The organism is Thermotoga sp. Mc24, assembly GCF_000784835.1.
In the GTDB taxonomy this organism is placed as follows: domain Bacteria; phylum Thermotogota; class Thermotogae; order Thermotogales; family Thermotogaceae; genus Thermotoga.
The window spans coordinates 1-56,111 of sequence record NZ_JSFH01000011.1; the positions used below are offsets into that span (position 1 = coordinate 1).

General features: G+C 45.4%; 64 protein-coding genes. 34 read left to right on the forward strand and 30 right to left on the reverse strand.

The window, feature by feature from the left end; all coding sequences use genetic code 11:
• Both MC24_RS06835 and MC24_RS06840 read right to left on the reverse strand, forming a co-directional pair.
• The coding region (locus MC24_RS06835; RefSeq protein WP_038053797.1) for a PDC sensor domain-containing protein at positions 1-846 on the reverse strand (846 nt) is incomplete at its 3' end.
• Between the two features lie 34 nt (positions 847-880).
• Positions 881-1,810 (reverse strand): inorganic phosphate transporter, encoded by a 930-nt coding sequence (locus MC24_RS06840; RefSeq protein WP_038053798.1) that lies wholly within the window; start codon positions 1,808-1,810, stop codon positions 881-883.
• Positions 1,811-2,150: 340 nt separating this feature from the next.
• Here MC24_RS06840 and MC24_RS06845 point away from each other — a divergent pair, with 340 nt between their 5' ends.
• Genes MC24_RS06845 through MC24_RS06930 form a run of 18 tightly spaced genes read left to right on the forward strand, consistent with a single transcriptional unit; the run spans position 2,151 to position 16,727 of the window.
• Positions 2,151-3,005 (forward strand): SDH family Clp fold serine proteinase, encoded by an 855-nt coding sequence (locus MC24_RS06845; RefSeq protein ID WP_038053799.1) that lies wholly within the window; start codon positions 2,151-2,153, stop codon positions 3,003-3,005.
• A complete protein-coding gene (locus tag MC24_RS06850; protein ID WP_038053800.1) occupies positions 2,992-3,708 on the forward strand; it encodes a ribonuclease HII in 717 nt (238 codons plus the stop codon). The genes MC24_RS06845 and MC24_RS06850 overlap by 14 nt, the downstream gene beginning before the upstream one ends.
• Positions 3,659-4,300 (forward strand): TIGR00153 family protein, encoded by a 642-nt coding sequence (locus MC24_RS06855; protein WP_038053803.1) that lies wholly within the window; start codon positions 3,659-3,661, stop codon positions 4,298-4,300. The genes MC24_RS06850 and MC24_RS06855 overlap by 50 nt, the downstream gene beginning before the upstream one ends.
• Position 4,301: 1 nt before the next feature.
• Positions 4,302-5,069, forward strand: a complete 768-nt coding sequence (gene mazG, locus MC24_RS06860; RefSeq protein ID WP_038053813.1) for a nucleoside triphosphate pyrophosphohydrolase — start codon at positions 4,302-4,304, stop codon at positions 5,067-5,069.
• Positions 5,066-6,055: a peptidyl-prolyl cis-trans isomerase gene (locus MC24_RS06865; RefSeq protein WP_038053815.1), complete on the forward strand. Its 990-nt coding sequence runs from the start codon at positions 5,066-5,068 to the stop codon at positions 6,053-6,055. The genes mazG and MC24_RS06865 overlap by 4 nt, the downstream gene beginning before the upstream one ends.
• Positions 6,052-7,083: an S-methyl-5-thioribose-1-phosphate isomerase gene (gene mtnA / locus MC24_RS06870; RefSeq protein WP_038053817.1), complete on the forward strand. Its 1,032-nt coding sequence runs from the start codon at positions 6,052-6,054 to the stop codon at positions 7,081-7,083. Before MC24_RS06865 ends, mtnA begins: the two co-directional genes overlap by 4 nt.
• Positions 7,080-7,856 carry a flagellar biosynthetic protein FliR gene (fliR, locus tag MC24_RS06875; RefSeq protein WP_156105093.1) on the forward strand — a complete coding sequence of 259 codons (777 nt, stop codon included), beginning with the start codon at positions 7,080-7,082 and terminating at the stop codon, positions 7,854-7,856. The genes mtnA and fliR overlap by 4 nt, the downstream gene beginning before the upstream one ends.
• Positions 7,787-8,911, forward strand: a complete 1,125-nt coding sequence (gene flhB, locus MC24_RS06880; RefSeq protein ID WP_038053821.1) for a flagellar biosynthesis protein FlhB — start codon at positions 7,787-7,789, stop codon at positions 8,909-8,911. Before fliR ends, flhB begins: the two co-directional genes overlap by 70 nt.
• Positions 8,908-10,944, forward strand: a complete 2,037-nt coding sequence (gene flhA, locus MC24_RS06885) for a flagellar biosynthesis protein FlhA (RefSeq protein WP_038053823.1) — start codon at positions 8,908-8,910, stop codon at positions 10,942-10,944. Before flhB ends, flhA begins: the two co-directional genes overlap by 4 nt.
• On the forward strand, positions 10,941-12,077 hold the full coding sequence (gene flhF / locus MC24_RS06890; RefSeq protein WP_038053826.1) for a flagellar biosynthesis protein FlhF: 1,137 nt from the start codon (positions 10,941-10,943) through the stop codon (positions 12,075-12,077). Before flhA ends, flhF begins: the two co-directional genes overlap by 4 nt.
• Positions 12,043-12,870 (forward strand): MinD/ParA family protein, encoded by an 828-nt coding sequence (locus tag MC24_RS06895; protein WP_038053829.1) that lies wholly within the window; start codon positions 12,043-12,045, stop codon positions 12,868-12,870. The genes flhF and MC24_RS06895 overlap by 35 nt, the downstream gene beginning before the upstream one ends.
• Positions 12,871-12,876: 6 nt before the next feature.
• A complete protein-coding gene (locus MC24_RS06900; RefSeq protein ID WP_038053832.1) occupies positions 12,877-13,566 on the forward strand; it encodes a flagellar brake protein in 690 nt (229 codons plus the stop codon).
• Positions 13,563-14,177, forward strand: a complete 615-nt coding sequence (gene cheC / locus MC24_RS06905) for a CheY-P phosphatase CheC (RefSeq protein WP_038053834.1) — start codon at positions 13,563-13,565, stop codon at positions 14,175-14,177. The genes MC24_RS06900 and cheC overlap by 4 nt, the downstream gene beginning before the upstream one ends.
• Positions 14,174-14,647 carry a chemoreceptor glutamine deamidase/glutamate methylesterase CheD gene (cheD, locus tag MC24_RS06910; RefSeq protein WP_038053837.1) on the forward strand — a complete coding sequence of 158 codons (474 nt, stop codon included), beginning with the start codon at positions 14,174-14,176 and terminating at the stop codon, positions 14,645-14,647. The genes cheC and cheD overlap by 4 nt, the downstream gene beginning before the upstream one ends.
• 17 nt (positions 14,648-14,664) lie before the next feature.
• Complete coding sequence (locus MC24_RS06915) at positions 14,665-15,309, forward strand: FliA/WhiG family RNA polymerase sigma factor (protein ID WP_038053841.1); 645 nt, start codon at positions 14,665-14,667, stop codon at positions 15,307-15,309.
• The gene (locus MC24_RS06920; protein ID WP_038053844.1) at positions 15,293-15,598 is read left to right on the forward strand and encodes a hypothetical protein; all 306 of its coding nucleotides are present in this window, start codon (positions 15,293-15,295) and stop codon (positions 15,596-15,598) included. Before MC24_RS06915 ends, MC24_RS06920 begins: the two co-directional genes overlap by 17 nt.
• On the forward strand, positions 15,595-16,077 hold the full coding sequence (locus MC24_RS06925) for a hypothetical protein (RefSeq protein WP_038053847.1): 483 nt from the start codon (positions 15,595-15,597) through the stop codon (positions 16,075-16,077). Before MC24_RS06920 ends, MC24_RS06925 begins: the two co-directional genes overlap by 4 nt.
• Positions 16,062-16,727, forward strand: a complete 666-nt coding sequence (locus tag MC24_RS06930; protein WP_038053849.1) for a hypothetical protein — start codon at positions 16,062-16,064, stop codon at positions 16,725-16,727. The genes MC24_RS06925 and MC24_RS06930 overlap by 16 nt, the downstream gene beginning before the upstream one ends.
• Here the strand turns inward: MC24_RS06930 and MC24_RS06935 are convergent.
• From MC24_RS06935 to MC24_RS06985, 11 genes are all read right to left on the reverse strand, one after another.
• Positions 16,711-16,941 carry a hypothetical protein gene (locus MC24_RS06935; RefSeq protein WP_038054219.1) on the reverse strand — a complete coding sequence of 77 codons (231 nt, stop codon included), beginning with the start codon at positions 16,939-16,941 and terminating at the stop codon, positions 16,711-16,713. The two genes, MC24_RS06930 and MC24_RS06935, sit on opposite strands and share 17 nt — an antisense overlap.
• A complete protein-coding gene (locus MC24_RS06940; RefSeq protein WP_004080683.1) occupies positions 16,941-17,216 on the reverse strand; it encodes a stage V sporulation protein S in 276 nt (91 codons plus the stop codon). The genes MC24_RS06935 and MC24_RS06940 overlap by 1 nt, the downstream gene beginning before the upstream one ends.
• A 63-nt stretch (positions 17,217-17,279) precedes the next feature.
• A complete protein-coding gene (gene galT, locus MC24_RS06945) occupies positions 17,280-18,290 on the reverse strand; it encodes a galactose-1-phosphate uridylyltransferase (RefSeq protein ID WP_038053852.1) in 1,011 nt (336 codons plus the stop codon).
• A gap of 4 nt (positions 18,291-18,294) precedes the next feature.
• Positions 18,295-19,755, reverse strand: coding sequence for a glycogen synthase (locus MC24_RS06950; protein WP_038053854.1), 1,461 nt, complete (start codon positions 19,753-19,755; stop codon positions 18,295-18,297).
• Positions 19,752-20,381 (reverse strand): MBL fold metallo-hydrolase, encoded by a 630-nt coding sequence (locus tag MC24_RS06955; protein WP_038053856.1) that lies wholly within the window; start codon positions 20,379-20,381, stop codon positions 19,752-19,754. The genes MC24_RS06950 and MC24_RS06955 overlap by 4 nt, the downstream gene beginning before the upstream one ends.
• A gap of 6 nt (positions 20,382-20,387) precedes the next feature.
• Positions 20,388-21,101, reverse strand: a complete 714-nt coding sequence (locus MC24_RS06960; RefSeq protein WP_038053858.1) for an undecaprenyl-diphosphate phosphatase — start codon at positions 21,099-21,101, stop codon at positions 20,388-20,390.
• Between the two features lies 1 nt (position 21,102).
• Positions 21,103-21,708: a CBS domain-containing protein gene (locus tag MC24_RS06965; protein ID WP_038053860.1), complete on the reverse strand. Its 606-nt coding sequence runs from the start codon at positions 21,706-21,708 to the stop codon at positions 21,103-21,105.
• Entirely contained in the window at positions 21,705-22,739 is a 1,035-nt protein-coding gene (gene ispG, locus MC24_RS06970) for a flavodoxin-dependent (E)-4-hydroxy-3-methylbut-2-enyl-diphosphate synthase (RefSeq protein ID WP_038053862.1), read from the reverse strand. Before ispG ends, MC24_RS06965 begins: the two co-directional genes overlap by 4 nt.
• Complete coding sequence (locus MC24_RS06975; protein WP_038053868.1) at positions 22,736-24,238, reverse strand: M50 family metallopeptidase; 1,503 nt, start codon at positions 24,236-24,238, stop codon at positions 22,736-22,738. The genes ispG and MC24_RS06975 overlap by 4 nt, the downstream gene beginning before the upstream one ends.
• Positions 24,214-25,344, reverse strand: a complete 1,131-nt coding sequence (gene dxr / locus MC24_RS06980) for a 1-deoxy-D-xylulose-5-phosphate reductoisomerase (RefSeq protein ID WP_038053878.1) — start codon at positions 25,342-25,344, stop codon at positions 24,214-24,216. The genes MC24_RS06975 and dxr overlap by 25 nt, the downstream gene beginning before the upstream one ends.
• A complete protein-coding gene (locus MC24_RS06985; RefSeq protein WP_038053880.1) occupies positions 25,323-25,928 on the reverse strand; it encodes a thiamine diphosphokinase in 606 nt (201 codons plus the stop codon). The genes dxr and MC24_RS06985 overlap by 22 nt, the downstream gene beginning before the upstream one ends.
• A gap of 64 nt (positions 25,929-25,992) precedes the next feature.
• Here MC24_RS06985 and MC24_RS06990 point away from each other — a divergent pair, with 64 nt between their 5' ends.
• Genes MC24_RS06990 through MC24_RS07000 form a run of 3 tightly spaced genes read left to right on the forward strand, consistent with a single transcriptional unit; the run spans position 25,993 to position 28,892 of the window.
• A complete protein-coding gene (locus MC24_RS06990; protein ID WP_038053883.1) occupies positions 25,993-26,403 on the forward strand; it encodes a methylated-DNA--[protein]-cysteine S-methyltransferase in 411 nt (136 codons plus the stop codon).
• The gene (locus MC24_RS06995) at positions 26,400-28,331 is read left to right on the forward strand and encodes a transglycosylase domain-containing protein (protein WP_038053885.1); all 1,932 of its coding nucleotides are present in this window, start codon (positions 26,400-26,402) and stop codon (positions 28,329-28,331) included. The genes MC24_RS06990 and MC24_RS06995 overlap by 4 nt, the downstream gene beginning before the upstream one ends.
• 3 nt (positions 28,332-28,334) lie before the next feature.
• The gene (locus MC24_RS07000) at positions 28,335-28,892 is read left to right on the forward strand and encodes a pyruvate kinase alpha/beta domain-containing protein (RefSeq protein ID WP_038053887.1); all 558 of its coding nucleotides are present in this window, start codon (positions 28,335-28,337) and stop codon (positions 28,890-28,892) included.
• Here MC24_RS07000 and MC24_RS07005 read toward each other — a convergent pair.
• Entirely contained in the window at positions 28,858-30,201 is a 1,344-nt protein-coding gene (locus MC24_RS07005; protein ID WP_038053889.1) for a B12-binding domain-containing radical SAM protein, read from the reverse strand. The two genes, MC24_RS07000 and MC24_RS07005, sit on opposite strands and share 35 nt — an antisense overlap.
• Positions 30,198-30,938 carry a type III pantothenate kinase gene (locus tag MC24_RS07010; RefSeq protein WP_038053892.1) on the reverse strand — a complete coding sequence of 247 codons (741 nt, stop codon included), beginning with the start codon at positions 30,936-30,938 and terminating at the stop codon, positions 30,198-30,200. The genes MC24_RS07005 and MC24_RS07010 overlap by 4 nt, the downstream gene beginning before the upstream one ends.
• Before the next feature lie 133 nt (positions 30,939-31,071).
• Between MC24_RS07010 and MC24_RS07015 the strand changes: the two genes are divergently transcribed.
• The 9 genes from MC24_RS07015 to tsaB all read left to right on the forward strand — a co-directional run bounded on the left by MC24_RS07015 (position 31,072) and on the right by tsaB (position 39,258).
• Positions 31,072-32,364 carry an O-acetyl-L-homoserine sulfhydrylase gene (locus MC24_RS07015; RefSeq protein ID WP_038053894.1) on the forward strand — a complete coding sequence of 431 codons (1,293 nt, stop codon included), beginning with the start codon at positions 31,072-31,074 and terminating at the stop codon, positions 32,362-32,364.
• Positions 32,365-32,368: 4 nt separating this feature from the next.
• Entirely contained in the window at positions 32,369-33,283 is a 915-nt protein-coding gene (gene metA / locus MC24_RS07020) for a homoserine O-acetyltransferase MetA (protein WP_038053897.1), read from the forward strand.
• Positions 33,284-33,358: 75 nt separating this feature from the next.
• Positions 33,359-34,483 (forward strand): sodium ion-translocating decarboxylase subunit beta, encoded by a 1,125-nt coding sequence (locus MC24_RS07025; RefSeq protein ID WP_038053900.1) that lies wholly within the window; start codon positions 33,359-33,361, stop codon positions 34,481-34,483.
• Between the two features lie 11 nt (positions 34,484-34,494).
• Positions 34,495-34,692: an ATP-binding protein gene (locus MC24_RS07030; RefSeq protein ID WP_038053903.1), complete on the forward strand. Its 198-nt coding sequence runs from the start codon at positions 34,495-34,497 to the stop codon at positions 34,690-34,692.
• Entirely contained in the window at positions 34,685-35,839 is a 1,155-nt protein-coding gene (locus MC24_RS07035) for a 2-oxoacid:acceptor oxidoreductase subunit alpha (RefSeq protein WP_038053906.1), read from the forward strand. The genes MC24_RS07030 and MC24_RS07035 overlap by 8 nt, the downstream gene beginning before the upstream one ends.
• A gap of 55 nt (positions 35,840-35,894) precedes the next feature.
• On the forward strand, positions 35,895-37,184 hold the full coding sequence (gene eno, locus MC24_RS07040) for a phosphopyruvate hydratase (protein ID WP_038053908.1): 1,290 nt from the start codon (positions 35,895-35,897) through the stop codon (positions 37,182-37,184).
• Positions 37,185-37,234: 50 nt separating this feature from the next.
• Complete coding sequence (locus tag MC24_RS07045) at positions 37,235-38,155, forward strand: cation diffusion facilitator family transporter (protein WP_038053911.1); 921 nt, start codon at positions 37,235-37,237, stop codon at positions 38,153-38,155.
• Positions 38,156-38,160: 5 nt separating this feature from the next.
• The gene (locus tag MC24_RS07050; protein ID WP_235280348.1) at positions 38,161-38,628 is read left to right on the forward strand and encodes a DUF3855 domain-containing protein; all 468 of its coding nucleotides are present in this window, start codon (positions 38,161-38,163) and stop codon (positions 38,626-38,628) included.
• Positions 38,629-38,637: 9 nt separating this feature from the next.
• The gene (tsaB, locus tag MC24_RS07055) at positions 38,638-39,258 is read left to right on the forward strand and encodes a tRNA (adenosine(37)-N6)-threonylcarbamoyltransferase complex dimerization subunit type 1 TsaB (RefSeq protein WP_038053916.1); all 621 of its coding nucleotides are present in this window, start codon (positions 38,638-38,640) and stop codon (positions 39,256-39,258) included.
• A 6-nt stretch (positions 39,259-39,264) separates the two neighbouring features.
• On the opposite strand, the gene MC24_RS07060 is transcribed toward tsaB, so the two are convergent.
• Positions 39,265-41,643 carry an ATP-dependent Clp protease ATP-binding subunit gene (locus MC24_RS07060; RefSeq protein ID WP_038053919.1) on the reverse strand — a complete coding sequence of 793 codons (2,379 nt, stop codon included), beginning with the start codon at positions 41,641-41,643 and terminating at the stop codon, positions 39,265-39,267.
• Between the two features lie 254 nt (positions 41,644-41,897).
• On the opposite strand from MC24_RS07060, the gene rsmH reads away from it, so the two are divergent.
• The 3 genes from rsmH to MC24_RS07075 all read left to right on the forward strand — a co-directional run bounded on the left by rsmH (position 41,898) and on the right by MC24_RS07075 (position 44,811).
• Complete coding sequence (rsmH, locus tag MC24_RS07065; protein WP_038053922.1) at positions 41,898-42,797, forward strand: 16S rRNA (cytosine(1402)-N(4))-methyltransferase RsmH; 900 nt, start codon at positions 41,898-41,900, stop codon at positions 42,795-42,797.
• 112 nt (positions 42,798-42,909) lie between these two features.
• Complete coding sequence (locus MC24_RS09740; RefSeq protein WP_156105095.1) at positions 42,910-43,053, forward strand: hypothetical protein; 144 nt, start codon at positions 42,910-42,912, stop codon at positions 43,051-43,053.
• Between the two features lie 165 nt (positions 43,054-43,218).
• On the forward strand, positions 43,219-44,811 hold the full coding sequence (locus MC24_RS07075; protein ID WP_235280349.1) for a penicillin-binding transpeptidase domain-containing protein: 1,593 nt from the start codon (positions 43,219-43,221) through the stop codon (positions 44,809-44,811).
• On the opposite strand, the gene trxB is transcribed toward MC24_RS07075, so the two are convergent.
• The 7 genes from trxB to rplI are packed head-to-tail and all read right to left on the reverse strand — an operon-like array spanning position 44,802 to position 49,590.
• Positions 44,802-45,755, reverse strand: coding sequence for a thioredoxin-disulfide reductase (gene trxB / locus MC24_RS07080; RefSeq protein WP_038053935.1), 954 nt, complete (start codon positions 45,753-45,755; stop codon positions 44,802-44,804). The genes MC24_RS07075 and trxB overlap by 10 nt on opposite strands.
• A gap of 6 nt (positions 45,756-45,761) precedes the next feature.
• Entirely contained in the window at positions 45,762-46,427 is a 666-nt protein-coding gene (gene pdo / locus MC24_RS07085) for a protein disulfide oxidoreductase (protein WP_038053937.1), read from the reverse strand.
• A gap of 29 nt (positions 46,428-46,456) precedes the next feature.
• Positions 46,457-46,939, reverse strand: a complete 483-nt coding sequence (locus MC24_RS07090; protein ID WP_038053939.1) for a hypothetical protein — start codon at positions 46,937-46,939, stop codon at positions 46,457-46,459.
• Positions 46,936-47,853, reverse strand: coding sequence for an SPFH domain-containing protein (locus tag MC24_RS07095; RefSeq protein ID WP_038053941.1), 918 nt, complete (start codon positions 47,851-47,853; stop codon positions 46,936-46,938). Before MC24_RS07095 ends, MC24_RS07090 begins: the two co-directional genes overlap by 4 nt.
• Before the next feature lie 13 nt (positions 47,854-47,866).
• Positions 47,867-48,289 (reverse strand): NfeD family protein, encoded by a 423-nt coding sequence (locus MC24_RS07100; RefSeq protein ID WP_038053946.1) that lies wholly within the window; start codon positions 48,287-48,289, stop codon positions 47,867-47,869.
• Between the two features lie 12 nt (positions 48,290-48,301).
• Positions 48,302-49,144 carry a ribonuclease Z gene (rnz, locus tag MC24_RS07105; RefSeq protein ID WP_038053949.1) on the reverse strand — a complete coding sequence of 281 codons (843 nt, stop codon included), beginning with the start codon at positions 49,142-49,144 and terminating at the stop codon, positions 48,302-48,304.
• The gene (rplI, locus tag MC24_RS07110) at positions 49,141-49,590 is read right to left on the reverse strand and encodes a 50S ribosomal protein L9 (protein WP_038053952.1); all 450 of its coding nucleotides are present in this window, start codon (positions 49,588-49,590) and stop codon (positions 49,141-49,143) included. The genes rnz and rplI overlap by 4 nt, the downstream gene beginning before the upstream one ends.
• Before the next feature lie 82 nt (positions 49,591-49,672).
• Here rplI and MC24_RS07115 point away from each other — a divergent pair, with 82 nt between their 5' ends.
• Positions 49,673-50,740, forward strand: coding sequence for a glucose-1-phosphate thymidylyltransferase (locus MC24_RS07115; RefSeq protein ID WP_038053954.1), 1,068 nt, complete (start codon positions 49,673-49,675; stop codon positions 50,738-50,740).
• A gap of 23 nt (positions 50,741-50,763) precedes the next feature.
• On the opposite strand, the gene secF is transcribed toward MC24_RS07115, so the two are convergent.
• From secF to rbfA, 7 genes are read right to left on the reverse strand one after another with little or no spacing between them, the layout of a single operon-like run.
• Positions 50,764-51,645 (reverse strand): protein translocase subunit SecF, encoded by an 882-nt coding sequence (secF, locus tag MC24_RS07120; protein WP_038053956.1) that lies wholly within the window; start codon positions 51,643-51,645, stop codon positions 50,764-50,766.
• Positions 51,642-53,039 carry a protein translocase subunit SecD gene (gene secD, locus MC24_RS07125; RefSeq protein ID WP_038053959.1) on the reverse strand — a complete coding sequence of 466 codons (1,398 nt, stop codon included), beginning with the start codon at positions 53,037-53,039 and terminating at the stop codon, positions 51,642-51,644. The genes secF and secD overlap by 4 nt, the downstream gene beginning before the upstream one ends.
• 3 nt (positions 53,040-53,042) lie before the next feature.
• The gene (gene yajC, locus MC24_RS07130; RefSeq protein ID WP_038053962.1) at positions 53,043-53,390 is read right to left on the reverse strand and encodes a preprotein translocase subunit YajC; all 348 of its coding nucleotides are present in this window, start codon (positions 53,388-53,390) and stop codon (positions 53,043-53,045) included.
• A complete protein-coding gene (locus MC24_RS07135; protein WP_038053965.1) occupies positions 53,383-53,883 on the reverse strand; it encodes an ECF transporter S component in 501 nt (166 codons plus the stop codon). Before MC24_RS07135 ends, yajC begins: the two co-directional genes overlap by 8 nt.
• A gap of 7 nt (positions 53,884-53,890) precedes the next feature.
• The gene (gene ribF, locus MC24_RS07140) at positions 53,891-54,772 is read right to left on the reverse strand and encodes a riboflavin biosynthesis protein RibF (protein WP_038053968.1); all 882 of its coding nucleotides are present in this window, start codon (positions 54,770-54,772) and stop codon (positions 53,891-53,893) included.
• A 5-nt stretch (positions 54,773-54,777) separates the two neighbouring features.
• Positions 54,778-55,707 carry a tRNA pseudouridine(55) synthase TruB gene (gene truB / locus MC24_RS07145; RefSeq protein WP_038053971.1) on the reverse strand — a complete coding sequence of 310 codons (930 nt, stop codon included), beginning with the start codon at positions 55,705-55,707 and terminating at the stop codon, positions 54,778-54,780.
• On the reverse strand, positions 55,704-56,099 hold the full coding sequence (gene rbfA, locus MC24_RS07150) for a 30S ribosome-binding factor RbfA (protein ID WP_038053978.1): 396 nt from the start codon (positions 56,097-56,099) through the stop codon (positions 55,704-55,706). Before rbfA ends, truB begins: the two co-directional genes overlap by 4 nt.
• Positions 56,100-56,111 lie beyond the last annotated feature (12 nt).

Below are 56,111 nucleotides of genomic sequence, written 5' to 3' on the forward strand. Positions count from 1 at the left end.
AAGGGTCGCTTTCCTTCCTTCTGCAAGAAGTTCATCCAGGTCCCCCGTCGAGAAGATGTAGAAGTCGTATCCGGGCACTTTCTCCCACACGGTGTATTTCTTCTCTCCGTTGTATTCGTACTCTACGTATTTCTCTCCACCTTTCTTTGCCTCTTCAAACGCTTTCTCAAACCCTCCAAACTCTTTCACGTCTCTCATGAAATTCCCCATGTCTTTGTGAATCAATACCTTCCCGTCATCCGTGACGAGTACTCCGTAGCCATTTTCACCCAATTTGCCACCTTCTGCCACCGTACGCCAAAAATCCTTGTTCTGAGAGAGATCTATCACATAACCCACCGCACCGAGTGTGCCTGCACCGAACGCACCAAGGGGAGCTAAAACAACGAAGGATGGTTTACCTTCAAAGACATCAGAGGTAACTAAATATGGATTTTGCGAATTCTTAACAAGGTTCATGTATTTTTGATAAATGGTTGATGAAGAATCAATCTGCTTCAATCCATCAGCTTTAGCAATGTAGCCAGAACCCGTCATTTCTTCTATCGCAATTCCAGCAATAAGTGTATTGGAAGCTTCTTTGAGGAGCTTGACCATATTGGAAGCCATGGAATAGGTATCGAGAAGCTGTGCTTCCATGGACTGAGTCAGAACAACTGCCCTTTCTACATACTTGTTCAATTTTTCGGCGAAATAATTTGAAAGAACATGAATCTGAACTGTTGCATTCTTTTTGACAGTTTCAACAACCGCGCCAGAAACGCTCTGATAAATGAGATAAAAACTAACAAGAAGCCCTGCCAGAACAACCAGTATAACAAGGAAAACTTTCGCACGAAGTGTCATGGCTTCACCCTCCCGGTTTCGGTGTTATCAACTTTTATTTTATCAAAGATGTCAACAAAAAAGAAAGGGTACCGGAAACAGCGGGAGTTAAAAACCACCCACTCAAAATCCTTATTAAAACTTTCTTATTTCCCAGATTCATACCCTTCGAGTAACCGGCTCCCAGAACGGCTCCCACAATAGCTTGAGAGGAAGAGACAGGAATCCCAATCAAGCTGAAAGCCCACACAACCATTGCTTGTGATAAAACCGCTATAAGAGAAGTAAAATGATCTAATTCTATTAGATTTTTCCCCACTGTCAACATCACGTTCTTACTGTAGGTGAGAATTCCAAGAGCTATGCTGATTCCACCAAGAAGAGCAGCTTGCTCGATCGTCAGGATCTTTCCGGCGAACACTCCCGTTACGTTCGCGACGTTGTTCGCTCCCAAGGAAAACGCACCGTAAGTACCTATGATCCACGCGGAAGTTTTTATCACACTGTCTTGAATTTGAATGCTGGAAATTCTCCTGAAGAGAAACGAAAGAGCTGGATAGAAGATGAGACTCAAAAGGAAGGCTCCAACTGGTGTTAAAAACCACACAGCAAGTATTTTTGTGATCGCAGAAAGATTGATCCCACCAACGCCCAGTACCGTGACATTGGCTCCTATTATTCCTCCAACCACAGCTTGAGATGTGGACACAGGTATCCCGAGTTTCGTCATGATCGTGACTGTAAGGGCACCTGAAAGAACTGCTATACTGGAGACAAACAGATCAGAAGCACTAAGGGAACTGATATTCTGAAGCCCCTTCGCTCCTCCGAGAACAGAACCCAGAATTACAAAAATGCTCGCCACCATGGTGGCTTTTCTGTAAGGAATGAGTCCCGATCCCACGAAAGGGCCAAAGACGTTTGCCGCATCGTTGGCACCCAGCGCCCATCCCAGAAAGAGAGAAGGTAAAAGGAGTATGAACATTACAACCCCTCCTGTAGTGTGTTTTCTATTGTATCACTTTGAACCCTTTTCATGATACATCTGTCTCAAGTAACGAAGAACTAGAAAACCCAACAGAACTTCACATAATTTTAAAAATAAGGTACCCATTTAGGAAAGAAATTAGAATCTTCTCTTAACCTGTTACATTTAAAATGTATCACGGAGAATGAAAGTTGACCCCCCTATCCCCCTTGAGATACACCCCCCACGGCCTTGGCGGGCTCGAAAGAGCCCGCATTTTTTTGTACAAGAACCCCACCAAATGTGGCCTGATGTGATAGAATTTACACAGCAAATCTCATATTCAGGAGGGATAGTCGTGGTAGATATTGGCACCTTAATCTTTCAAATTTTCTGGATGATCTTTATTTTTTCACTCATTACGCCTTTTCTCAGGAATTCTGCTCTCAAATCAGCCAGAGAAACCCTGATAAGAGAAATTGAAAAAAAGAGAAACAGCCGTGTGATCACACTGATTCACAGAACGGAATCTATCAGTTTTCTCGGTTTTCCAGTACGCAGGTACATAGATATCGAAGACTCTGAAGAGATACTGAGAGCGATTAAGTTAACACCTCCTGATATGCCGATAGATCTCATACTACACACACCTAGCGGACTCGTATTGGCAGCGGAACAGATTGCCAGAGCTTTGAAAATGCACAGGGGAAAGGTAACGGTTTTTGTTCCACATTATGCCATGTCCGGTGGAACGTTGATAGCCCTCGCCGCCGACGAGATTATCATGGATGAGAACGCTGTTCTGGGGCCGCTAGATCCCCAGATAGGAAATATGCCCGCTCCCTCCATTCTCGCCGCTGTAAGAAAAAAGGATGTGAACCAAGTTGATGACCAGACACTGATACTTGCAGACATAGCGGAAAAAGCGATCAGACAGGTTAAAGAATTTGTGGTGGAAATTCTTTCAGACAAAGTGCCAAAGGAGAAAGCTGAAGAAATCGCCGATAAACTCTGCAGTGGACACTGGACACACGATTATCCGCTGAACTACGAAAAACTCAGAGAGATGGGTATACAGGTGAAAACGGACATGCCTCAGGAAATATACGATCTCATGGATCTTTACAAACAGGCCGAACCCAAGAGACCTTCTGTGAACTACATTCCTGCTCCCTACTACAACAGAAAGGAGACGGGTAATGGGAATAGATGAGCTCTACAAAAAGGAATTTGGAATCGTAGCAGGCGTGGATGAAGCAGGAAGAGGATGTCTCGCAGGTCCCGTTGTGGCGGCCGCTGTCGTTCTGGAAAAGGAAATAGAAGGAATAAACGACTCAAAACAGCTTTCTCCCTCGAAAAGGGAGAAGCTCTTCGATGAAATAATGAAGAAGGCAGCTGTTGGTATAGGAATCGCATCTCCAGAGGAAATAGACCTCTACAACATATTCAACGCCACAAAAATTGCTATGAATCGAGCACTGGAGAACCTACCCGTGAAACCCTCGTTCGTGCTCGTTGACGGAAAGGGAATCGAGCTGAATGTTCCCGGTACATGCTTGGTGAAAGGAGATCAGAAAAGTAAACTGATAGGAGCAGCCTCCATTGTTGCAAAAGTATTCAGGGATAGATTGATGAACGAGTTCCACAGGATGTATCCCCAGTTTTCCTTCCACAAACACAAAGGTTACGCCACAAAAGAACATCTGAACGAAATCGGAGAGAACGGAGTTTTACCCATCCACAGGATGAGTTTTGATCCCGTTTTAGAACTTCTGACCGATGATTTGTTGAGGGAGTTCTTCGAAAAAGGACTCATCTCCGAAAATCGATTCGAACATATAAAGAACCTTCTGGGGGCGAGAAAAAGTGTGGTTTTCCGGAAAGAAAGAACAGGTCATAATCTCTCTCTTTTTTAAACACATCGACAAAGTTGAAGAAACTCTGGAATGCGTCTTCGATCTCATAAAAAAGTATTTTGAAGATACTGACGACATCGAGTCTCTTTATCTCCGGACACAAAGGCTTGAAAGCGAAGCCGATCGATTACGTCGAAAAACAGAGATGGAAATGTACAGTGGAGCGTTCCTGCCGAATTTCAGAGGAGATCTTCTGGGACTGATTGAAGCCGTAGATAAGGTGGCGAACAAAGCCGAGTATGTGGCGGACTTGATTGTTCTTCAAAAACCAGAAGTTCCCCACGAACTGAAAGATCTTATTTTGTCGCAGATGGAATATTCTCTGAAGGCTTACGAATCACTGAAAAGTGCACTCAGGTTTTTGTTCGAGGATCTCGAGAGAGTTGAAGAGTTCGTTCTCGCCGTGGAGAAATACGAACACGACGAAGATACCGTGGAGCGAACGGCCCTCAGAAAGCTCTTTGAGATGGACATCGAAAGGTGTGTAAAACTTGAAGTGAAAGAACTGATAAGAAGTATAGGGGACATAGCCGATAGAACGGAGGATGCGTCTGATAGAGCAGAAATCATCCTTCTGAAAAGGAGGTTCTGAAGTGAAAGAGGCAGGGATTCTCTTCGAAGAACTCGTATCCATAATGGAAAAACTGCGATCTCCTGAAGGATGTGAATGGGACAGAAAGCAAACTCACGAGAGCTTGAAGCCGTATCTTATCGAGGAATGCTACGAACTGATCGAAGCGATAGACGAAAAAAACGACGAGATGATGAAAGAGGAACTCGGTGATGTGCTGCTTCAGGTGGTGTTCCACGCACAGATAGCCCGCGAAAGAGGCGCTTTCACCATTGAGGATGTGATACGAACCCTCAACGAAAAATTGATCAGACGACATCCACACGTTTTCGGAGACAGCCCAGGGTATTCTTACAAACAATGGGAAGATATAAAAGCTCAGGAAAAAGGAAAGAAGAAATCTTCGAGGATCGGTGAAATAAACCCGCTCGTTCCCGCTCTCTCGATGGCAAGAAGAATCCAGGAAAACGCGTCGCAGGTGGGATTTGACTGGAAAGATCCAGAAGGAGTCTACGAGAAGATAGAGGAAGAATTGAAAGAACTGAAAGAGGCAAGTAATCCCAGTGAGTTGGAAGAGGAATTCGGTGACCTGTTGTTTTCGATGGTCAATCTCTCAAGATTTCTGAACGTTGATCCTGAATCGGCTCTGAGAAAGGCCACGAGAAAGTTTGTCGAAAGATTCAAAAGGATGGAGGAGTTAATAGAGAAGGATGGTTTGATTCTTGAAGAACTTCCCATTGAAAAGTTGGACGAATACTGGGAAAGGACGAAAGGAGGAGATGAAGCATGAGAAAGTTGATCTTCGCGATTCTGGCGGTACTGGGAATCAGTCTCTTTGGACAGGCAACAATCACATCCAGCACTGTCGTTGCCATAGTCAATGGAGAGTCTATCACCTCTGATTTACTCGAACTCGAAGCAGATATAGATGGAATTTTGAGAAACATTTCTCAGATCGATTTGAGATTTTTCAACGTTCTTACAGGCACCGAAGAAGGCCTGAAATTGCTGTTGAAATACAAACAAGAAGTTCTCAACTCTTTAATAGACGATCTTCTCATTCAGCAGCTTGCGAAAAAAGAGGGAGTCGGAGTAAGTGACGAAGAAGTAAAGGGAGAAGTTGAAACAAGGCTCAAAGAAACAGTTGAATCCATGGGTATAACCCTGGAAGACCTCGACAAGTTTCTTCAGAGCGCCGGATACGGTGATCTCGAAACTTTCAAAAAGAGATTGCAATGGCATATGAAAACACAGCTTTCACTCCAGAGGCTCCAGGAGAAAATCACTCAGAGCGCAACCGTCACACTCGAAGAAGCACAGAACTACTACAATCAGAACAAAGAGACTTACAGAATACCCGCCGCCGTTCATCTCTACAAAATCACCACCGAGGATAAGAGTAAAATGGATGAAGCACTTTCAAAGATCAGAAAAGGGGAAGACTTTCTCGAGGTTGCGACGCAGGTGGCAACCGGTGGTGATCTCGGCTGGATTGAAGAAGGAAAATTGGAAAAAGACATAGAAAGTGTGATTTTCGACGCTCCAGAAGGGGCCATTCTTGGACCCTTCGAGTCCGGAGGTAAATTCGTGCTCTACAAAGTTGTCGAGAAACGATCTTCTTCCTACAAAAAATTCGAAGAGGTCAAACAGGAAATCATGAGTGAATTGCTCGCAGACAAGAAGAATCAGTTGTGGAACGATTGGTTCAACAAAGTGTTCGAAGAGTTCAAAAAGAATAGCCAAATAGAGATAAAACTTGGAGGGAGTCAGGGATGAAATTGAGGACGAAAACGATGGAGTGGTCGGGAGACTCTCTGAGACTCCTTGATCAGAGAAAACTACCATTCGTTGAAGAATACGTGGAGTGCAAAACACACGAAGAAGTTGCGTACGCCATAAAGGAAATGATCGTCAGAGGGGCTCCTGCCATAGGAGTCACCGCGGCGTTTGGATACGTCCTGGGACTCAAAGAATACAAAACGGGAAGCTTGATGGACTGGATGAGACAGGTAAAAGAGACTTTGGCCAGAACAAGGCCCACGGCTGTAAACCTGTTCTGGGCACTGAACAGGATGGAAAAGGTATTCTCCGAGAACTTTGACAGAGAAAATCTCTTCGAGATCTTGGAAAACGAAGCGCTGAAGATGGCATATGAAGATATAGAGGTCAACAAAGCGATTGGAAGGAACGGTGCCCAGCTCATAAAAGATGGATCAACCATCCTCACCCACTGCAACGCAGGAGCCCTCGCAACTGTAGATTACGGTACTGCCCTTGGGGTGATAAGGGCGGCTGTGGAAGCAGGAAAACGAATCAAAGTGTTTGCGGATGAAACAAGACCTTACCTTCAGGGAGCACGACTTACCGCCTGGGAACTCATGAAAGACGGTATAGAAGTCTATGTCATCACCGACAACATGGCCGGGTGGTTGATGAAGAAGGGGTTGATCGATGCCGTCGTGGTTGGAGCGGACAGAATCGCTCTGAACGGTGACACAGCAAACAAAATAGGAACTTATTCTTTAGCCGTTCTTGCGAAGAGAAACAACATACCGTTCTACGTTGCAGCTCCTGTCTCGACGATAGATCCAACTATAAAAAGTGGAGAAGAAATACCCATAGAGGAAAGAAGGCCAGAAGAGGTCACTCACTGTGGCGGGAACAGAATAACCCCGGAGGGAATAAAAGTTCTGAACCCCGCTTTCGACGTCACAGAAAATTCTCTCATAACGGCGATAATAACGGAAAAAGGTGTGATCAAACCTCCTTTCGAAGAGAACATAAAGAAGATCCTTGGGGTGTGATTTTGGAGACCATATTCAGTTTTCTCGAAGAGAGATTTCTTGCGTGGATGTGTATTTTCACAAGGTTCACAGGGTTCTTTTTGATCGCTCCCTTCTTTTCCGAGAGAGTGTTTCCTGTGGAAGTGAGGGTATTTCTGGGATTGTTTACGAGCTGGTTGATGCTCTTTACAGTCGATGCATCCATACCCCTGAATACTCCTGTTTTGAGTTTCACTTTGAATCTGTTTTTCAACTTTCTCGTTGGGTTTGGAATCGGTTTTATCGTCTATCTGTTTCTTCAGGCGTTCAACGGGGCGGGATACATCTTTGGCTTTCAAATTGGATTCGGAATGGAAGAGGTACTGGCCTTCGGTGAAGAAGAAACAAACCCCACGGGAGAACTGGTTTACTTCATCGCTCTCACTGTTTTTGTGCTGATAAAGGGACCTGTTCTCATGTTTGAGGGATTGAGGGACTCAATCGATGTCTTCCCCGTGAACCTCACAGGTATTGCGGACGGGTTCTTCTCTTACATCGTGGAAAGATCGAGCGACTTCTTCGTGTTGATCCTGAAAATAGGAGCACCAGTCATCGCCTTCATGCTCATCATAAGTATTGTTCTTGGTATCGTCTCGAGGCTCATTCCACAGATGAACGTCTTCATGGTCGGATTGCCCCTGAAAGCGATCGTTGGGGTTATATTGATTCTGGGGATGTTGCCGATATGGGCGGACATGGCTCAAAAGATTTCGGCGCTCAGCTGGAACGCTATTCAAGAATTTCTTGGGAAATAGAACTCCTGCTCTTTGCCGAAGCAGAGAGAACAGAACGCGCCACTCCCAGAAAGAGAAGGAGAGTAAGAGAAGAAGGTAGAGCTCCCGTATCCAGGGAGCTTAATATGGCTGTCACCTTCCTCGTGTTCGCCTTAGCGCTGAAGATTCTTGGATATCAAGGTGTACAGAGGATCACAGAAGACGTTCAGGTCTTCCTATCGTTCGAAGAGACGGAAAATTTACTCGTGAATACTGTGAACGCTTTTAAAGACGTGTTTTTGATCATAGGAGCCTTTGTGGTGTTCTCCATGGTCGCAGGCGTTATGATAGGCGCCCTTCAGACAAGATTTTTATTCGCTCCGAAAGCGTTGAAACCTGACCTCAACAGAATCAACCCGATAGAAGGTTTTAAGAGATTGTTCTCACTCAGATCACTCGTGGAACTTTTGAAGTCTGTCCTCAAGGTCGCCATTGTGGGGATTGTGGTCTATCAGGTCTTGAAAAACAGATGGAGCGAAATGATTCTCCTGACAGAAATGAGCGTGAACGATGCCTTTGTGAAATTCTGGGGCATCGCCTCTGAGATCACGTTGAAAAGCGGAATGGTCCTTCTCGCTCTCGCTGTTTTCGATTACTTCTACCAGAGATGGGAATTCGAAAAGAGTATTCGTATGACGAAGCAGGAAGTGAAGGACGAACTGAAAGAAGTGGAAGGAAATCCCGAGATAAAGCGAAGACAAAGACAAATGATGTATGATATCCTACGAAGAAGAATGCTGGAAGAGGTTCCAAAGGCAGATGTTGTGATCACCAACCCCACTCACTTCGCTGTTGCTCTGAAATACGATCCGGACACAATGAACGCACCAGTTGTGATAGCGAAAGGTGTGGATCATCTGGCACTGAAAATAATAGAAATCGCAAAAGAGAACGATGTACCCGTTTTGAGAAATCCGTCTCTTGCGAGGTCTCTATACTACAAAACGGAGATAGGTGAAGAAATTCCGGTAGAATTTTACAGGATAGTTGCGGAGGTACTCGTTTACGTTTACACGAAAAAGGGCGTGAGAATTTGAAGAATGTAGATATAATCGTTTCTCTGATGATAGTTGCTATCGTCCTTTTAATGGTGCTGCCCGTACCGGACAGGATGCTGGATTTTTTCCAGATCCTGAACATAACCCTTTCCATGATCATACTGTTTTCTACCATGTACATAAGAAACGCCCTTGAACTCTCTTCATTTCCAACTCTGCTTCTTGTGGTGACCCTGTTCAGGCTCGGTCTCAACGTAGCTTCAACAAGGCTCATTCTCCTCGAGGGTCCAAAATTCCAGGGACGGGTTATAAGAACCTTCGGAGATTTCGTTGTAAAAGGAGATTATGTCGTTGGTCTCATCGTCTTTTTCATCCTCGTCATCATCCAGTTCATCGTCATCACCAGGGGTGCGGAGAGAATAGCAGAGGTGGCCGCAAGATTCACCCTCGACGCTATGCCCGGAAAACAGATGAGTGTGGATGCTGACCTGAACAGCGGATTGATAACCGAGGAAGAAGCGAGGAAAAGGAGAGAAGACATCAGGAGAGAAGCGGATTTCTATGGAGCCATGGACGGTGCAAGCAAATTCGTGAGAGGAGATGCCATAGCGAGTATTATCATCGTTTTTATAAACATAATCGGCGGACTTCTGATAGGTATGCTCAGACACGGGATGAGTCTTGTAGAGGCCGCTCAGGAATACGTGATCCTCACCGTGGGAGATGGCCTTGCGGCACAGATCCCGGCCCTTCTCGTTTCAACCGCCACCGGTATAATTGTCTCCAGGGCCGCATCCAAGGAAAATCTCGGAAAAGATCTCGTCACAGAACTTTCGAGAGAAACGAAAGTACTCCTCCTCACCGGTGGAGTGTTGATTTTCTTGGGCATTTTCACTCCCATACCGTTCTTCAGCGCCATACTTGGTGGAGCGTTGATACTTCTTGCGGTGTACACCTCCCGAGCCGTTCCTCAGGAGGAACTGGCGGGTCCTACTCCTACGGAAAGACCCAGTGGGCCAGTTCTCTCTACACCTGAAGAGGTTTCCGAGATCATACAGAGCGATACCGTTGAGGTGGAGATCGGCTACGGATTGATACCGCTCGCCGATCCATCACAGGGAGGAGACCTCCTCGATAGAATCACCTCCATCAGAAAACAGCTCGCATTCGAGCTGGGACTTGTCGTCTCTCCCATCAGAGTAAGGGACAGTGTGCTTTTGAAACCAAACGAATATTCCATAAAGATCCGCGGAAGCGAAGTTGCAAGGTACGAACTCGTACCAAACAGGCTCCTCGCCATAAATCCAGGAACTGCTAAGGAAAAGATTCCTGGTATTCCAACCAGAGAACCAGCGTTCAATTTGGAAGCATACTGGATAGAAGAGTGGAGAAAGGAAGAAGCCCAGCAAAAAGGTTACACGGTCGTGGATCCACCAACCGTGTTCGCCACACACCTTTCTGAAGTCCTGAGAAGACACGCCGATGAACTCCTCGGCTTCAAAGAGCTCGAACTTCTTATAGAAGGACTGAAGGAGAAGTTCCCGAAGCTGGTGGAAGACCTCATACCGGATGTTTTGAAGCCCGCTGAAATCAAAAAGATACTTCAAAGACTTCTAAAAGAGGGAGTATCCATTCGAAACCTTCCAACGATCTTTGAAACTCTACTTGAGAGTGCTGAGAAAAGTAAGGATATAGACTACCTCGTGGAAAGCGTAAGGAAAGCGCTGAGACGTCAAATAGCTTCGATGATCCGTTCCGAAGATGGGAAGATACACGCGATCGTTCTGGAGAGAGACCTCGAGCAGAAGCTCCTGGAATCGCTGAAAGAATTAGGAGAAGAAAGGGAGCTTCTTCTCAACCCTGAAGTTTCCAGAGAGTTGATGAACAAAATTTCAAACGAACTGGGAAATCTCATGAAAAAAGGTTATCAACCTGTTATCGTGTGTTCGGCAAGGATCAGACCTTACTTTTCCAGATACATAATGCGAACGATCCCGGGTGTTTATGTGATTTCCTACGATGAAATACCAGATGACTACATCCTTCAAATTGAAGGTGTGGTGAAATTATGAAAATAAAAAAATACGTTGCTGAGAGCATCAGAGAAGCGATGATAATGATAAGGAGGGAACTGGGAGAAAACGCCGTTATTTTGAGTTCTCGAAGAATAAAAAAAGGGGGGTTCTTTGGAATAGGTGGAAGAACGTACTTTGAAGTGACAGCTGCGGTTGAGGAAGAAAGAGAAAAAGAGGAAAACACGAGCTACAGACTACAGGAAATACTCGTAAAGAATCGACAGATTTCGAACGATAATATCAAAGGGGAGTTCGATGAGATAAAACGGACGATAAACGAGATAAAGCAGATGCTTGTAACTGAAAAGAGGCAAACTCTACCAGAAGGGCTTTCAAAAATTCTTTACGGTATGGAGAAACAGGAAATTCTCCCGGAAATCAGATACAAACTGATAGATTTTCTGAGAATGAAGTTTGGAGATCTGGATCCGAATTCGAATGAGACTTTCAAGATTTTGTCGGAGCAATTCGCAAACCTTGTGAAGACAAATGCACCAGATTTCAAAAACGCAAAAGTACTCTTTGTGGGAACAACAGGTGTAGGGAAAACTACTTCACTCGCCAAACTTGCGGCTCGTTTCAAGATAGACGAAAAGAAAAGAGTCGCTATACTGACACTCGACACGTACCGGATAGCGGCAGCGGAACAGTTGAAAATATACGCAGATATCATGGACATTCCCATGAAGATCGCTTATACTCCAAAAGAAGCCGAGTACGAAATGATGGCTCTGAAGGATTACGACATCGTTCTTGTGGACACAGCCGGGAGAAGTCATCAAAACGATCTTCAAATGAGCGAACTCAGAGCACTTTCAGAAGCTGTAAAGCCAGATATCACTTTTCTGGTAATTTCTATGAACTACAAGCTCGATGACGTGAAAAGAATCGCTGAAAGGTTCTCCGCCGTGAAACCAACTCACATCATTCTCACCAAAATGGATGAAACATCGATGTACGGAACGTTCATAAACATATCAGAAATCACGGGACTTCCCATCGCATTCGTGACAAATGGGCAGAGAGTCCCCGATGATATATTCGAAGCGAATTCCGTGGAACTTGCCAGGATTGTCGCCGGTGAGGTGTTGAATCATGCCAGATCAGGCGGAACATCTGAGAAAGACTGAACCGAATATAATAAGTGTTCTCAGCGGTAAGGGTGGTGTAGGAAAATCCGTGATAGCTGTCAACCTTTCCCTTGCTCTTAAAGAGAAAGGGTTGAAGGTTCTTCTGTTCGATGCCGACGTGGGGTTTGGAAGTGTCGAGATTCTCCTCGGTTTCATGGCACCCAAGACCCTGAAAGACTTCTTCAAGTCAAACGTGAGGATAGAAGACATCGTTTTTGAAACAAAGTACGGCGTGGACGTGCTCAGTTCAGGAATAGACATAGAGGATCTCATTCTCTTCAATTTGAGCGATCGTCGGCGCTTCTTCGACGAGTTTGCCAGACTTCTCAAGAAATACGATTATCTCGTTATAGATTTTCCACCGGGGTACAACGAAAACCTGGATGAGTTCTATATCCAATCAGACTTCCTCATTCTCGTTACCACTCCGGAACCAACCTCGATCATAAACACCTACACTCTGATAAAGCTTCTCTCGGTGAAAGGGATCACACCTGAGGAGATATTTCTGGTGATGAACATGGCAAGAAACATGAAAGAAGGAAGACTAGCAGCCGACAGGCTGAAAAGGGTAGTCGAAAAATTCGTTGGTTTTACGATAAAGAACTACTTTGTGATAAAAGAGGATCAGGTTGTACAGAAGAGTGTGTCCTCACAGGAGCCATTCGTGCAATCCCACAGTCATTCACAACCATCCCTTGCCATCTACGGTCTGAGAGAAAAGATCTTGAAGGAACCTGTTCAAAAGAAAGGTTTTTTGAGCAAGATAAGACAGATGCTGGGAATAGGGTGAGAAAGAATGGAGTACTACACGGAGCTTGTCAACGCAAAAGAAGTGATAAAACCAGGCCAAAATGTGATCGTGGAGGTCTCTGCACCGGAGGATCTGGAAGGTCAGTACAAAAGCAGTGTACATGATGTGGATTTTGAAAAGGGAATTCTCATCCTTTCAATGCCGAGCTTCCAAGGAAGATTGGTCCCACTTCCTCGTGGAACCAGGTGTACTGTGATGATACTGGACAGTTCTGCGATATATGTTTTCAGAACAGGCGTGCTCGAGAGTGGTAGGGATGAAGATGGTTTTCCGGTGACAAAAGTACCTTTCCCTGGAAGATTGAGGAAGATTCAAAGGAGAAGATTCAAGAGAATAAAGATATTTCTCGAAGGAACGTACAGGGTCGCTTCGAGGGATGAACCACCGAAAAGATTTGTGACGAAAGATTTCAGTGCCGGTGGCATGCTCATGGTGGCGAGAGATATTCTGACACCGGAACAGATCATATACGTTACGCTCGATCTGGACGAAGACCTAAAACTCCAGGATCACCCGGCGAGAGTTGTGAGGGAAGCAGGTGTTCTCGAAACGGGAGAGAGAATGTACGGTGTGGAGTTTTTGAACGTTCCTCCTGCTCTGGAAAAGAAACTGGTGAGTTTTGTTTTCAAGAAAGAGATAGAAATGAGAAACAAGGAAAGGAGTGAAAGCGAATGAAGATCTCGGAAAGACAGAAAGACCTTTTGAAAGAGATAGGAAACATAGGGGCCGGAAACGCCGCCACCGCGATTTCTTACATGATAAATAAGAAGGTCGAAATCTCCGTTCCAAACGTGGAAATCGTACCGATCAGTAAAGTCATATTCGTAGCAAAGGAGCCTGAAGAGATAGTCGTCGGTGTGAAAATGCCTGTAACAGGAGAAATAGAAGGAAGTATTCTTCTCATAATGGGAACAACAGTTGTGAGGAAAATACTCGAAATTCTGACGGCTCAGTCTCCTGACAATCTGTTGAACCTCGATGAATTTTCCGCTTCGGCGCTTCAGGAGATAGGGAACATAATGTGCGGTACTTACGTTTCTGCCCTTGCGGATTTTCTTGGTTTCAAGATCGACACACTTCCTCCACAGCTTGTCATCGACATGATATCTGCCATATTCGCAGAAGCTTCCATAGAAGAGCTGGAAGATAACTCGGAAGATCAGATAGTGTTCGTAGAAACGCTCTTGAAAATAGAAGAGGAAGAGCCTCTGACGTCCTACATGATGATGATACCAAAGCCGGGATATCTGGCAAAGATCTTCGAAAGGATGGGGATTCAAGAATGAAAAAAGTCATCGGAATAGGGGAATACGCGGTTATGAAAAATCCCGGAGTGATCGTGACTCTTGGGTTGGGATCCTGCGTTGCTGTGTGTATGAGAGATCCTGTGGCGAAAGTCGGAGCCATGGCACACGTCATGCTCCCAGACAGTGGAGGAAAAACGGACAAACCCGGCAAATACGCAGACACGGCTGTAAAAACACTGGTGGAAGAGCTAAAGAAAATGGGAGCGAAAGTGGAAAGACTGGAAGCAAAAATAGCGGGTGGGGCCAGTATGTTCGAATCCAAGGGAATGAACATAGGAGCGAGGAACGTGGAAGCAGTGAAAAAGCACTTGGAAGAATTTGGTATCAAACTGGCGGCGGAAGACACGGGGGGTAACAGAGCAAGGAGCGTTGAATACAATATTGAAACTGGAAAGCTTCTCGTGAGAAAAGTGGGTGGTGGTGAACAATTAGAAATAAAAGAAATTTAGTATGGGACAAGGAAAGTATGATAAGAAGCTTGCTTCCCTTTATAAAGAGAATAGCGGAAGATCTGGTACAGACCTTACCCCCGAACGTGGAGGTAGACGATCTGATTCAGGAAGGAATCGTCGCGGCCCTGTCTTCTCTGGAAAGGTACGATCCATCGAAAGCGAGTTTCACGACGTTTATAATGAAGAGAGTGAAAGGTGCAATGTACGATTATCTGAGAAAAATAGACTGGATGCCAAGGAACCTGAGAAAAAACGTGAAGATGATCGAAAAAGCGATATACGAAAGCGAGGAGTTCCCGTCCGATGAAGAGATAGCCAAAAGAACCGGTCTTGAATTGAAAGAAGTCGTTCGCACAAGAAACGAAATGATGAGGAAGCAGCTTCTCATGATAGATGCGATGGAAGACGAAATCGTTCTGAAAACAGAAGGACCAGACGAAAACGCGTACCGCGAGCTCCTGGTGGAAGAGATGAGGAAGGCAATTGAAAAACTCTCGGACAAAGAAAAACTGGTTCTGTCTCTCAGATTCGAAAAGGATCTATCTTTAAAAGAAATAGCGAAAGTACTCGATGTTTCTGAATCCCGTGTTTCTCAAATTATAAGTAAGTCGCTTCTGAAAATAAAGAAAGAAGTGATGGGCGATGATCAGGCCGGTTGATTTCCAGGGATTTGTCGTGAAGGGTGTGGAGTCCGTTCAAAACATCTCTCAAACGCTGAACCAGCAGACACTGGTTCAGCAGGCCCTTTCTCAACATCTATTACATCAGATTCAGAGAGAACAAAGTTCAGTTAAAGAGAGTAACACCGCTGAAAGAGCAGAAGTGAGAACTTCCACAGAAAGAAGACAACGAGGTTTTTTGAAGACTGGAACTCACCCTTTGCTGAAAAAGAAAAAAACGTCAATAAAAGAAGAGAACAAGGGATTGTTCATGGACGTGAGAACATGACAATAGCATATCTCGATTCAAGAAAGATGGAAGGAAAGTTCATAGGTGGGCTTCTTCTAGTCGACGAAAGAGGAATCCCTGTGGAGTTCAAGTACACAGATCCGGTGGTTCCAAACGAACTCCAGAAGATCCTCTACGGCAGCTCAATCGACGCCTATTTGAAGGGAGAACTGATTGCAAAAACACTGCTGAAGAAAATGGAGAAAAGACCGGATTTCGTTTTTGTACGAGATCCGGAGCTTCTGGAAGTGGACGACAGGCTTCTTCTGATCGTGGAAAGAACTGAAAAAGTGGAAACCCCAACGCGTGGATCTGAGGAGGAGATTCTTCTGCCGTTCAAAGGATCCTCGGTGAAAATTGTGGGAAAAATATCCGATGAGGACATGAAAAAACTCGCTGATCTTCTGGAGACCTTCGATGTTATGGAACCATTTCAAAGACTGGAAAAGGCGCTGGAGTATCTATGTTCGGAAAAATAGCTGCCCTGATAAAGAAATGGATAGAGGGTTTTCTTCTCGAATTGAAAGGTCCTTCTGTTGAAAAAATAGATCCTTCTTTTCAACTTCCAGCTGTAAGGGAACAGCCTTTCCAGAGTAAGGTGAACGTTTTCTCTCTAAAAGAAGAAACAACGGTTCACGATGGTACAACAGGCGAACAACAGCTCTCTATAAAAGAATGTTCCCTTGAGAATGAAATACGATGCAAGACAGGAACTCCAGAAATTCTAATCTCCAAGACCCACCTTTTTAACCCCGATCTTTCGGATTTATCACTCTACAGTGAAAGCGTTCATTTCACAGTCAAGGTGAAAACGATTCTCTCTGCGAAAGTGGATGTTTTCGCAAACATCAGCATTCCAATTTTGTGGAGAATGAGAATAAAGAGGGAGGTGTTCGTCGACAGAAAAAAAATAGAAGGAGCACTGAAGGTGCTCCTGGATAATTTGAAAGATAGAAAGATCGACAGGATCAAGTTTGTCGGCTACTATAAGAATGTTCCCGCTGGTAAAATCAGCTTGTTCTCTTCTGATCTTCTCGTTGAGATCGACAAAGGTCCTTCTAAGAATCTCGTCGTTTTTGAATTAGAAATCAACGGAAAAAGAAAACACGTTTTCATTTCTGTTCAATGAGTTTTGATAGTTCTTCGACGTTTTCAATCACTATTTTGAAAAACTTAAAGGCTTCCGTGTCCACTTCGGAATTCCGGTCCATGAAGTAGTACATCACCTTCTTCTTGAATTGCTCCCTCTCCTCGACAGACATCCTGAGAATTTGAGTAACTATTACCCTGATTCTCGAATCTTCCTCCATTGCTTTAAGTATTTCTCGTATTTCCGGTTTCATCACTCATTTTTGTTATTTTCCAGAAAAACTTTGAAAGAAATTCCAGTCCTCACATCATCCCCTATTTTGATTTCAATGAAACCCGGTACAACGAAGAGGTCTTTTCCAGATTCTTCCAGAAATCTCCTTGCAACTGCCAAAGCCTTTACCGCTTGGTTCACTGCACCGGCACCGATAGCCTGGATCTCCACCTTTTCGCTCTTGGTAAGAGAACCCGCTATCGCACCGGCTACCTTGTTGGGGTTCGAGTTCGAACTGACCTTCAGGATTTCCATTCTACCATTCCTCCTTACTCACGGGTTTCTAACTTGCATTTTATCATAAAAGAATTGGAGATTTCAAACTTGTTCCAAAGTAACTTCTCTCAGGTATTTAGCGGCATCTTCCGGAGGCACCGTGTTTATATAGAACCCTGTCCCCCACTCGAAGCCCGCTACTTTTGTCAATCTCGGGAATATCTCTATGTGCCAGTGGTAATAATCCTTGCCTTCGAGACTCGTGGGAGCAGTGTGGATCAAAAGATTGTAAGGTGGATTGTCTAAGGCAGCGTATATCCTGTAGAGAACGTTCTTTAGAATCTTTGCAAGAGATCCCACTTCATCCTCGGATATCAGATGAAAGCTGTTCATGTGCCTTTTTGGAAGAATCCACGTTTCGAATGGAAATCTGGCAGCGAAGGGTTCCAGAGCGATGAAGTGATCGTTTTCTTCAACTATTCTTTCCCTCTCTTTCTTCTCCTCATCTATGATATCGCAGAAAGGACATCTTTCTTTGTATTCGTAGTATTCTTTCGAACCGTCGAGTTCTTCCTGAACCCTCTTTGGCATGATGGGAACAGCAATTATCTGACTGTGAGGATGACTGAGAGAGGCTCCGGCATCCTTTCCGTGATTTTTGAAAATCAGTATGTATTTTACTCTCTCATCCTTCATGATCTGTTCGTATCTGATCTTGTAAGCCCAAATGACTTCTTCTACGTTCCTGTAATCCATAACGGCGAGGTGGGAGTTGTGATCTGGGGTTTCAATGACCACATCGTGGTAACCAAACCCTATCGCCGCATCGTACATACCTCTTCCGTATTTCCTCAAAGGTACATTGGGATCAACCGCTGGGAATTTGTTTGGAACAACGCGCACCCACCAACCCGGTGTGTTGGGTTCTGTGTCTGCAGGCCTGAAGGCGAATATCTCCGGTGGAGTGGTGTGTTCGTTTCCATAATCGAAGGGACAGAAACCATCACGCACTTCTTCTACTTTCGTTCTTGCAAAGTCATGGGGTCTTTTCGCTCTCTCCGTGGCTATGATAACCCACCTTTTTATAATGGGATCTTTTCTGAATTCAGGCATATTTTCACCTTCCAACCTTTGCAAGGGCTTTCTTGTAAAGTTCAACGTATTCTTTAGCGGACCTGTCCCAGGACAGATCCGTGTTCATGGCATTTGTCATAATCCTTTTCCAGTGTTCCCTTTCCCTGTAGTAAAAGTGAAGAGCCTTTGAAACTGCCTTCAACAGATGAGCGGAATCGTACTTCTTGAATCCAAAACCCGTACCTTCCATCGATTGTGGATCGTATTCTCTCACTGTATCTGCCAGACCCCCCGTGTATCTCACAACGGGGATTGTTCCATATCTCATACTGAACATCTGCCCCAAACCACACGGTTCGTATCTGCTCGGCATGAGGAATATATCTGCACCGGCGTATATCTTCTGCGCCAGTTCGACATCGAACTTTATGTTCGCTGATACTTTGTCTGGATACCTTTCTTGTAACTTTCTGAAGGCGTTTTCGTACTGTTCATCTCCCGTTCCAAGAACGACGATCTGAAGATCAAAGAGCGTCAGATAATCCATCACATCAACCAGAAGGTCCAGACCTTTCTGGGGAACGAGTCTGCTGATCAACCCGGCCACAGCTGTTTCTTTGTTAACGGGAAGCCCCAGTTCTTCCTGAAGCTTCACCTTGTTTTCCCACTTGAGTTCAAGACGATTCACGTCGTAGTTGATGTAAATGTATTTGTCCGTGGCTGGATTATAAAGCTCGTAATCTATTCCGTTCAATATACCGTAGAGATCTTTCGATCGCATTCTCAGTACACCATCGAGTTTCTCACCGTACTCCTCCGTCTGAATTTCCTCGGCGTAAGTGGGACTAACCGTGTTTATCACATCGCTGAACACTATTCCACCCTTGAGGAAATTCAGCTGTCCGTAGAACTCTAAGCCGTCGATGGTGAAAACATAGCCTGGAAGACCCGCAAAAGAGAGATACTTCGGATCGAACACACCTTGATATCCAAGGTTGTGAATTGTCAGGGATGTGGCCGTTCTGGAAAAGTAAGGATCGTCTCTGTAAACGGTTTTCAAGTAGACGGGAATCAGAGCGGTTTGCCAGTCGTTCACGTGGACGATATCGGGTTTCAAATCAAGATGTTTTATCAGATCCAGAGTGGCCGCACAGAAGAAAATCGCCTGTTCTCCAAGATCTGGCCCCGCGTAGACACTTTCCGCAGAGAAGTAATAATCGTTAGCAACAAAATACGTTTTCACATCGCTTCCGGGAAGAACGGATTCGTATATATCGAACCTCTGGTCGGTTTTGACATAAGAAACAGGAAGGCCTTCGGCTACTTTCTTGATCTCGTATCCGAACTTCTCCGCATTTTTTTCGACGATTCTGTGTTTTGGCATAACTATCGTGACATCTACTCCGTGTTTCTTTAAGTACTTTGGAAGAGTTCCTGCAACGTCCGCCAACCCTCCTACCTTCGCGAATGGAAAAACCTCGTAAGAAACGAACACCACTTTCATCCTTTCACCTCCAGTTTCAGCGGTGCGTCGTGTGGAAAAACTAAGAGATCGATCTTTCCAACTCTGTCAAAGAAGTTCTTAACTTGAACGCTTCCGTACCCTTTGATTATATCATAGTAGCTAAGCCTGTTAGGTGTAATATCCCCTGTGATCAGCACTCTTCCTGCATTCTCTGTATCAAGAAGAAAAGAAAGGTGTTCTCTGGCGTGCCATGGAGTGTGAAACACCTTTATTTTTCCGTCGAACAGCGTTTCCTCGCCCTTCAGAAGCACCACGTTTTTCCACGAAGAGATCACCTTCGAATAGATTCTCCCCACGATCGTACCAAAAGAAGTATAGTTCTTCGTTTTGTAAGATTCGTGAACATAGAAAGTAGCGTTCTCGAAGAGGACGGAGTTGAAGATATGATCTAGATGTACGTGTGTGAACAGAACGTCTGTTATATCATCCGGAGGAATTCCAAGCTCAGAGAACTCCTTTTCCAGTTCGTCCATAGAAGAGAGGTTACCGGGGTCGATGATGATTCTTCTGTCACCGTGTTCCAGATAAACAACCGTGGAAAAGTGAGCGTTCAACCTTCCTGGAACAAAAACGCTTCCACCCGTTACGAGGATTTTCAACTCCACTCGGCATCACCCCGCAAGATAGCTCAGAATCGCTATGAACAAGCAGTAGTAGGAAAACTGCCACATCCTTCCGGATCTCACAGATCTTGAAAGCACGTAAAGAGCAAAAAGACCAGAAAGAAACGCAAAAATCGGTGCAAGAACAGTTATGTTTCCTCTTTCTAAGCCAAGGATTCCTGCACCCAGAACAACTGGTATGGACATCAGAAAGGAATATTGAAGAGCATCTTCATTTTTGTACTTCATAAACAAAAGAGAAGCCACAGTGATTCCACTTCTTGAAATACCCGGGAAGAGAGCAAAGAGTTGGGCAACCCCAACAAGAAAAGCATCGAGAAAACTCATGTTTTCCATTCTCTTTTCACCAGACGAATAATACCTGGTGAACAGCAGGATCAAAGCGGTTACAGAGAAAAACAGAGGGAGAAAGTGTGGCGAAGAAAACAGCCGATCGATTTGTTTTTCAAAGAGAACTCCAAAAACAGCGGCTGGAATGGTTGAAATGATCAGATTCAGGATGATTCTCCAGTTTCTCAGACTCCTTCTTATGCCATCGAGCGTAAAAAGAACAACGGACACCAGCGTTCCAAGATGCAAAATGGCCGTCTGGTAAGCGTTCAGATCCGTTTTTAACAGATGCGACAGAAGAGTCAGGTGTCCAGAACTGGAAACAGGAAGAAATTCTGTTAGTCCCTGTACTATTCCGAGCAGCAGATCCACGTCAGAACCCCTCTTCCTTTTCGATGGATTCTATTTTTATTCCAAGACTTTCAAAAAGCTTGACGAGTGTTCTTTCATCTACCGCGTCCACTTTGATGAGAACTTCTCTCTTGTTGTCTTCCGATCTTGTTGTGATAATAGACAAAATGTTTATGTTACTGAGCGATAAAGCGTCCACAACTTTCCTCAACTCTCCGGGTTCGTCCTCAAGAAGGACAGAAAAACGGATACCAGGAACGTCCATTGCCAGAGCTTCTATGAGTGCTTCAAGAAAATCATGAAGACTCACAGCACCCTTGAGACGCATCTCTTCGTCAATCACTGGGAGATAAGGTTCCTGGTGCTCCAGAAACAGAAGAAGAGCGTGAGTGATGTTGTCTTCTTCGTGGACGAAAAAGTCCGGAAGAGAAACTTTATTGAATATAGGAGTATCGAGGTCCACGTTCAGCAAATCCTCTTTGTTCACCACTCCTCTGAAATGACCCTCCCGATCTTTGACAACGCATTCGTTCGTTTGGTACTGTCTCATCCTGTGAAGGCATTCTCTCACCGTAGCCGATTCTTCAACCACCGGGAAATCCTGGGTGACCCATTTTTTGACTTTCATCGTTCCACCTCCTTGAGTAGTTCATTCAGATAGTGTTTGAAACGTTCCAGAACGAACTCTTTTGAAACACGTTCTCTTATCTCTCCCTTCACGAATATAACAGCTCCATCCCTGAGGCCGGCCACTCCCAGATCGGCGTCTTTCCCTTCTCCTATACCGTTCACAACGCACCCCATAACAGCTATTTTCAACTTCTTTTGAACGTGAAAGAAATTCTCTTCGATCATCTTTGCCATACTTTCGACATCAATTTCTGCTCTGCCGCAGGTAGGACAGGCTATCACTTCCACACCTTCTCTGAGACCAATAGCTATGAGGATCTTCCTTCCAACGATGACCTCTCTCACCGGATCTCCAGATATGGATACCCTTATGGTGTCACCAATGTTTTTAAGAAGAAGATGACCTATAGCGATGGAAGATTTAACGATGGCCGTCTCTGAAACGCCCGCTTCAGTCACTCCAAGATGGATGGGATATTCGACCTTTTCGGCAATGTACTCGTTTGCCTTTATCGTTTCAAGTACATCTGAGCTCTTCACCGAGACGACGATATCGTAGAACCCCTCCTTTTCAAGTAGTCTGACTTCTTCAAGGGCGGATTCTGCCAGATCTTTCCACCTTTCTGAGGTTCTTCTCTTTATGGATCCCACGTTCGCTCCAACACGAATGGGGATACCTTTTTCCTTTGCAGCCGCAATGACATCTTTCAGCCGATCCTTACTCATATTACCCGGATTGATCCTTATCTTGTCCGCTCCGTTCTCAATCGAAAGAATAGCAAGCCTGTAATCGAACTGGATGTCCGCGACAAGGGGAATCTCTATCTGCTCCTTTATTCGTCTGATTGCTTTCGCGTCTTCTTCATCCTGAACAGCAACCCGGACGATTTCACAACCTGCCCTTTCGAGACGTTTTATTTGGGAGACGGTTCTTTCCACATCGGCCGTCTTCGTTGTGGTCATGGACTGAACACTCACGGAAGCTCCTCCACCGATCACCACGTTTCCCACTTTCACACTCTTTCTCATATTCCCATCATCCTTCCTATGTCGAGGAACGTGATGTAAAGAAAGAGCATCATGAGAAAGATGAACCCGAGGAAATGGATGATGTTTTCGACCTGAGGGTTGAGTCTCTTTCGAGTGATCATCTCCACAAGCGAGAAGATGATGCGACCACCATCGAGCGCCGGAAGTGGTAAAAGATTCAGAACACCCAAGCTGATCGTTATCACAGCCACAACTGTGAGGACTGACTCTAGACCTGTTTTGGATGCCGCACTGATCACACCAGCCAGTCCCACTACTCCCACTATCTGACCCGTCTGAACATTCCTGAAGAAATTCTTCAGAGAAGAGGCAGTCGTCAGTAACACATAGTTGCACGCCTTCACAGAAAGACTCACCGCTTCCAGAGGATTCTTCGGTTTATAGCGGGGAACCCCCATCTCCAGGAGATCGGAAGTTTCGAGGACGTCCTTTAAAAATGAAGCCTCCACGCTTTTCTCTATCGTGTCGTCACCCCTTTTTATCACCACCCTGACGCTGTCTGAAAGTCCTCTCCACCATTCGAGATCTTCTCCTTGCAAACTTACCATCATGGTGTCTCTTCCCAGTGTCAACCTCTGATAAAGCACCACCAGGTCTTGCCATCCTTCTATCTCCTGATCTTCTACCCGTACTATACGATCTCCCTTTTTGATGAAAAGTCCTTCTTTGAAATAAACGTCCTTTTTGAACACAGGAGTGAGCCCAGAGAAGGATATTCCGATCATATAGCGGGCCGGAATTTCGTTGAACTGCTTCAGGATACCTTTTACCGTTCCTCCTTCGAACTCAAGAACCACGTATTCGCTCACAAATTCTTTGAGAACAGATATGTCCCTGTTTCCGTTAACTGAGATGAGTCTTCCCGAAGGAGTTCCCTCTGCACTTTCTAGAACGAAATCGTACGTTTCGGGATACATTCTGGGAGTCAATCTGAGAGATTTCTTCTCACCGTCCCTGAAGATAACCAGATCAACAGACAGTCCTTTCTGGATCTCGTTTGAAATGATCGACGTGTCGAAAGCGATCTTGCCGTTTATGGAATAGATGATATCTCCTCGTCTCAGTCCAGCTTCTTCTGCGGGACTTCCCGGTACAACTTCATCTATCCCGGGAAGCGCAATTCCCCAGTTGAGAGTGATAGGGAGAAAGAGAAGGTAACCTGCGAGTATTGAGAAGAGGGGCCCCGCAAGGGTGATCAGAAACCTCTGCCAGGCTGGTTTTGTGTAGAAACTTTTTTCTTTCTCTTCCTCGTCTGCTATCTCTTCTCCTTCTTCACCGAGCATCCTTACGTATCCACCTATGGGAAAGACGTTGACTCTGAAGGTAGTTTCCCTTCCTTTCACAGAAAAAATCTTTGGTCCAAATCCAATCGCAAATTCCAAAATTTTCACTTTGAAGAGCCTTGCAAAAAGATAGTGCCCAAATTCGTGGACCATTATGACACCAGTCAGTATCAGTATGAAGTAGACGATAACCATTCTGTCACCCTCTCCGCTCTTTTTCTCGCTTCAAAATGAATTCGCTCCACATCATCCAGTGTCCGCGGCTGTGGATATCCTTGAAACTCTTCGAGAGTCTTTTCTATCACTCTGTGGATACCGCCGAACCTTATTTTCCTCATCAGGAAAGCTTCGACCGCCACCTCGTCCGCCGCGTTGAAAACTGTTCTCAGGGTGTAAGAATCCTTTATGTCTTTCAAGAGAAAGAACGCAGGGTATCTTTCAGGGTCGGGATCTTCAAAAGAAAGACTGATAGTCCTCAGGAAAAACGGTTCAAGAGTAACGCGCCTCGGATAGAGAAGGGCATAACTTATGGGTATCCTCATATCCGGTGGTGATACCACCATTTTGACGTTTCCATCCGGTAGAACCACCGCTCCGTGAACCAACCCCTCTCTGTGTATCTTCACTTCTATCTTCTCGAAGGATAGTCCAAAGAGTTCCATAGCTTCCAGGACTTCGAACGCCTTGTTTACCATTGTAGCAGAATCTACCGTTATACGAGCTCCCATGTTCCACACGGGATGCCTGAGCACGTCTTCAGGTCTTGCTCTATCGATCTTGGAAATCTCCCAGTCTCTCAAAGCGCCTCCAGAAGCTGTCAAAACGATCTTCTCCACCTCTGGTTCTATCACCTGAAAGATGGCGCTGTGTTCACTGTCGACCGGAATGAGTTCTGTTCCTTTCTCTCTGAGTTTTTTCTTCACCAGAAATCCTCCACACACGAGAGATTCTTTGTTTGCAAGACACACCCTTCTTGAGTGTTCTATGGACGAAAGCACCGCCCTCAATCCACTAAATCCGGAAACCGCTACCATTGTGATGTCGGGTTTCAGCACTTCCAGCATCTCTTCTATGGAATGAGGACCTTTCCAGATGTTGATCGAACTGTCTTCAAATTCCACATCACCTGTGATCGCCACGTTCTTCACGTTGAATTCCTTCACGATCTTGAGAGCCAGCTCCAGGTTTCTGTGGAACGAGATACCTATCAACCGAATCCCTTTTATTTTCTTCAACACGTCGAGTGTCTGTGTTCCGATGGATCCGGTGGCACCCAGTATCACAAGGGTTCTTTCTTCCATCTGAAGTAAATCAAACCTCCTTTCTTCACTTCTATCGTGACTCTATCACTCACAGCTTCGTTGCTCACGCCGTAAGGTTTTGTGAGGGGCATAACGGCGTTCTCAAGGGTGTATTTGAAGCCTTTGAGAGTCACCCCTTCTGCGTCTCCACCGAGCGGCAGTATAGACCACTTTTCTCCAGGGACAGCGAAGAGAGTTTTCGCTCCTTCCACGTAACCAACCGTGAGAGAAGACGATTCGAGGGTCGTGTTTTTGAAACGTTTCAACAGATAGAAAAGAGCGAGTACCATGTCGAGACGATCACCTTTCCATCCGAAGACAATCTTTTCTTCTTCGAACTCCCGAAGTGCAAGTTCCAGATCTATTTCATCCTTCTCCTTTGGAAATATCTTCAGCGTTACCCCGTGTTTTTTCAACCACTCCATAGTTTCTTCCTTCACCGAATCGGCGTCACCTATGAAAAGATCGGGTACAATGTTTCTTGTTCTCAGGTAATTCGCTCCTCCGTCCACCGCCACGATCTTCTCACAGCGGGAGACATCCACGAACTCTTCGTAAGAACCGTTTGCAAAAATACACACCATGGATCTATACTCCTCCTTCTCGTTCGAGGCCCTGATATAATTCTATCAGGAGGCGATGCTTTCTATGAGAGTATTAGGAAACATTTCTGTTCAGACGAAGAATGGAAGGGTAGTGAAAATAATTCTGGGATCGGATAAATCAGAAGGACCAAATGAGGTTCTCCGTGAAATAGAAGAATACCTTTCGGGTCAGAGGAAAAACTTTTCATTTCAGGTAGAGATCAGGGGCACATCCTTTCAGAAAAGAGTCTGGGAAGAAGTTCGAAAAATCCCGTACGGTGAGGCAAAAACTTACAGCGAAATAGCGAAAAAACTCGGGACGTCCCCCAGGGCAGTGGGTCAGGCTCTTTCGAAAAACCCTCTTCCTCTCTACATACCATGCCACAGGGTGGTTTCTAAGAAAGGACTCGGTGGTTTCAGTGCCGGTTTGGAATGGAAGAAATACCTGATCGATCTGGAGAGAGCCAGAAAATGAAGAAATTCCTTTTATCTTTCTTCATAACTTCGCTTTTGACTTTCTTTTCACTATGGGGTCTTTATTTCTTCTTCACAAAAGACCTTCCTCCTCCCGAGGAAAAACTGGTACCGACCATCAGATTGTTCTACAGCGACGGAACTCCACTGCTTGTTTCTAGAAATATCTGGATAGAACTCTCCGACATTCCAGAGGAATTCGTTGAGATACTCCTCACCTCTGAAGACGAAGAATTCTACAAACATCCGGGGTTTGATCTCATGGGATTCCTGAGAGCAATTATCATGGACATAAAAACTCTGAGTTTCTCACAGGGAGGAAGCACCATCACACAACAACTCGCCAGGACGCTTTATCTTTCAATGGATAAATCCATAATCAGAAAGCTGAAAGAAATCTTCATATCCTTCTGGCTTGAACGTACAAGGACTAAAGATGAAATCCTTGAGATGTACATAAACTCCGTCTATATGGGGAACGGAATATACGGATTCCAAACGGCCTCTCAATTTTACTTTGGAAAGGATCTTTCAGATCTTTCGGTTCCGGAAATGTGTGTTCTCGTGGCTCTGATCAAGTCCCCCGAAAATTTCAATCCTTTGAAAGATCCCGAGGTTTCCCGAAAGAGGGCGAAGATCGTCCTGGACAGGTTGCTGACGGAGAAAAAAATCAGCATTCAGGAATACGAAAGCTACTCTGCTGATCTTTCAAAACTCGAATTTCGCACACAGCAGATGGCTGTGGACGAAGAACTCTTCTGGAGAGTTGTGAGAGAAGCCCAGGACCTTGGATTTTCGCTGAACGAACTCAGGTACGGCTACAGGGTTTATCTCACACTGGACAAAGAACTTCAGGAAAAGGTGTACGCCACGGTTGAAGATGATAAGACAGCTTTCGTTGGCGTAAAGGTGAAAACAGGAGAAATAGTGGCTTATCGAGGAGTCGGCCTTCAATACGGAACCGGATGGAGACAGATAGGATCGGCGATAAAGCCGTTGTATTATTACTATGCCATTCTCAAAGGAAGAAACCCTTCCGACCTTCTTTTGGATCTTCCTCTGAAGATCGGAGAGTGGGAACCAGAAAACTTCGATAAAACCTTCAAAGGAACAGTCAGTTTGAAGGAAGCACTCGTTGACTCGAGGAACATTCCTTCTGTGCTACTTTACTCGTATTTACAACCAGAGAGCGTAAAAAGTTTTATAACAGAAGTTTTGAAGTTGAGGGCCAGGTATCCAGACGATCTCACCGCTTCCCTCGGTACTGTGGAAACTGCTCCAGAAGAGGTCTTGAAGGTTTACTCCGCCATCTTCAACGGAGGAGTAGTTTTGGAGCCGTACATCATCGATAGAATAGAAGACAGAAACAGAAAGATCATCTACAGAGGATATCCAAAAGTACTATCTGTTGTCCCATCTTTTGTAAGATCTCCTCAGGAAGCGAGCGAAATATTGAAGGGTATTTTAAAGGAAGTGGTTGAGAGAGGCACTGGTGTTCGGGCGAGGATTCCGGGAAAAGAAATCGCAGGAAAGACAGGAACGGCAGAAAAGAACGCCTGGTTCATTGGAGGAGACGATGAGTACATTTTTGCGATGGTGAAGGACGGTGAAAACCTTCTTGGCGGAAGAGATTGTGCTCCGGTGTGGAGAGAAATAGTGAGTAGCTGGGAGAAGTTCGAGGGAGATCTGCGATACAAAAAATTAGACAAACCAGGAACTTTTCTCATTGACGAAAGAACAATGGAATATCTTGACTATGCGAAACTGGTTGAACTGGTCAATGAATTGAAACTCCCTGTGAGCGTTCTTGTCGGAGTTCTACAGCTCATGAACTACACTCACCAGATTGAGTTCCTCTCAAAGCTGAACAGCGTGGATCCGATACTGTCCCTTGAAATCTGGAAAAAGTTTTTGATGGAAGGGGGTTAAACTATGGTTCTGTTCGAAAAACCAGGAAAGGAGAACACAAGAAAAACCCTTGAAATAGCTATTCAAAAAGCTTCTGAGCTTCCTTCAAAAAAGCTATTGATCGCTTCTGCTACGGGTTACAGTGCCAGAATGGCCCTCGAAATGATTCCGGAAGGTATGAAACTCATTGTGGTAACCCATCACGCAGGTTTTGAAGAGCCAGACACCCAGGAGTTCGACGAAGAACTGAGAAAAATATTGAAAGAAAAAGGTCACGATGTTCTCACGGCAACACACGCTCTCTCCGCAGGTGAAAGGTCTCTGAGGAGAAAATTTGGTGGAATCTATCCTCTTGAGATAATAGCGAACACGCTGAGGATGTTCAGCGAAGGTGTGAAGGTGGGTGTGGAAATAACGCTCATGGCGGCTGACGCGGGACTTGTCAAAACGTCCGAACTGGTTGTTGCCTGCGGTGGAACGGAGAGCGGTCTCGACTCAGCAATCGTCGTCAAACCTGCAAATTCCCCAAATCTTTTCGATTTGAAGATCACAGAGATTCTCTGTAAACCTCTAATTTTCTGAGATCCTGCGCGAAATTTTTTATCTCCTGGATCTCTTCATAACTCATTCCATGCTTCCACCAAAAAGGAAGAACGGTGTTGTTCAGGAGAACAGGATCGATATCAGGATCCAATTTGCCTTCTTCAACGAGCTTTTGCCAGTCCTTCGTGCCCGGGATGGGGGTGTATTCGTTGATGGAAACACCTATTCCTTCACTCAAGCACACCTTGATGGCGTTCAACACATCTTCCTTCGTCTGCCCTGGCATGTTCACCATGATGTACGCTGAGACCTCTTTTTCGGTGAAACCAGCTTTCCTCAAGATCCTGGCTGCACGAACGAGGTCTTCATCGTAAACCTTACCACCCGTTTCCCTCTGGAGTCTTCCAGAAGTTTCATAGCCCAGTTTTATCGTTCTGAAATTCGCTTCTTTCAAAAGGAGGGCCGTTTCCTCATCCAGAAGACGTGCATGTATCCCATTAGGGAGATGGAATCGTACAGACCATCTCTTTTCTACGATCAGTTTGAGAAGATCCTTGAACCTTCCCGAGGCCAGAATAGCGTCGTCGAAAAAGACCACATCTTCAACTTCGAAAATGTTCAGGTACTTCTCTACAGTTTCAACCACCCTCTCCGGTGTTCTCACTCTCAATCCATTCCAGAGTTTGTGAACAGCACAGTAAGAACACCTGAAGGGACATCCAAGCGTGGTGATGAACACGAGGTAACCAACCCTGTTGTAGAGTTCGTACATGGGATCGAAGACTTCAAACCAGTCAGCGGGAATTTCTTTCGATGAAAATCCCAGAGTCTCTAAGAATCCGGGAAGAAACACGAGATCACCCTTTTCATAGACTATCGCTCCGCTCTTCTTTGCGTGTTCCGGAAAGAGTCGTGGATAAACTCCCCCCAGGACAATCGGTACATCGTAGCGATCCTTCAAAAAGCGAATCGTTTCCCACACTCCGGGATACCAGTAGCTCAACGTGGATGTGACCATCACAAGATCAACGTTTCCAATTTCTCCCAGTTTCCATTCGAGGAACTCTGGTGGTGCTCCGTACCTTTTATATCTTCTTGGAACAAATTTCAACATCTCTGGTTTCTCTATAACCTGACTTGGAAACTTTCCAGTACCGTATCTTTTGTCTTCTGGCACTTTTGTGAAGCGTGGAAGAACGGGATCGTGTCTGTTGAGGAGATCCACGAGATGAACCTCGTAGCCCATCCACTCCAGTGCGCGCGCAACGTAAAGAAGCCCGATGGGCTTCAACCAGAAATCGTACGCCGCGAAATCGTGAACCCACGGATTAACGAGGAGTACCTTCAATCTCCGAAGCAGAAGTGGTACACCCCCTTGATCGTGAGGTCTTCGTCGAAGATCTCGTGTTTCATCATCTCCTTCACGATCTTCGACTGACCTCCCGTGAGAACCACCGGTAGATCACCGTAAACTTCTTTTATCCGCCCTATTATCCCCTCAAGAGCGTAGACACTTCCGTTCACCACACCCAGCCTGATGTTTTCTTCCGTATCTTTCCCTACAACAAAATCTGCCGGTTTCACCTCAACGAGCGGAAGCTTTGCCGTTCCCCGAAAGAGCGAGTGAACCATCATGAAGAGTCCAGGCAGAATGGCTCCTCCTTCGTAAGACCCGTTCACAACGAGATCCACAGTGGTTGCCGTTCCCATGTCGATGATGATTCCGCTTTTCCCGTACTCTTTGACGAAAGCGACAACGTTGGCCACTCTGTCTGCTCCAATCTCTCCCGGGTTCTTCACGTTCCATTTCACACATCCGTTTTTCGCCTTTACCCATATCGGTGATATGCGGAAATACTTTTGAGAAAAGCGTTCTATAACTATGTTTTGAGTGGGAACAACGGAGGCTACGCCGATGCCTTTTATCTCACGCATGGCATCGCCCAGAAGCGGGTGAAGGTGCGAAAAGAGTTCGTCTTCCGTCTGAAACACGCCGGTGGACAACCTCCACCTTCTGAAAGTTTTACCATCTTCGGTGATAGAGAAGACAGAATGCGTGTTACCTACATCCACGAGGAGGTACAAAAGTATCACCTCCGTTATGATGGTTTAAAATATATTTTACACACTCGTGGAGCAATTGACACAAAAAATCAGTAAGGTAATACTAAATCTAAGAAGAGGACATCAGAAAATTTTATCATGGGAGGTGGAGAGAGTGGACTGGAAGAAGTACGGCTACAACACGAAGGCCCTTCACGCAGGTTATGAACCACCTGAACAGACTACAGGCTCGAGAGCGGTTCCCATATATCAAACGACTTCTTATGTCTTCAGAGATTCTGACCACGCAGCGAGGCTCTTCGCACTGGAAGAATCCGGGTTCATCTACACAAGGATTGGGAATCCTACAGTGAACGTCCTCGAGGAGAGAATAGCGGCAATGGAGAACGGAGTGGGAGCCTTAGCGGTCGCCAGTGGGCAGGCTGCTATAACTTACGCCATTTTGAACATTGCGGGTCCAGGAGATGAGATCGTCAGTGGGAGTGCGCTGTACGGGGGAACGTACAATCTGTTCAAGCACACTCTCTATAGAAAATCTGGCATCATCGTGAAGTTCGTGGATGAGACGGATCCAAAAAACATAGAAGAAGCCATCACCGAAAAAACAAAAGCGGTGTATCTCGAAACTATCGGGAATCCCGGTCTCACAGTGCCAGACTTCGAAGCGATAGCAGAGATCGCTCACAGACACGGTGTTCCTCTGATAGTGGACAACACGGTGGCACCGTACATCTTCAGGCCGTTCGAACACGGTGCCGACATCGTTGTTTATTCGGCCACGAAGTTCATAGGAGGGCACGGAACATCGATAGGCGGTCTCATCGTAGACAGCGGAAAATTCGACTGGACGAACGGAAAATTTCCAGAACTCGTGGAACCAGATCCCAGCTACCACGGTGTGAGTTATGTGGAGACGTTCAAAGAAGCTGCTTACATAGCGAAGTGCAGAACACAGCTTCTGAGGGACCTAGGAAGCTGTATGAGTCCGTTCAACGCGTTCCTGTTCATCCTCGGGCTTGAAACTCTCAGCCTGAGGATGAAAAAACACTGTGAAAACGCGCTGAAGGTCGTTGAATTTCTGAAATCACATCCCGCTGTGAGCTGGGTCAACTATCCGATAGTTGAAAGCAACAAAACCAGAGAAAATGCGCTGAAATACCTCAAAGAGGGCTACGGTGCGATTGTAACGTTCGGTGTGAAGGGTGGAAAAGAGGCAGGAAAGAAGTTCATTGACAGTCTCACCCTCATTTCCCACCTCGCCAACATTGGTGATGCAAGAACTCTGGCCATTCATCCCGCTTCGACAACCCATCAGCAACTCACGGAAGAAGAACAGTTGAAAACGGGTGTCACCCCAGATATGATAAGATTGTCTGTTGGAATAGAAGATGTGGAAGATATCATAGCTGATCTGGATCAGGCTCTCAGAAGATCTCAGGAGGGATGAAAAGTTGCCAATAAACGTTCCAAGCGGTCTTCCCGCGGTGAAAGTTTTAGCAAAAGAAGGCATCTTCGTCATGACGGAAAAGAGGGCGATCCACCAGGACATCCGCCCTCTTGAAATTCTCATCCTGAACCTGATGCCGGACAAAATAAAAACAGAAATCCAACTTCTCAGACTCCTTGGAAACACTCCTCTTCAGGTGAATGTGACCTTGCTCTACACCGAAACTCACAAACCGAAACACACTCCCATTGAACACATTCTGAAGTTCTACACAACTTTTTCTGCTGTGAAAGATAGAAAATTCGATGGATTCGTTATTACGGGCGCTCCCGTGGAACTCCTTCCGTTCGAAGAAGTAGATTACTGGAAAGAACTCACAGAAATCATGGAATGGAGCCGCCACAACGTGTACTCGACCATGTTCATCTGCTGGGCGGCTCAGGCGGGATTGTACTATTTTTACGGAATACCGAAGTACGAACTTCCGCAGAAGCTCTCAGGTGTTTACAAGCACAGAGTCGCAAAAGATTCAGTCCTCTTCAGGGGGCACGACGACTTTTTCTGGGCGCCGCACTCGCGGTACACTGAAGTGAGAAAGGAAGACATAGACAAAGTACCAGAACTTGAGATCCTCGCAGAATCGGACGAAGCGGGGGTTTACGTGGTTGCAAACAAAAGCGAAAGACAGATATTCATCACAGGACATCCCGAGTACGACAGATATACGCTGAGAGACGAATACTATCGAGATATAGGTCGAAATCTGAAAGTGCCGATTCCTGCCAATTACTTTCCAAACGACGATCCTACAAAAACTCCCATTCTCACTTGGTGGAGTCATGCTCACCTCTTCTTCAGCAACTGGTTGAATTACTGTATCTACCAGAAAACACCTTACAGACTGGAAGACATACACTGAAGAACCCCTTTCGGGGTTCTTCTTTTTCCATGTTAGAATAATAGTTGTGATTCTGAACGCAAAAGGAGTGGGAAAATGTCGATTCTATCAGCCCTGGCAAATTTCTTCGCTCAAACCGCGTTCCCATATCTCACATTTGGGAACATAGCCATGTTCACAGTGGCCATTGCTCTTCTGTATGTAGCTATCGTGAAACACTCAGAACCACTTCTTTTGATTCCCATAGCCTTCGGAATCATTCTTGCGAACATACCCGTTGAAACCACTGGAATATTGAACGAAGGTGGTTTTCTCTTCTATATAAAGAAAGGCCTTGACCTGGGAATCTATCCTCCCCTCATCTTCCTCGGAATAGGCGCCCTCACAGATTTTTCCTTCATGCTCTCGTATCCGATCACCATCTTTCTCGGTGCGGCTGCACAGATGGGAATATTTTTCACCTTCTTTGTGGCAAAGATCCTTGGATTTTCTCTGAAACAGGCGGCTTCCATCGCCATCATAGGCGGAGCAGATGGGCCAACCGCCATTTACATAACGAACACTCTCTCTCCAGAACTGATCGCTCCCATAGCCATATCCGCCTATTCTTACATCGCCCTCATTCCTATCCTTCAACCTGTCGTTTCCAGAATGTTGGTCAGCAAAGAAGAACGAAAAATAAGAATGAAACCACCAAGAAAGGTAAGCAGATTTGAGAGACTTTCATTCCCAATAGTGATAACAGTAGCAACCGCTCTTCTGATTCCAAAATCGCTCCCTCTGGTTGGTTCCCTCATGTTTGGAAACCTCCTCAGAGAAGCGGGGATTGTGAAAAGACTCGTTGAAGCCGCCAGCAGATACATACTCGACACGGTGACGATCCTTCTCATGCTGTCAGTTGGTGCCTCGGCAAGGGCTGATGTCTTCTTGACTCCACAGAGTTTGATGATATTCTTTCTCGGGGCAGTCGCTTTCCTCGTGTCAATGAGTTCTGGGATTCTGTTCGCGAAACTCATGAACCTGTTTTTGAAAGACAAAATAAACCCGCTCATAGGAGCGGCTGGTGTTTCTGCCGTACCGGATTCTGCCAGAGTTGCACAGAAACTTGCTCAGGAAGAGGACCCAAGTAACTATATACTAATGCACGCAATGGGACCCAACGTGGCGGGAGTCATAGGCTCAGCCACTGTAGCAGGAGTATTTTTGATGTTTCTCAGCTGAGAGGGAAGAATATGAGTTACAAAATCGTGGTGAATTATGACTGGTGTAAGGCATGTAAACTGTGCGCGTGGATCTGTCCGACTGGAGCCATCACGAGTGATGAAATAGGAAAACCCGTGACGAACGAGGACAAATGTACCGGATGTTTAAAATGTGAGAAAATATGTCCGGATATGGCTATAGAAATTGTGAGTGATGAGAATGTCTGAGATGATGTTTCTTCAGGGAAACGAAGCGTGTGCTCTGGGCGCGATAAAAGCGGGATGTAGGTTTTTCGCGGGCTATCCAATCACTCCCTCCACAGAGATAGCGGAGGTGATGGCAAGAGAACTACCAAAAGTGGGTGGAGTTTTCGTTCAAATGGAAGACGAAATAGCTAGTGCAGCGGCTGTTGTTGGGGCATCCCTCGCCGGTGTGAAGTCTATGACGGCTACAAGCGGACCTGGGTTCAGCCTCATGCAGGAAGTTATAGGCTACGCGATCATGACGGAAACACCGTGTGTCTTTGTCAACGTTATGAGACTTGGCCCTTCCACCGGACTTCCGACGAAACCTGCGCAGGGAGACATCATGCAGACAAGATGGGGAACGCACGGAGATCACGCTATAATTGTCCTTTATCCTTCATCAGTTGCAGAGGTCTATCGTTACATAATCACTGCATTCAACTTAGCGGAAGAATACAGGACCCCCGTCGTGTTTCTCATGGATGCGACGCTCGGTCACATGAGGGAAAGCTTCTATCCACCGAAAGATGAAGAATTGTTCATCATAGAAAGATTGAAGGACACTTCTTTTGGAGAAGAAGATCTTTTCGTACCTTTCTCTGAAAGTGAGTACGCAGAACCCACACCACTTCCCATGGCCGAGATGGGAAAGACGAGATTTCATGTCTCTGGCCTTGTTCATGACGAATCAGGTTTTCCTCTCACTTCTCCTGATGTGGCAGAAAAATTGATAAGAAGGCTGACGAACAAAATCAGACTCCATGCAGATGAAATAGCTTTCTACGAGGAGTACGAGACGGAGGACGCAGAAATTCTGGTGGTGGCCTATGGGATAGTCGCAAGAAGCGCTATGAAAGCGGTAAAAATCGCAAGACGCGACAGAATCAAGGTGGGATTGTTCAAGCCCATCACAATCTGGCCGGCTCCCGTATCACGTTTCAGAAAACTGGCAGAAAAAGTGAACACCATAGTGATAGCCGAGATGAATCTGGGACAGTACGCAAAAGAACTCATCAGTTCCATAGACAGAAAATCGAAAGTCATAAGAACCATAAACAAAGTGAACGGAGAACTCATAAAACCCGAAGAGATTCTGGATGTTATAACCGAAACTCAAATAGAGATTTAACATAAAAGGGTACAATTGAATCTTGGTTGATCAAAAAATCGAGGAGGTGGAAACTGTGTACGTGGAAATCGTGGATGTAAGAGCAAGAGAGGTTCTGGATTCGAGAGGAAATCCCACCGTTGAAGCGGAAGTCGTTCTTGAAGACGGTACTGTTGGGAGAGCCATTGTACCCTCAGGTGCCTCCACTGGAAAATTCGAGGCCCTGGAAATCAGAGACAAAGACAAGAAGAGATATCTCGGGAAAGGTGTTCTGAAAGCAGTAGAGAACGTGAACGAAACCATAGCTCCCGCGCTGATCGGAATGAACGCATTCGATCAGCCACTCGTTGACAAGACACTGATAGAACTGGACGGCACTGAAAACAAATCTAAACTGGGTGCCAACGCTATACTCGCCGTTTCTATGGCGGTTGCCAGAGCAGCGGCGAATTATCTTGGGTTGCCTCTCTACAAATACCTCGGAGGAGTCAACGCAAAGGTTCTACCGGTGCCTCTGATGAACGTGATCAACGGTGGACAGCACGCAGACAACAATCTTGACCTTCAGGAATTCATGATTGTTCCCGTCGGATTTGACAGCTTCAGAGAAGCTCTGAGGGCAGGAGCTGAAATATTCCACACGTTGAAAAAGATACTCCACGAAGCTGGCCATGTGACAGCGGTCGGAGACGAGGGTGGATTCGCCCCCAATCTGTCTTCCAATGAAGAAGCCATAAAGGTTCTGATTGAAGCCATAGAGAAGGCAGGCTACAAAGCCGGGGAAGAAGTCTTCATAGCCCTCGACTGTGCGGCGTCTTCCTTCTACGATGAAGAAAAAGGTGTTTACTTCGTCGATGGTGAAGAAAAATCCAGCGAAGTTCTCATGGGATACTACGAAGAACTGGTAGCAAAGTACCCCATCATATCAATTGAAGATCCGTTCGCAGAAGAAGACTGGGATGCATTTGTGGAATTTACAAAGAGAGTAGGAAACAAGGTTCAGATCGTTGGAGATGACCTTTACGTGACCAACGTGAAAAGACTCTCCAAGGGAATAGAGCTCAAAGCGACCAACTCCATACTCATCAAACTCAATCAAATAGGCACAGTCACGGAAACTCTCGACGCGGTGGAGATGGCACAGAAGAACAACATGACAGCCATCATTTCCCACAGATCTGGAGAGAGTGAAGACACGTTCATCGCGGACCTCGCTGTGGCAACGAACGCTGGTTTCATCAAGACGGGATCCCTTTCCAGAAGTGAAAGGATAGCCAAGTACAACCAGCTTTTGAGAATCGAGGAAGAACTCGGAAAAGCGGCGGAATTCAGAGGTTTGAAATCTTTCTACTCCATAAATAGATAACACCGAAGGCCCACTTCGGTGGGCCTTCATTTAGTTGAGGTGGTTTCAGATTGGAAAGGCATGAAGAGATAAAAAAAGGAGCATGGATTGGAATATTTGGAAATGCCGTGCTTGCCGCCTTGAAGATTTTGGTGGGACTGCTCACGGGAAGCTATGCGATACTCGCAGACGGAATAGACACGTCCACCGACATATTCACATCTTTTGTCATACTCCTCTCATCCAGAATCTCAGGAAAACCACCTGATGAGACGCATCCCTACGGCCATGAAAGGGCAGAAACGATCGCTTCAAAGATCATTTCCTTCGTTATGTTTTACGCAGGAGCCTCTCTTCTTGTTGAATCAGTAAAAAGGCTTGTGGAACAGGAGTTTTCTTTGGAACTCACTCTGACAGCCTTTATTGTTGTTGGAATTTCCGTTGCAGGCAAAACTTTTCTTTTTTTATACAAACTGTCCCTTGGGAGACGTCTGAACAGCCTAGCTACAATCAGTGATGCTTTGAACATGAGAAACGACATAATGATCTCAGGAACTGTTCTGGCCGGTATGTTTGCGATGAAAACCTTCGGATGGTGGTGGTTGGACAGTCTGCTCGCGATTTTCGTTTCCATTCTGATTCTGAGAACTTCCTTTTCTGTATTCTACGAAGCAGCTTACGAACTCATGGATGGTATGAAAAGAACCGAGTTAGACATGTACGATGATATCTTTGTCGTCCTCGAGCGTTTTCCAAACGTGCACAACCCCCACAGGATGAGAATAAGAAGGGTGGGAACAAAGTACTTCATAGAAATGGATATCGAAGTAGACGGAAAGATGTCGGTGAAAGACGCGCACGAATTGACCGTGAAAATAAGGAAAGAAATGATGAGAAGGAGAGATGATATAGAAGATGTAACAATACACGTTGAACCGCTGGGAAATGTGGAAGAAGAAGGATTCGGGTTAAAGAAAGGAGAGGAAAAATGAGATTGATGGACAGTCTCGAAATACTCTACTACAAAAAAGGAAAAGAATTCGGCATTCTCGAGAAGAAAATGAAAGAAATTTTCAACGAAACGGGTGTGAATCTCGAGCCGGTGAATTCTGAACTGATTGGAAGAATTTTTCTCAAGATCAACGTTCTGGAAGAAGGAGAAGAAGTGCCAAGTTTTGCCATAAAAGCTCTCACACCGGAAGAAAACGCCGTCGATCTCCCGCTCGGAGAATGGGCAGACCTGAAAAACGTCTTTGTTGAGGAAGTCGACTACCTCGATTCTTATGGTGATATGAGAATACTATCGGAGAAAAACTGGTACACAATTTACGTTTCATTTTCTTCGGTGAAGGAGAAAAATAGGAACGAATTAGTGGAAAAGTTCATGAAGTACTTTTTTGAATCGAAAGGATGGAATCCTGAAGAGTACACGTTTTCTGTCCAAGAAATAGACAATCTGTTCTGAGGTGAGAGAATGAACGTTCTGGCACTCGACTCTTCCCAGAAGATAAGAGTTGGGTTGAAAAAAGGAGAAGACCTCTTTGAAATTTCGTACACCGGCGAGAAAAAACACGCAGAGATTCTTCCTGTTATTTTGGAGAAGCTGTTAGACGAAATGGGGCTCAAAGTGAAGGATCTCGATGTTGTGGGAGTGGGAATTGGTCCTGGAGGATTGACGGGCCTCAGGGTGGGAATCGCCACCGTAGTAGGGCTCGTGTCTCCATACGATATACCTGTGGCTCCTCTGAACTCTTTCGAAATGGCTGCAAAGAGCTGTCCAATCGATGGTGTTGTACTCGTTGCCAGAAGAGCGAGAAAAGGTTACCACTATTGTGCAGTTTATCTGAAAGGCGAAGGACTTAATCTGCTGAAAAAGCCGAGCGTGGTCTCTGACGATGAACTGGAAGAGATCACAAAAGAGTTTTCTCCAAAAATAATCCTGAAGGACTACATTTTTATCTCACCTGCCGTGCTGGTTGAAGAGAGCGAGAGTCTTTTCAGGGAGAAAAAGACCATTCATTACTACGAAATCGAACCTTTGTATCTCCAGAAATCCATAGCGGAATTGAACTGGGAAAAAAAGAAAAGGGGCTGACGCCCCTTACTGAACCTTCTCGAGTTCTCTGGCAACTTCGAGGATCAGTTTTTCACCCTCGTAATCCACTCTCACCGTCTGACCTTCCTGCACTTCACCTGATATGATCATTCTTGCGAGTGGTGTTTCGATTTCTCTTTCTATCAACCGCCTTAGCGGTCTTGCACCGAACGTTGGATCGTATCCCCTTTCCGCGAGGTATTCTTTCGCCGTTTCGGTGATCGTGAGTTTTATGTTCTTGTCTTTCAACCGCTCTTCAAGTCTTTTGATCATTATTTCCACGATCTGCTTCATGTGTTCTTTTGTGAGTGGTTTGAAGACAACCACGTGGTCTATCCTGTTTATGAACTCGGGCCTGAAGTAGTGTTTCAGCTCTTCTCTAACTCTTTCTTCAATTTCATCAAAACTCTTTCCTTCTTTAACGTAGTTCAGTATCAGATCGCTCGCTATGTTACTCGTCATTATAATGATCGTGTTCTTGAAATCAACAACGTTTCCTTTGCTGTCTGTGAGTCTTCCATCGTCCATTATCTGAAGCAGTATGTTGAACACATCCGGATGTGCTTTTTCAATCTCATCGAGCAGTATGACACTGTACGGTCTCCTCCTTACGGCTTCGGTCAGCTGACCACCTTCCTCATAACCAACGTATCCCGGAGGTGCTCCTATCAGTTTGGAGACAGCATGCTTTTCCATGTATTCGGTCATATCGATTCGTATCAGTGCGTTTTCGCTTCCAAAGAGCACTTCAGCGAGTGTCTTTGCGAGCTCAGTCTTACCAACACCCGTTGGTCCAAGGAAGAGGAAAGTACCGACCGGCCTGTTAGGATCTTTTATCCCAGCCCTTGCCTTTCTGATGGCATCGGCCACTACCTCAACCGCCTCCTCCTGGTCCACAAGCCTCTGATGGATTATCTCTTCGAGCTTCAGAAGCTTTTCTTTTTCAGATTCAACGATTCTGGAAACTGGAACACCCGACCAGGATTCAACCACTTCTGCTATCTTCTCCGCTGTGACAACCGGTTTTCCACTCTTCAAAGCTTCGTACTCGCTCTTGAGTCTGAAGAATTCTTTTTTGAGATCGGCCGCTTCTCTGTACTGAGATCTTATAGTGAGCTCATCGATTTTCGCCTCAATCTCTTTTATTTTTTTCTCGAGTTCGCGAAGCTTCGTTTCATCCTTTTCCTGTTTTGTAGCACTGAGTCTTACTCTCGCTGCCGCTTCATCCAGCAGGTCAATCGCTTTGTCCGGCAAGAATCTGTCCGTTATGTACCTTGCTGAGAGCTTGGCAGCTGCCTCTATCGCTTCGTCTTCTATCTTCACCTTGTGGTGTTCCTCGTAGACTTTTTTCAGCCCTTTCAAGATCTCTATGGTTTCCTCCACACTCGGTTCTTTCACCATTACCGGCTGAAATCTTCTCGCGAGCGCTTTGTCTTTTTCTATGTGTTTCCTGTACTCATCCAGCGTGGTCGCACCTATGACGCGTATTTCTCCGCGAGCGAGGGCTGGTTTCAACATGTTGGCAGCGTCCATCGCTCCTTCGGCTGCGCCAGCACCAACCAGGGTGTGTATCTCATCGATGAAGAGAATTGTTTTTTCTTTCTGTTTCATCACTTCATCGAGGAATGATTTCAACCTTTCTTCAAACTCTCCCCTGTATTTGGTTCCCGCTATCATCCTTCCAAGATCCACCATCAGTATACGCACATCTTTCAGAGAATCAGGGACTTTCCTTTCGACGATTCTCTGCGCGAGACCTTCCACAATAGCGGTTTTTCCAACACCCGGATCACCGATGAGAATTGGGTTGTTCTTGGTTTTTCTCATGAGAATCTCGATCACACGCTCGATTTCTTTGTCCCTTCCTATGATAGGACCTATTTTTCCTTCTCTCGCCAATTTTGTGAGATCGGTTGCAAAAGCCATGAGCGGCGACTGCTCAGCCGCGTATTCTTCTTCGTGCTCCTTAATCGTTTGAAGCACCTTTTCGTAGTCAATACCGTACTTTTTCAGAACACGAGCGGCATACGTGGAACCGTCCCTCAGCAGTCCCAGAAGGAAGTGAAGAGGACCTATATCCTTCTGCTTGAAGAGCCTGGCTTCTTTTCTCGCCAGCTCCAGGATGTAAGAAAGCTCTTTCGATACATAGACCTGATCGGAGAATCCGTAGTATATACCGTACTGGGAATCGATGTAGTCTTCAAGCTCATTAATCACTTCCTCCACGTTCACATTGAGATCTTTCAGTATCTTCGTGACCTCGTTTTCATCGTAAAAAATCTGAAGAAGAATGTGTTCTGGTCTGATCAGATTCTGATTTCTTTCTTTGATATCCTCAACACTCCTCTCGAAAATATCCTTCATCTTGTCGTTCAGGTTTCTCATGATTCTCACCTCCGGTTCATTATATTAGCACTCAAAAATTACGTTTGATAAAACAAAAAGTGAATATCTCTTGAAACGACGAGATATCTTCTTTTCCCACTCAATTAGTACACACTTGTATATAAAAAATGAATCGACCAAAAATCCCTTCAATTCGGTAGTTCGGGATGATGTTCGTTTATTTACCGTTTTTTTGATTTTTCCAGAAGAATACGTTATAATGTTTCCACACGAGGATCAGAAGGCGTGATAAGATGCGGAAATATTCGCAGCGACACATTCCTGTAATGGTTAAAGAAGTTATTGAGTTTCTGAAACCAGAGGATGAGAGAATCATCCTCGATTGTACGGTAGGTGAAGGTGGACACTCCAAAGCGATTCTGGAACACTGTCCGGGATGCAGAATCATAGGATTAGATGTTGACTCAGAAGTTTTGCAAATCGCCGAAGAGAAGTTGAAAGAATTCTCAGATCGTGTGAGTCTGTTCAAAGTCTCCTACAGAGAAGCGGATTTTCTTCTTAAAACCTTAGGAATAGAAAAAGTAGATGGAATACTAATGGATCTTGGGGTTTCTACTTATCAGCTCAAAGGAGAGAATCGTGGCTTCACGTTCGAGAGAGAAGAACCGCTGGATATGCGTATGGATCTGGAAAGTGAACTAACAGCCCAAAAAGTTTTGAATGAGTTACCGGAAGAGGAGTTAGCGAGGATAATTTTTGAGTACGGTGAAGAGAAGAAATTCGCAAGGAGAATCGCTCGAAAGATCGCTGAAAATCGTCCGCTCAACACTACCCTCGACCTCGTTAAAGCCGTGAGAGAAGCGCTTCCATCCTACGAAATCAGGCGCCGTAAGAGACATTTTGCAACGAAAACGTTCCAGGCCATAAGAATTTACGTCAACAGAGAACTTGAAAATCTGAAGGAATTTCTGAAAAAAGCTGAGGATCTTCTGAATCCGGGTGGCAGAATAGTGGTCATCTCCTTTCATTCTCTGGAGGATAGGATTGTCAAAGAGACGTTCAGAAATTCCAAAAAGTTACGAATATTGACGGAAAAACCGGTTCGTCCCTCGGAAGAAGAAATAAGAGAAAATCCAAGATCCAGGAGCGGACGCTTGCGTGCAGCGGAGCGGATAGGGGAAGGAGGAGATTGATCTGCCAGCGAAGGTAAACCAGAGGACGAGAGTGCTTGTCCTTTCGCATCAACTTATTTTTACCATTGTGCTCGTTGCTGTGTTATTGTTCGTGGGGGTAACTGCCTTAAGAGTGGGAGTTCTGACCTTCTACCTCATGCAAAACAACAAGAAGCTCGAAATCGAGATCAAAGAACTGGAGAGAACTCATCAGGCACTCAAAGAAGAGTTCTACCACATCTCATCCTATTTCGATCTCCTGAATCCCTCGGAGTGAGAGTGATAGATGGAAAAAAGGTTGTGGCTACTTCTTGCAATCTTTGCGATATTTTTGATGGTCTCCTTCGTGAATTTGTTCTTCTTTCCTTTAACAGAAAGAACAAACTGGTTCATTTCTATCCCTCCCCAGCGAGGAAGTATTATGGATATCCGGGGTAGGAAAATGGCCTATGATTCGCCAGAATACGTTGCTTATCTCGACGTCGACTTTTTTAAAAGACAAAATGGAAATATAAAAGCACTCGAGAAGACCCTGCAAAACTGTGGTATTACAGAACCGGTAGAGAAAGTGATGGAGTATAAGTTTTTCAAACTCACAGAGGGAGAAGATAGAGTTGACGTGTTGAAGAAGATAGAATCAGAGTTGCTTCCCTTTGTCAACATAGAGCTGGTATACACCAGAAAAAAAATTCAGGATTACGCTACAGGAGTTTTGCTTGGAACGGTGATAGATGGAAGGGGAAAGGGAGGAATAGAAGGTTTTTTTGACGATCAGTTACGAGGAAAAAGAAAGGGTTTTTTAGAACTTCGTTACAGAGGAACCCGCCTCTCCCCATCCCTTGTGAATTACTCCCCACCCGAAAACGGAAAAGACGTCTGGTTGTCTCTGGATCTTGACCTTCAAAGGCGCGTCTACGATATCATCTCGAAGGCCGTGGAAGAATACTCCGCGGAAGCGGGTCATGTGATTGTGATGGAATCGAAAACTGGCAGGATACTATCAATGGTGACCACCAGAAACTGGAACGATTTGATCGGCGGATACATAGAGCCAGGTTCGACGATAAAACCTCTGGTGTACGCGATCGCTCTCGAGACACATTCTGCTTCACCAGATTTCACCGTTGAATGCGAAGGTTCAATAAAACCAGTAGAGCAACTTCCTGTAGTCATAAGAGACATAGAAAAGCATGGCCTGGTGGATTTCTCCATGGGAATCGTAAAATCGTGCAACGTGATGAGTGTTAAGGTAGGAGAGCTTATCATGGAAAAAATCGGTGTTGATGGATTCTATGAGTGGCTTCAGAAGGTAGGCTTTGGGGAAAAAACCGGTATCGAAATGGAGGGGGAAATCGCTGGTGTTCTGAGAGAAGCGAAAAAATGGTCTCTCATAGATCCGGCTGAAATTTCGATTGGGCAAGGTATCGGTGTCACTCCTGTACAGTTGATTTCATCTCTCAATATCTTTGCGAACGATGGATACTGGGTGAAACCTACCATTTTGAAAGATTCCCAGGTGGAAAAAAGAAGAGTTTTTTCAAAAGAAACAACAGACGTGATAAGACAGGCAATGGCTCAGGTTGTAAAAGAAGGAACAGGAAAACTCGCTCAGGTGAAAGAAGTATCGATCGCTGGTAAAACGGGAACCGCCCAGAAGGCGATCGGTGGAGAATACAGGAATATTTATCACTCACTTTTCGTGGGTTTTTTCCCCGCTGAAGATCCGAAGTACACGATACTGGTTCATCTGGACAGCCCCTCAGGGGCTTTCTACGGAGGAGAGGTCGCTGCTCCAGTGTTCAGAGAGATCGTAGAGATTTTCACAAAGAAAGAAGATGGAAGGATAGAGGCTGTAGAAGGCTTGATGCCAGATCTAACTGGACTCCCAGTTAGAGACGCTTTGCTTGTTCTGGAATCCCTCGGAGTGAAGGACGTGGAGATAAAAGGAAAAGGGTGGAAGGTGTCTGAACAAACACCCCCACCCAATCATCCTTTTGAAGGACCTGTGATTCTGTTTTTGAGCGATCAGAAGTAATGTTTTGCGGCGTGTTCAACAGCAATGGCACCGTCTGCAACAGCTGTGACTATCTGTCTGAGGTTTTTCTTTCTCACATCACCGACCGCGTATATCCCCTTCACGGAAGTTTCCATGTTCTCATCCGTTACGATGTAACCGTAGGGATCCAGTTCTGCCAGACCTTTAAGCAGTTTCGAGTTTGGATCGAGCCCTATGAAGATGAACACTCCATCTGCTTTCAATACCTTCTTTTCTCCCGTTTTCACGTTCTCTATAACGACTTCTTCAACCTTGTCTTTTCCTCTGATTTCCTTCACGGTGGAGTTATAAATGACTTCTATCTTTGGATTGCTCAAGACCCTTTCCTGAAGAACCTTCGCAGCCGTGAGCGTTTCAAGAAGCTGGATCATGGTGATCTTGTTCACTATGTTGGCAAGGAAAATCGATTCGTCGCACGCGCTGTCTCCTCCACCCACTACGATTATGTCCTTTCCCGCAAACAGATATCCATCACAGGTTGCGCAGTACGACACGCCTTTCCCAAAGAACTCCTTTTCACCGGGTACATTCAATCTCTTCGGATTCGCACCGGTTGCAACGATCACTACGGGAGCTTCTATTCTTTTACCATTATCCAGTTCGACCACTTTTTTGTCTCCCTGGATTTCCAGTTTAACGACTTCGGCGTTGTATATGTCTGCGCCGAATTTCTCGGCGTGTTCTTTGAACTTCGAAGCGAGTTCTTCTCCGGAGATGGCAGGGAATCCCGGGTAGTTCTCAACCAGATGAGTGAGGTTCACGTATCCTCCTTCGATCGCTTTTTCAACGACCAGAACAGAAAGTCCTGCCCTTCTGGCGTAGATGGCAGACGTGAGACCCGCGGGTCCTCCACCCACAACGACTATGTCGTATTTGTCTTTTATCTCTTTCTTTCTTATGGATCCAGTATCAAAGAAAACCACTTCTTCTCACCCCTTTGCGAGCCTCAACACCTCGTTTATGAATTCTTTCTCGGGATAAGCCCCTACGAAGAATTTCGACGGATCCCTGTTCACAACAATGTGGGGAACAGAAGAGACTCCGAATTCCTCACTCAGCTCCCAGTATTCGTTCGCTTCTATCATCTCTCCGATTATCTTGTCGCTGGCCATAGCCATGTTGTGAGCCATGAGAACCGCCCTGGGGCAGTAAGGGCACGTTGGCGTAACAAACACACTGATTCTTATCGGTTTCTCAAGATTCTGGAGTTTCTGAATGCTCTCTTCAGAAAGCTGCGGTTTTCCTTCAGAGACGGCGATGATATCCTGAATGAGCGTTCCAAATTCGTGTCCTGAGGGAACTCCGTAAAATCTGATACCGTAATCCTTACCGTCCTCGGGCAAAAGAATTGTGGCGGGAACCATTTCCACCTGGTACTTTTCCACCGCTTCCTTGTCGCTGTCGAAATCACGGATTTCAAGTTCAAGTCTTGGATCGACAGAGACGAGTTCCTCCAGGACCTGTTCTGTGATTTCGCAGTACTGACAGCGCGCTTTGTCTTCCGTCTTGAAGAAGACGATCTTCACCTTTCTTTTGAGCTCTTTCCCAAAAAGATCCTTGAGATAAGCGATGTCCTTGTCCGACAAAATACCCATTTTTTCACCTCCGATATAATTCTACCAAATTAGTCGAGTTTGTCTACTCCGTTCAGTAAACCTATTGTTACACCAAGAACAAGCAAGATTGAAATCACGAAAGGATTCTTTAAATCTGCACTTGAAAAGACGATGTACAGACCAAAAAACTTCAAAGCCGGTCTTCCAAAGGACTTGAACAGTTTCTTTCTGATCTGATAGAGGCTGAATTCTCTGTCGTTGTATCCAAAGGAGAGGAACATGATGCGGTACTGTTCATTTATACTCATCAGAAAATGAACAGACTCTCCAAGAAAAAAGAGCACCGCAAGAACGACCACTATCAGATAGAAAAAGAGAGAATTCAAAATCCAGGAAAACAGGTAAATGAGACCGAGGGTGGTGAACTCGTTGAATATTTTGAGGGCGCTCAGATCAATTTTTTCTCTTCTCTTCAGATAGAGGTAGGAAAAGAAGACAGATACAAAGAATCCAACAACAGAAAAGGACAACCCTTCAAGGAACCAGATCATTTCTCATCCCTCTTGTTTTCTTCCTTTTTGAAAATTTCAGATATAGCTCCCAGGCTTGCGAGTATGGAACTCGCTTCAAATGGGAGGAATATCTTTGTCGCCTGACCGTTAGCCATTTCCTTCAGCGTCTCAAGGTACCTGACGGTGAGAAGATCCTTGGTCGGATTTCCTTCGTGTATTGCATTGAAAACGAGCTTTATTGCCTCGGCCTGTCCACGTGCTTCGAGAATGAGTTTTTGCATGTTCGCTTCTGCGACTCTCTTTATGGCTTCCGCTTCACCCTCTGCTCTCAAAATAGCCGCGTTTTTCTCACCTTCTGCTTTCAATATTTCCGCCTGTTTGTAACCCTCCGCTTCCAGTATAGCCGCTCTTTTTGTTCTCTCTGCTTTCATTTGCTTGCTCATAGCATCGGTGATATCCTGAGGTGGATCTATCTTTTTAATTTCAACTCGGGTGATCCTCACACCCCACTTGTCCGTTGCTTCGTCGAGAACGGTTCGAAGCTTCATGTTTATTCTTTCCCTGGATGTGAGTGTTTGATCGAGTTCCAGCTCACCTATGACGTTTCTCAGGTTCGTCTGAGCGAGTTTTATGGTGGCCATCTCGAAGTTGCTCACGTTGTAAACCACCCTGTACGCGTCGGTGATCTCGTAGTAGATCACGGCGTCCACCGTTACGACCACGTTATCTCTTGTTATGACCTCCTGTGGAGGAACATCAATGACTTTTTCTCTCATGTCTACCTTTATCATTCGCTCGAAGAAAGGAATTATGAAATGTACTCCAGACCCGACTTCTCTTTTGAACTTCCCGAGCCTTTCCACAAGCCCCCGTTCGTACGGACGAACGATCCTTACAGAACTCGCAGCCAGTACGATCAGAAAGAAAACCAAAACAACAAGAGCTATCAACATAGAAACACCTCCCTCATACTCTTTTTACAACCACATGGGCACCTTCCACCTTCATTATCTTCACGTGTTCTCCTTTCTCAATGATCTCATCGTCGTCTTCTACGTACGCCCTCCACACATCTCCGTTGATTTTCACAAGGCCAGTTCCCTTTCTGTTGTCTATTGTTTCAATAACGATCGCTACTTTTCCGGCGATCTCTTCGACATGGATTTTTCTTGGCGATTCCCAGTTCTGAACCAGCCTTCTCGTGAAAAAGACGAGTACTATAGATACAGCTGCAAAGACTATGATTTGAACGTACACCCCAAGATAAAGTGACACCAGAGAAGCGGCAAGCGCTCCCACTCCAAACCAGAATATGAAGAATGTAGGTGTGAGAATTTCCGCAACCATAAGGATCACACCGAGAACAAGCCAAAACACCCAGGCTTCCATAGTTTCGCCTCCTCACATTTCAAACACCTTTCTTGGATCCATGTAAAGGATCTCTACATCAGGCATTTCCTCTCTGTATCTTTTTATGACAGACTTGAGCTGTCTTATGTAGCGGGTGGAAATGTGGTAGAGAATGATTCTTTTGACACCTGCTGATTTCACAGACTCCATCACTTCATCTATGGCGGCGTGGTTCTTGTACCTTCGATCACGTGCATCCAGGAACGTACACTCGTGGATGAGCAGTTCCGTTCCACGGATCTCCTCAGGATCGAGTGCCAGCGAGTCTCCACTGATGGTGAGGATCTTTTTGTGATATTCTTCAGTGACAAAGTCTCTACCTTTCTCTTTTACAAGACGTGAAATTTCTTTGCTGTCCAGTTCCTGAAACTCTTTCTTCAGCTTTCTTCTAACCTCGAATACGTGATAACCAAAACTCACTTCAGAAGAAACGTGTTTCGTTTTGAACGGCTGAACGTACCTCTTGAATCCCCCTGCGTCTCTCAGAAAAACTGTCTCACCTTCCCTCAGAGGGTGAACATTGAAGGAGAATCTGAGATCGGGGTTTGCTCTCTTTATGAATTCGGTGTACTCCTCCACTGCCCTATTCCCCTCTGGATAGAAAACATCGAGGGGCTTCTCTCTGTCTCCCATACCGTTGTTCCTTATGTTTACAACGCCCCACAATCCCGCTATGTGATCCACGTGACCATGAGTGAGAAAGATGTATTTGAAGGCGTACACCTTACTTCCAAGAGTCGTGGAGACACCCTCTCCCGCATCGAAGAGTATGCGCTCCGGTGAATAATAGATCCAAGTGGAAAACAGCGCCTTTGAAAACCCTATGATGTTCATTCTTCTCTCTCCACCCTGATCTTTATCGTGTCCTTAACACCTCCTGGCAGACTGACTTCCAGAGAGTATTCACCCAGTTCTTTTATGGGTTTGTCCAGTTTGAACCACTTTTTATCGAGCTCCAAACCGGTGGTTTTTGAAATCTCTTCTGCGAGTGTCGCAGCTGTAACAGCTCCGAATATCTTTCCACCTTCACCCGCTTTGACCTTCACGACGTGAGTTCTTTTTTTCAATTCCTTGAGGATCTTTTCGCTCTCTTCTCGTTCTCGTTCCTTTTTTCTTTTCTCTATTTCCTTTTCGTGTTTTATTGCCCTTTCAAGCCCTTCCGTGTATTCTTTTGCAAAACCGCGGGGTATGAGGTAGTTCCTCGCGTACCCATCCGAAACTTCTTTGATTTCACCCTTTTTTCCGATCTTTGGAATGTCCCTGAGAAGTATCACCTTCAAAACAGATCACCTCCTGAAAATTTTTCCTTATCTATTCTATCATGCTTGATTGATATAATCTTGAAGAGAGGAGGTGTGAAGTGTGCAGAAAGCGATAGTTCTGTGTGCTGGAAAAGGGACAAGACTCAGACCACTCACGTTCACAACCGCCAAACACCTTATTCCTATTGCTAACAAGCCTATTCTCTTCTACAGTCTGGAAAATATCGCACAAGCTGGTATCGAAGAAGTGGGGATCGTGGTGAGCCCTCACAATGCCGAAGAGTTCAAGAGCATAGTTGGTGCGGGTGAGAACTTCGGTCTCAAGATCTCTTACATCATCCAGGAGGAACCCAAAGGTCTTGCACATGCCGTCTGGGTTTCACGAGAATTTATTGGAGACGAAGATTTCATGATGTACCTGGGAGACAACCTCATTCTCGAAGATCTGGGAAAATTCGTGAAAGATTTTGAAAATTCGGACTATGCCGCTTCAATTCTGCTATCACCAGTCAAGGATCCAACCCGTTTCGGTGTAGCCGTGATGGAAGGTGACAGAGTGATAAAGGTTGTGGAAAAACCCAAAACACCTCCCAGCAACCTCGCCATAGTGGGTCTCTATCTTTTCAAAAGTAAGATCTTCGAAGGGATAAAGAACATAAGACCTTCTTGGAGAGGAGAACTCGAGATAACGGACGCCATCGAATACCTTATTGAAAAGGGTGAAAAGGTTCGAGGTTACATCGTTTACGGTTGGTGGAAAGACACTGGAAAGCCTGAAGATCTGCTAGAAGCCAACAGGAAGATCCTGATGGAGACAACCGAAGAACTTCTCGGGGAAATGGATGACAAGTCCTCCATACAAGGGCCTGTTAGAATAGGAAAAGCGTCGAAAATCGTCAATTCTGTGATTAGAGGTCCCGCAGTCATAGGAGATAATTGCTTCATAAAGAACTCTTACATAGGTCCCTACTCTTCAATAGGCAACGGCGTGATTCTCGAAGACTGTGAAGTGGAAAACAGCATCGTGATGGATGAATGCTCCATAACGGGTGTGGAAAAAAGGATAGATTCTTCTATACTGGGAAAGGGAGTTTCTGTGAGGGGATCACAGAAGAGACCCGCGAGTTTGAATCTCATCCTGGGAGACATGAGTCGGGTGGAACTTTAAAAAAGAGGGGCTTTGAGCCCCTCTTATTGTTTCGTCCACTTCACGATGATAGGCGAGACAATGTAAAGCGAGGAGTACGTTCCTACAACCGTTCCCACTGTCATTCCAAAAGCGAAAGGTTTGACGGCGTTTCCGGCGAACAGAAGAAGGACAAAAACGACGAAGAACGTGGTGAGAGAGGTATTTATCGTTCTGGCGAGTACCTGATTTATACTCATGTTCACAATGTTCACCATGTTCCTTCCGCGATATCTTTTCATGTTCTCTCTGATCCTGTCTGAAAGAACGATCGTGTCGTTGAGAGAGTAACCAAGCAACGTGAGAAATGCTGCCACCGCCGCGACGTTTATCTCGTAGCCGAACAGCGAGAAGAATCCCATGGTGATGAGCACATCGTGTATCAGAGCCACAACGGCAGCGACTCCAAAGATGAACCTGAACCTGATAGTGATGTAGATGAGGAGAACAACAAGAGCCACCAGAATCGCTGTCCACGTTCCCCTTCTGATTTCCTCGGCCGCCGTTCCACTGATCTCATTGAAGGACACCACCTTACCAGAAAGGAGTTTTTCCATCTCTTCCTGAATTTTCTGCTTTTCATCTGGTTCGTAAGTTTTCGGAACGATGATGGAGTACTTCTGAACGTTTGAAGGATCACCCGCAGAACGAACTGCCACTATCCTTGCCTTTGCAAATTCCTCAGAGATTTGAGAGATGGCCGTTCTTATGTCGCTTTCCGTAATCTCTATATTTTCAAATCTCACTATGATTTCAGAACCACCGGTGAATTCCACCCCGAAGTTGAATCCTCTTGTTAATATGGAAACGATGGATATCGCTATTAGTATCAGCGAGATCGCGATGAAGATCTTCGACTTTCCCATGAAATCAATTTCTTTTCTCATTGCCCGGTCCCTCCCTGTGCCTCACCGGCTCTGAAGGGTTTTATGAAGCGCGCAAGTGCATCGAGAAGCAGACGGCTGAACACCAGATTCACAAAGATACTGCCAAGTACACCGATGGTCAGAGTGATGGCAAAGCCTTTGATGGTTCCAGTACCAAAATAGTAGAGGATGAGACCTGTGAGTATCGTTGTGATGTTCGCATCGAGTATCGTCGAAAGCGATCTGTCGAAACCAGCCGCTATGGAAGTTTTAACAGGTTTACCCAGTCTCATCTCTTCTTTTATTCTTTCGTATATGATCACGTTTCCATCGACGGTCGTTCCTATAGTGAGGATGATACCCGCTATTCCAGGGAGGGTAAGGATGAATTTGCCGGCCGCCATCACACCAAGAAGTAATACGGTGTTGTAAATGAGAGCAAGATCGGCGACAATTCCCATCGTTCTGTAGTAGATGATCATGTAAGCGAGAACGAGTATGAGTCCGATTATTCCCGCTTTCAGGGAGGCATCGATCACATCACGTCCAAGGAGTGGTGCAACCCATCCCGAAGAGGTTTTTGCGAGCCTTGCGGGAAGCGCACCACTTCTCAGAATGGCAGCGAGCTGTTTCGCTTCTTCCAGTGAGAAGTTACCTGTTATTTCTGCCTTCCCATCAGTTATGATCGCGACTACCTGACCCGCGAACTGAACAACATTGTCGAGTACTATGGCGAGTCTCTTCTTTGGATCGTAGGTTCCTTCAGGAACATACAATGCCTGTGTGATCCTCTTGAACACATCGACGTATTCCTTCGCGAGTTCAAAGGAGACCTTGTAACCGTACCTTCCCGTTCTTGTCTCCACTTCAGGTCTTGCATACACGATTCTTGGGGCTTCAAGAACCAGATCTCTCCTTCCCATTATCTCTTTTTTCACGAGGTACCACTTTCCGTCTCTCCCTTTGAGCCATACCGCATTTTCCCTTCTGGCTTCAAGGGAAAGTTCAGGTACCTTGTACGGATCTTCACCAAGGTACTCATCGAGAACCTGAGCAAAATAAAGGACACCCGTCGATCCGATCAACTTTTCTGCCTGGACCGTGTCGGTTGCCCCGGGTATCTCCACCACTATGTAGTACTTGTTATCCCGGAGCACTTTATTGACAGCTGCTTCTGTGTAACCAGCCGCATCGAGCCTGTTTCTCAACACAGTCCACACGTCATCCACAACATCGGAAGGATTTTCTGTTCCTTGCTGAACTTCAAGCATGTATTCGATCCTTGCACCACCTTTTATATCCAGTCCAAGGCGAATATTGGACGTCCATCCTCCTTTACTGGGCCAGAAGATGGCAAGCAAAGCACCAGCCAGTACCAGTAGAACTACTACGAGCCTTACTCTGTCTCCCCTCATTCATCATCCCTCCTGATCTTCCTGTGACCTCTCCTTTATAACCGTGGAAATAGCCCTTTTTGTTATCTCAAGTTCCGTGGAATTCGCTGTTTTGATCTTGACGGTGTCTTTTTTGATATCGATGACTTTCCCAACGATTCCTCCAATTGTGACGACTGTGTCTCCTCGTTTTATCTGACTTATCATCTGCTGAAACTGTTTTTCCCTTCTCCTCTGGGGAAGGATGATCATGAAGTAAAAAATAGCTATGAAGAATATCAGCATGAAGAGGAGACTTCCCCAGCCACCTGTTGCGGTTGTGGTGCTACCGTTCGAAGCACCTGGAGCTGCTGCGTAAATGATCTCAGGCATTCTCCTTTCCTCCCTTCTCAAATATCAATTGAAGCCGTCTGTAAACCAGTGGAACCAGAATGAATTGAAGAACGATACCGGGAATACCTGTGGTGAAACTCAACAAAATGGAGGTTAACGGCTGAAGCTTAATGCCAACAAGAGCCCCAAGAATGTAGTAAGAAACCGAGTAAACAAGCCTTCCGAGAACTACGGCGATGAGAATTCGAACGAAAATGTTCTTCTTCATAACCCCTATAACGAGCCCGTACGTGAACACCTCAGGTATCATGAAGAGAAACATTGGAAATGGGGGCATTCCCATCGTTAAAAACGAGAGAAAAGGAAGTACCGCACCCGTTACTCCTCCCACGAAAGCCCCAGAGGTCGCTCCAGCGAGCATAGCTGCCAAGTGGAGAGGCAGGAACATTCTCCCAAGGTTCACCAGATGAAAGAGATAGGCAAGAGCTACACCAATAGCAAGCCACATCGCAGTGTAAGTCAGCTTTCGCATCCGAATATCACCCCTCTTTTTCAAACTTCGAATTGATTATATCATCTATCATGTTTCTGGCGTTCTTTACATCCTGGTCAATAGCAGACTTCAGCTCCTTGATTGAACCAAATTTTTTCTCGTCCCTCATGAATTTCAACACTTCCAGTTTCAGCTTCTGTCCGTAAAGATCTCCTCCAAAATCCAGGATGTACACTTCGTACTTCACGTTTTTCGCATCACCCACGGTGGGTCTGAAACCCACGTTCATGACACCAAACTTTTTCTTTCCATCTGGCAAATGAACTCTCACCAGATAAACTCCCCTTTTCAGATCTACGAGTTTTTCATTTCCTCTGTCGATGTTGGCAGTTGGAAATCCCAACTTTCTTCCAAACTCCCTGTCTCTGTGGACGATTCCTTCGATTTCGAAATATCTACCAAGGTACAGAGGAATTTCCTCTGCTTTTCCTTCCTGAACGAGATTTCTAATCAGAGAACTGCTCACTCTTCTTCCCTGAACAACCACATCTTCGATTTCGTAGACTTCTATACCCTTCTTTCTAAGAAAAGACGCGTCTCCGTTTGCGTTCTTGCCAAATTTGAAATCCTTTCCAACAACAACAGCTGACACTCCAGATAGATACCTCTCGACAAACTTTTCTGGAGTGAGATCTTTTATTCTGAAAAAATCCAGAACAACGGTTCTGGAGTAACGAGAAAGCATCTCCACCCTGCTTTCTACCGTCATGAGAAGACCGGGAAAATTCGGTGAGAAGTACTCGGGGGGATAGGATATGGTGTAGATCAGGCTATCGTCTTTCCTGAGGAAAGCTATTTCCTTCATGGTTCTCAGAACCTTCTGGTGTCCGATGTGAACCCCATCGAAAACTCCAATGCTAACAACCATTCTTTTCACCTCGTGTTGAAGACCTTTCTGAGAGTCAAAACTCGCTCGTTTCTCCCGTGTTTTCCCAAGGTTTTTAGAAACGAAGAATTTCTCTCCGCTTCAGCCAGAGCAAGCAACTGCCCCTCTTCGTTGAACACTCTGACAACCTCACCCTTTTTGAAACTGTCCCATTCCTTGAGCATCTCAAGGTATATTTGAGAGCCGTTTAGAATCATTTTCGTTGATTCTTGATGAACGACGACACACGGTAACCACTCGAGGCATTTTTCGAGCGGCACAATCTTGTTTTCTATCTCCTCAGGTGTAGCTTCGAATACGTTCAAACTTTCCTCGATTGTATGGGGGCCCACGCTCTCTCTTACGAGTTCAACAGCAGTGGCACCACAACCGAGTTTGTAACCTATATCCATACAGAGAGATCTTATGTAGGTGCCGGGAGACGCTTCTACTCTGAAAGAAACATCTTTTCCATCAATGTTCACATCCCATATCCTGAAAATCCTCACTCGTCTTGGAGGAAGGTTTATGATCTTTCCTTCTCTCGCCAGCTTGTAGAGACGTTCGCCTTTGTATTTTTTGGCAGAATAGACAGGTGGAACCTGATTGTATTCCCCCACAAAAGAAAAGATTGCTTCTCTTATTTCCTCTTCGGTAGCATTGCATTCCCGTTCTTCAACAACCTCGCCTGTTATATCGAAAGTTTCGGTTATCAAACCGAGTCTCATCTTCACCCAGTACACCTTTTTCAAATCTTTGTAGAACTCGAGAATTCTCGTCCCTTGGTTAACACCGAGTATGAGAACTCCACAGGCGAACGGATCGAGGGTACCTCCGTGTCCGACTTTTCTCGTCTTCAATTTTTTTCTCACTTCGTCCACAACATCGTGCGATGTGGGTCCTTTAGGTTTGTAGGTTACAAGGATTCCGTGCTTCACTCTTCTTCCTTATCCTCCTCTTTCTTTTCTTTGTCTTTCAGGGGATCGTATCCGAGTTGAACCAGCAATTGGTGAACTTTTACACTCGCTTCTATGCCTTTATCCTCGTAAAAACGGATTTCAGGAGCAACATAGAGTCTCAAGTTTTTGGCAATAAAGGTTCTGAAAAAACCCTTTGCTCTGTTCAATATTTCAACCGTCTCTTTTCGCTCTTCTGGTGTGCCGAGAAAGCTGACATAGACGTCTGCGTACCTTTTGTCCTTTGATAGTTCCACTCTGGAAAACGTGACGAAATCTTTCTTCAAACGAGGGTCTCTCAGTTGCTGGAGTGCTTCTGTCAGAAGCTTCTGAATCTCCGATTCGAGCATGGCTTTTCTATAAGCTGGATTCATTCTTTTCACCTC

What these genes read in the sequence shown, in the direction of transcription:
- MC24_RS06840 (WP_038053798.1), bottom strand. Translation starts at nt 1,810, where the DNA reads ATGTTCATACTCCTTTTACCTTCTCTCTTTCTGGGATGGGCGCTGGGT.
- MC24_RS06850 (WP_038053800.1), top strand. Translation starts at nt 2,992, where the DNA reads ATGGGAATAGATGAGCTCTACAAAAAGGAATTTGGAATCGTAGCAGGC.
- MC24_RS06865 (WP_038053815.1), top strand. Translation starts at nt 5,066, where the DNA reads ATGAGAAAGTTGATCTTCGCGATTCTGGCGGTACTGGGAATCAGTCTC.
- mtnA (WP_038053817.1), top strand. Translation starts at nt 6,052, where the DNA reads ATGAAATTGAGGACGAAAACGATGGAGTGGTCGGGAGACTCTCTGAGA.
- flhB (WP_038053821.1), top strand. Translation starts at nt 7,787, where the DNA reads ATGGGCGGACATGGCTCAAAAGATTTCGGCGCTCAGCTGGAACGCTAT.
- flhF (WP_038053826.1), top strand. Translation starts at nt 10,941, where the DNA reads ATGAAAATAAAAAAATACGTTGCTGAGAGCATCAGAGAAGCGATGATA.
- MC24_RS06895 (WP_038053829.1), top strand. Translation starts at nt 12,043, where the DNA reads ATGCCAGATCAGGCGGAACATCTGAGAAAGACTGAACCGAATATAATA.
- MC24_RS06900 (WP_038053832.1), top strand. Translation starts at nt 12,877, where the DNA reads ATGGAGTACTACACGGAGCTTGTCAACGCAAAAGAAGTGATAAAACCA.
- cheC (WP_038053834.1), top strand. Translation starts at nt 13,563, where the DNA reads ATGAAGATCTCGGAAAGACAGAAAGACCTTTTGAAAGAGATAGGAAAC.
- cheD (WP_038053837.1), top strand. Translation starts at nt 14,174, where the DNA reads ATGAAAAAAGTCATCGGAATAGGGGAATACGCGGTTATGAAAAATCCC.
- MC24_RS06915 (WP_038053841.1), top strand. Translation starts at nt 14,665, where the DNA reads ATGATAAGAAGCTTGCTTCCCTTTATAAAGAGAATAGCGGAAGATCTG.
- MC24_RS06920 (WP_038053844.1), top strand. Translation starts at nt 15,293, where the DNA reads ATGATCAGGCCGGTTGATTTCCAGGGATTTGTCGTGAAGGGTGTGGAG.
- MC24_RS06925 (WP_038053847.1), top strand. Translation starts at nt 15,595, where the DNA reads ATGACAATAGCATATCTCGATTCAAGAAAGATGGAAGGAAAGTTCATA.
- MC24_RS06930 (WP_038053849.1), top strand. Translation starts at nt 16,062, where the DNA reads ATGTTCGGAAAAATAGCTGCCCTGATAAAGAAATGGATAGAGGGTTTT.
- MC24_RS06935 (WP_038054219.1), bottom strand. Translation starts at nt 16,941, where the DNA reads ATGAAACCGGAAATACGAGAAATACTTAAAGCAATGGAGGAAGATTCG.
- MC24_RS06940 (WP_004080683.1), bottom strand. Translation starts at nt 17,216, where the DNA reads ATGGAAATCCTGAAGGTCAGTTCGAACTCGAACCCCAACAAGGTAGCC.
- galT (WP_038053852.1), bottom strand. Translation starts at nt 18,290, where the DNA reads ATGCCTGAATTCAGAAAAGATCCCATTATAAAAAGGTGGGTTATCATA.
- MC24_RS06950 (WP_038053854.1), bottom strand. Translation starts at nt 19,755, where the DNA reads ATGAAAGTGGTGTTCGTTTCTTACGAGGTTTTTCCATTCGCGAAGGTA.
- MC24_RS06965 (WP_038053860.1), bottom strand. Translation starts at nt 21,708, where the DNA reads ATGAAAGTCAAAAAATGGGTCACCCAGGATTTCCCGGTGGTTGAAGAA.
- ispG (WP_038053862.1), bottom strand. Translation starts at nt 22,739, where the DNA reads ATGAGAAAGAGTGTGAAAGTGGGAAACGTGGTGATCGGTGGAGGAGCT.
- MC24_RS06975 (WP_038053868.1), bottom strand. Translation starts at nt 24,238, where the DNA reads ATGGTTATCGTCTACTTCATACTGATACTGACTGGTGTCATAATGGTC.
- dxr (WP_038053878.1), bottom strand. Translation starts at nt 25,344, where the DNA reads ATGGAAGAAAGAACCCTTGTGATACTGGGTGCCACCGGATCCATCGGA.
- MC24_RS06985 (WP_038053880.1), bottom strand. Translation starts at nt 25,928, where the DNA reads ATGGTGTGTATTTTTGCAAACGGTTCTTACGAAGAGTTCGTGGATGTC.
- MC24_RS06990 (WP_038053883.1), top strand. Translation starts at nt 25,993, where the DNA reads ATGAGAGTATTAGGAAACATTTCTGTTCAGACGAAGAATGGAAGGGTA.
- MC24_RS06995 (WP_038053885.1), top strand. Translation starts at nt 26,400, where the DNA reads ATGAAGAAATTCCTTTTATCTTTCTTCATAACTTCGCTTTTGACTTTC.
- MC24_RS07000 (WP_038053887.1), top strand. Translation starts at nt 28,335, where the DNA reads ATGGTTCTGTTCGAAAAACCAGGAAAGGAGAACACAAGAAAAACCCTT.
- MC24_RS07025 (WP_038053900.1), top strand. Translation starts at nt 33,359, where the DNA reads ATGTCGATTCTATCAGCCCTGGCAAATTTCTTCGCTCAAACCGCGTTC.
- MC24_RS07030 (WP_038053903.1), top strand. Translation starts at nt 34,495, where the DNA reads ATGAGTTACAAAATCGTGGTGAATTATGACTGGTGTAAGGCATGTAAA.
- MC24_RS07035 (WP_038053906.1), top strand. Translation starts at nt 34,685, where the DNA reads ATGTCTGAGATGATGTTTCTTCAGGGAAACGAAGCGTGTGCTCTGGGC.
- MC24_RS07050 (WP_235280348.1), top strand. Translation starts at nt 38,161, where the DNA reads ATGGACAGTCTCGAAATACTCTACTACAAAAAAGGAAAAGAATTCGGC.
- tsaB (WP_038053916.1), top strand. Translation starts at nt 38,638, where the DNA reads ATGAACGTTCTGGCACTCGACTCTTCCCAGAAGATAAGAGTTGGGTTG.
- MC24_RS07060 (WP_038053919.1), bottom strand. Translation starts at nt 41,643, where the DNA reads ATGAGAAACCTGAACGACAAGATGAAGGATATTTTCGAGAGGAGTGTT.
- rsmH (WP_038053922.1), top strand. Translation starts at nt 41,898, where the DNA reads ATGCGGAAATATTCGCAGCGACACATTCCTGTAATGGTTAAAGAAGTT.
- MC24_RS07075 (WP_235280349.1), top strand. Translation starts at nt 43,219, where the DNA reads ATGGCCTATGATTCGCCAGAATACGTTGCTTATCTCGACGTCGACTTT.
- pdo (WP_038053937.1), bottom strand. Translation starts at nt 46,427, where the DNA reads ATGGGTATTTTGTCGGACAAGGACATCGCTTATCTCAAGGATCTTTTT.
- MC24_RS07090 (WP_038053939.1), bottom strand. Translation starts at nt 46,939, where the DNA reads ATGATCTGGTTCCTTGAAGGGTTGTCCTTTTCTGTTGTTGGATTCTTT.
- MC24_RS07095 (WP_038053941.1), bottom strand. Translation starts at nt 47,853, where the DNA reads ATGTTGATAGCTCTTGTTGTTTTGGTTTTCTTTCTGATCGTACTGGCT.
- MC24_RS07100 (WP_038053946.1), bottom strand. Translation starts at nt 48,289, where the DNA reads ATGGAAGCCTGGGTGTTTTGGCTTGTTCTCGGTGTGATCCTTATGGTT.
- rnz (WP_038053949.1), bottom strand. Translation starts at nt 49,144, where the DNA reads ATGAACATCATAGGGTTTTCAAAGGCGCTGTTTTCCACTTGGATCTAT.
- secF (WP_038053956.1), bottom strand. Translation starts at nt 51,645, where the DNA reads ATGAGAAAAGAAATTGATTTCATGGGAAAGTCGAAGATCTTCATCGCG.
- secD (WP_038053959.1), bottom strand. Translation starts at nt 53,039, where the DNA reads ATGAGGGGAGACAGAGTAAGGCTCGTAGTAGTTCTACTGGTACTGGCT.
- yajC (WP_038053962.1), bottom strand. Translation starts at nt 53,390, where the DNA reads ATGCCTGAGATCATTTACGCAGCAGCTCCAGGTGCTTCGAACGGTAGC.
- MC24_RS07135 (WP_038053965.1), bottom strand. Translation starts at nt 53,883, where the DNA reads ATGCGAAAGCTGACTTACACTGCGATGTGGCTTGCTATTGGTGTAGCT.
- ribF (WP_038053968.1), bottom strand. Translation starts at nt 54,772, where the DNA reads ATGGTTGTTAGCATTGGAGTTTTCGATGGGGTTCACATCGGACACCAG.
- rbfA (WP_038053978.1), bottom strand. Translation starts at nt 56,099, where the DNA reads ATGAATCCAGCTTATAGAAAAGCCATGCTCGAATCGGAGATTCAGAAG.